This is a genomic window from Legionella gresilensis, from assembly GCF_900639865.1.
In the GTDB taxonomy this organism is placed as follows: domain Bacteria; phylum Pseudomonadota; class Gammaproteobacteria; order Legionellales; family Legionellaceae; genus Legionella_C; species Legionella_C gresilensis.
In genome coordinates this window covers 1-54,913 of sequence record NZ_CAAAHX010000016.1, presented here as the reverse complement: position 1 = coordinate 54,913, position 54,913 = coordinate 1, and the positions used below count along the sequence as shown (strand labels likewise).

The following is a 54,913-nucleotide window of genomic DNA, read 5'->3' as shown; positions in this document are numbered from 1 at the left end:
TCTTAAAAATCATCTCTAATAAGCAGAAGGATAAACTGTCCTTCTCTTATTCCTTCTGCTAAGTGTGCTAGTACTTCTTCGCGCGACAATGGATTAATTGTTGGTGGAACAGATAAATTAATTCCTAAAGCAATCCAAAACTTCTCTAATCATTTAGACCGCTTTATCGCTAACAAGTCTAAATGATTAGAGATTTAAGTCATTAACCAATTATTTATCTTATCCGATCTTATTATTAACCGAATTGGAGACCTAATTGAGTTGCCTTTTTATCAATTTCTTGAGAAGCATTATTAAATACACTGAAGTTCACTAAAACGCCATTATTAGTTGATGATCTTTGACTTAACAATTGTTTTTGTAATGGATTTAGTAATTCCTCAACTGACTTTAAGACAGTGGGTGATAAAGATTTACCATCTCTTTCTAATACCAATTTTGCTTCTAAATAAAGTTCGTTTGCCTTCGTTTGATCTATGGATAGTAACTCTTGTGCCTGCAGACAGTAAGCTTTAATTAAATTAAATGCTATTTTTTCATGTAATGCATTTAGTGATGGTTCTTCTATAGATTCTTTCTGCAAGATTTTTAGGGCCTCATTGGCTAAACGAATCACTTCCGGATATTGTTTGTTCTGTAAATTGGTAATAATTAAATTAGAATAGATGGGAATTTTTTTATTATTATTCACTGCCAGGTAACCTAGATTCAAAATTTCTAAGGCCTTCTGATAAGTATCAATTGCATGAGGCAGATTCTTTTTCTTAAAATAGGCATTACCAACTTCTTTAAAACTAAGTGCAAGGTAAGATAATAATTCTTCAATATTTTGGCGTTCCTTACTAAAAGAGGTAGGTAAAGTTTTATGTGCTTCGATTAAATGTGCATGAATCTTATTTAAATTTTCTTTTAGTGTTTCAAGAGAATACTTTTCAAGCAAAACATGGTTAGATTCACTATGATAAACAGCAAACATTTTACGCGCTTTTTCATAATTTTGCCTTGCTTGAACTTCTTTTAACATGTCAGTGATCGCTAATTGCTCTTGTGCGTCTTGCGTTAACTGTTGCGCTTGTGTGAGTTTTTTTTCTGCTATATCAAGCACATCAATAAACGATTCCTTTAACTGATTAGCTGTATCTATCATCTGTTTTTTATGATCAGTTAAGGCTTTTAAAACGCTTTGTAAATATTCTTGTGAATCAAAGTAATAAATTTCATTATTTAATATTTCCATATGTTTAAATAATATATTAATTCGCTCCAAGCCATCTTTAATACCATGAGCAAGAACATAATCAAAATCAATTTGAGCATCTCCCAAAGCGATTACTGTAGGTAAATTCTCACCTTTATAAGAAACATCTTTTAATGCTTGTGCATGCATAGGAAATGTTAAAAAATAAGGTTTTGGCCTTGATGCAGTTATATGTTTATATTGAATGGGCTTAGCATAACAGTCTAAAACAGCTTGAACCCATTTATCATAATCTCCCTTCGCTAGATTATCTGGGGCATGAAAATATATGCAAGTCTTATCCTTGCCAAATTGCCTACCATAACATTGAGGTATTTTAAATTCTTTCCAGCCTAACTTGCGCAATTCAATCATAAATCGAGCAAAAGCTAAGGGTTCAATAGTTTCTGGAGTATCATAAACAGAGCCTCTATTCATTTGGAAACGATCCCAATCATTAGCGCTAACTTTGACATAGGCGAGTAGATGATTTGTAACTGGCGGCTCTGTAATAGAATCTAGCTGAAAAGGGGAGTCAGAAGTTTCTTTATTAACTGCTTTTATTACTTCACGTTTTGCCCCCGTACACTCAAAAACATAATCTGTCTCAATTATTTCTTCACTACCGACCTCATTTTGCATAACCACGCCCGGTTTTTTAGGATCTTTATGCATGCGTACAAAACGTTTTTTTTCGATTGGGATACCTAATCTTTTTGCCTCTCGGTATAAGATTTTTTCTAAATCTCTAATATGTCCAACGGTATTATCTGGCCAAAAATCATTTTTTAAACCTTCTTTTGCTACTTCAAAAGCACTAGCATTTAAATGACCAGGACGTGTATAGTTTCCCTCGCGCGGATCAAAAACAACAAGATTACGTATTCCTTTTTTCCATAATTTAATTGCAGTATATAAACCAGCAGAGCTCCCACCAATGACCACTTTTTTCATAAAAACCTCAAATATTGATTTAATATTAGTCAGTTATTTTAATTTATAGTCAATATTATATTTAATTAAGCTTAAGAAATTATTAAAATATCTTAATTAATTAAAAATTTGATTTAAGTTGAGGGTAAAATTAAAAGTTTTACAATTAAGACGTTGATTGAATTATTGTCATCTCTTAACAGAGGTGGCAATATGCGTGTAATTGTTAAAGATCAAAAGGTAAAGCATGACTAATAAAAAGAAATTCATGTTACTGGTGATGGTTGCTCTTATGTATACAACGGTATGCATGGAAACCGACATTTATGTCCCTGCTTTTCCAGATATGAAACTTTTTTTTCATACTACTGCTGCTGCAATTCAAAACGTATTAAGTATCAATTTTATCGGTATTTTTATTGGCAGCCTATTATTTGGTCCTCTTTCCGATGTCTTTGGTCGAAAAAGTATGTTACAACTGGGGCTTGGATTATTTACCGTGACTAGCTGGGGCTGCCTTTGGACAACCCATTTTGATATTTTTCTACTTTGCCGATTAGGACAAGGACTTGGCGCCGCAGCACCGATGGTAATTACCTTTGCCATGCTACTCGAATCATACCCACCGCAAAAAGTCGCTCAATTATGTGGGGGTCTTAATCTTTTTATCGCAGGTGTCATGGCAGCTGCGCCAATTTTAGGTTCTTTTTTGAATATCTACTTCGGTTGGCAATCCACTTTTTTACTAATTGCCATTCTCACTACTATTTCGTTGATTGGAACTATCTTTTTCATTCACGAAACGCTTCCCAAAGACGAACGTAGCGCCTTATCTATACCGACAATTCTCAAAAATTATTGTACCGTACTAAGCAGTTTCCCTTATATGGGTGCTGCATTTGTATGTTATATCCTTTTTGGTACGCTCGTCTTATTTACTGCCAATCTTTCCCTCATTTTTATCGACTATTTAGGTATTTCTAAGACTAGTTATGGCTTCTATCAGGCCATGGCACCAGGATCATTTGCCTTATTTTCATTCTTAAGTATTGGGATCATTGAAAAATATGGGCTGAATAAAACCAAGTTTACGGGGTTAATCACAAGCATTCTAGGCGCAATACTACTACTGCTCGTCAGCAATACAACATCTAATCCATTTTTAATTTGTGTGGCAATGGTTATTTTAAGCGCTGGTATTACCTTAGCTGCACCCATTTATGGCATACAATCTGCAAATATGTATCCACAAATGCGTGGCATTGCAACAGGTATGAGTAATGCATTACGTTACGTTGTAATTGCTGGCATGGTTGGCCTTGGTATGCATGCATTTAATGGCTCAGTAGGACCTTTAGCATTATTAATCAGTGGAGCAATTATCATTGCTTGCATGCTGGCTGCAGGCTTAGCACGAAAAGAATCTAAGCCTGCCTTAGATATACGGGAAGTATAACCATCTGTCCTGCCATGTTATAAAATTGTGCAAGGATTATAAAAAGCACCATCATTTGTTGTGATAGGTTTATTTTCCCCAAGCTCAATGTTGGTGGTTCTTTGCATTTCTATCATATTTGCCTTCCAGAATAAACTGCCTGATCGACAAAGAGCTTGTAACAATGGTTTAGGGAAAAGCCCAAGTTCTTTTCGCTGAGAGCTTCGGTGATGAGACAAGTAACAAGGTAAATAGTGTTTTGTTAGCCTTAGCATCTTTTTTAATTTCAAAATAGTGACTTAGATAATTCATATTAGTTGATTGAATTATTGCTGCCAAATAGTCCATCTCTTCAAGGCTAAACCAATAAGCATTGTCATGATCAAAATCAAACAATAGTTGCAATGCGATACCTTCGGCATCTTCGACTATATAGATACCCATAGATTGGTTAATATCGCCATTTATCTCTCCTATATTAATTGCCTGGCATTTACGTAGAATATCCTTAACATCTGTGCTCATTAAAAACGTATTTAAATGCTTAATTGCAAGCTCATAGTTAAAAGATTTAAAATAACTAACTACATTAGTTGAATTATTCTCACGATTGCAAGTATCACAATGACATCCTAATTTTTTATTTAATATAGGAAATAAGCTAATCAATTTGTTACTTAAACTCACTAAATAATCGAACAAAGTATGGTAATTATTTTCCTCATAATAAAAGATCAAAGCTCTGATATTTCTATCTTTATTTTGGAAAGAAAAAAATCTAGGATCGAGCCTTAACATTGAAATACACTCCTAAAAAATCCTACTTTTGCGTCCCTTCTTTGCTTTATCTTAATTAATTTGTAAAGGCAATGAAAATAATAAATACATATAAGATAAATATTTTTCATTAATCATTTTTCTCAAAAGATAAATCCAAAGAGGAGGGAGAACCACTTTAGAAGAAAGTAAAAAGAAACTTAGATGCCTGAAATTACTTTATCTAGATCGATTTATTACCAATATGAATATATAATTTTTTTTTAATTTTCTAATTATTTAATAACAAGGAATCAAACATGCCGCGTGATATTACCGGTTACGAACTTATTAGGCTTGAGAAAGATATCAATGGACAATATATCTTTCCAAATATGCCTTGCGGTATTTTACCATTCTTTATTAATAACAAAAATCAGATTGTTTGGGGTTGTGTTGAAACCAATAGAGTCGGGGTGACCGCTATAGCGCCACCGGCAGGAACGCAAGATATTATTGCGCTAAAAAATAATCATCGCTTAACTTTTGAGGTCGCCAAACCTTTAAAAGAAAATGATTATGATTTTTTACAACCATTCGTTGGCAAACCTATTTCTAATCAAATATATCAAAACCTTATAACTAGTTTGATTGAGGAAGGCTTTGACGTTTATATTGAACATCCACTAGCCACAGCTGCTCATGAAACTAAAGAAGAGCATGGAATTGATCTGCATATAAAGGAGGGGACTCATAGTAGCTTACTGGTTAGTATGTTCGAATTTGTACCTCAAACGATACTTGCTAAACGCGGCACTACTACTCAAAAAATCTTCGCAGCTCATTTAACAACTCCGGGCAGTGTTGATCTTAATTATACCGATAAGATAGAAGAAAAAATTACCTTAAATAAAGGGCGTTCTTTTTATGAAAAAGGGATTTGGACTACGTTAGAAGCTTTAAAATTAAATTTGGAAAAGGAACAACAATCTTTTAAGGTTCAAAAGGAAGCCGGAACATTACTGTTTAATCCTGAACAGATCGCTTTAATTGAAGCTGAATTTAAAGCTTATGCTAGCCGTGTAGAGTTAATAGAAAAAATAGAAAGCTCTATTAAAACGAATCTTAATTGTGTCATTGATTGTAAGGCCAATTTACCAAGTTTAGACTTTATTAAATTAAAAAAAGATAAAGATAAGGAAAATAGCCCAACGAATTCACCTTATAATCTTTTTGCCCATTATCCAAAAGCCAGAAGTAATAATTCGGAAGAAAAAACCCAAGTTTTAATCATTATTTAAGATTGAAATATTTCAATCTTAAATTTAATGCGGGCTGAACAAGTATTAAGAGGATACATGTTAGCGCATATTGATTAGGCTAATTAACCTAAAGAATAAATAATCAAGTTGTGAGGCACTAGCTTTGAGTATCAAAATGAAAATTGAACAAGTCCGAAATGAATGGATTGCTATCAATAAGCTTAAGCCGAGAGAAAAATACAAACGCCTAAAAGCCTTAAGCTTCCAACTTAACCTATCAGAGCAAATATCAATTGAAGATATTGAGCTGTATACGTCTATTATAAATTCTGCAAAAAAAATAGCGGGCTATCCTAGTCACCTCAATAAAAAATTACAACAGTTGGCGCATCTTAGATTGAAATTATTAGGTATAGATTTATCAGATTTGCAGATAGTATTTAAAGAAAATTTTTTTATTAATGTGGAAGCTGCAGCAATTGGCATTGCCGATCAAGCATTCTTGCAGCAAGAAATTAAATTTAATAATGAGGAAATAAAACAAATTATCTCGCAAGGAGAGCGATTATGCTTCTCTACAGCTGCTGATGGCACTTTTAAAGTTCAAGTTCGTATAGTTAATTTGGATTATCCTGTGTTTTCTAAAAAAGAAAGTAAAACCTTAATTGCTTATTCCGATATTTTGTCCTTACAAGTACCAACAGGTGCCTTAGTAATTACTGATTATTTTTCAATTATTCCTGAAAAAATAATTAATGTGCCGAGTGGAGATTATCGTATTTGTTTTAACCTTAATAATCAAGGTACTTACATTATTTGCTTAGCGAAAATAAACTCAAGTAATCAGCTTATTAATAATGATACAGATATTCCAAGGCTTGAATAAACAAGTTGGCAAAGATGCAGTCTTTTGAAAAGCACAGCCCAAGCAACTTAAGCCAAACAGTCAATTATTGCTTTGGGCTTATTGCAATTAATATTGTTAATTCAAAATCTGTTATGAGTTTTAATTATTAAAGAATAGCATTGAGAAGAGGTGCTAAATACTTTTTAGTTAAACGCAATAAATTTTATCAGTTAAGGCTGATTAAATAGTACAAGTGAATACTGCATCCTTCCCCTCATACAACTGATGATAATTTAATCATTTGTCGCACTTCAGGAAAGGTTTTGCTATATAGCTCATTAAATTCAAGCCAATAATTCTAACAAACCTGGCCACATAAGCCTATTGTAGATGGCTCATTCATTTGAAGAATTGGATTAGGTAACATTGAAAGTTGTTTTTCAAGCTCTCCCTCAAGTTCTGCTAGCACTTCTGAAGCAGACAATTTAACTGTTCCAAGATTGTATATGTCATCTTGCTTATGCTTCATATACTTCTGCGTAATTCTTTCATAGAAAAATTTTTGTACTTCAGAGCGATTTAATTTTTCTTTAACAACAGGAGAAATTCGTTTTTCAATAAAAAAATTATCATATAGTTCATTAAGCCTATCACTTAATTGCTCTAATACTTCTGTCTTATGCCTTGCAAAGGCCTGTATTCTTTCTCCTGTGACATCATTACTCATTTTAATCCGTAATTCCTCTATACCAAGATTAACAAAAGTTGAATGAAATTCAGTAGGATTAACATTCTTTAACATGTAATTTAACACCTGCTCTTGTAGAAGGCGACATGCATTATCTTGATCAATTAATACATCTGAAGCATCTGAACTAATTTTATTGCCGTATTCTCTTTTTTTAGCATCATAGTAACTCGTGAATAAATATTCTGTACGTGCGGTAAACTTAAGACATTCGCTTTTAATTGCTAGTAATATTTTCTCAAAATTATTCTCTTGAGGACTTAAACCCAACTCCTTCTCAATATTTTTAGCAATAAGCTCAAAGGAGATTTTATTTTTATCTTTACTTGTAATTTGTATAGAGAGACTCTTTACTATTTTCTCTGAAAGCTCAAGGGAAGCTTGTAAATTGTATTTTGTTAGTTCACTTAATTTTATTGCTAATGAAAGTTTAAGTTCATTGCGAGTAGCATATAGATGTTTTTGTGCTAAATTATTTAATGTATTATATAGATAGATATCAATTCTTTTATATTCATCTAGCGCTTTGCTTGAATCATTATTAACTAGCCTTAAACTTTTTTCAATTTCAGCGTCTAATGCTTTGACTTTTTCATTAAGCTCTAATTTAAAATTTTTGACTCTAGTAGCTTGGCCTGAGTTTACTAACAGCCTTAAACTTGCTTTAACTGAATCTCGTTTATTGTTATTTTTAGCTATTTTTTCATCGAATACGTGCTGCTGTTCTTTTAAAAACAGTTTTTTTTCTTCCTCGAATTGTTCTTCGCATTGTTTAGAAAATTGCTCGTATTTTCTAATTGCTATATCTTCATATCGTTTTAATTTCTGTTGCAAAATAGACTCGTGCTTTATTTGCTGACTTTCAGTAAGTTGTTTATTTTTAAAAGTTTCTTTATATTCCGATTTAGATGTTTGTTGTCGTTGCTCCTTTTCATGTTCCAGATTCTTTTTAATTGTTTCAAGCCTTATCTGCTTGTCTTTAGCACAAAGATCAGCATAAGCTTTAAGTTTATCGTTAACATTTGCAAAAAAAACCTGTTCCCGTATATCAATTTCCCTTAATTCATTACCTAATTCTTCCATAGAAGGAGACTTACTTTTAACTGGTTTAAACAATGTCGCTGTCATAATACTACGTCTCCTCATAATGTTTTTTATATGTTCACTTTGGAGTAAAACATAGCTACAATATTTTTTCAATAAATTATAGTTTCCAATTGGGAAATAAAAAATTGCCAAAATAACGTATTCCCAATAAGTATTAGGTAGTTAATGGAAAAGCTTAGAGTAGGGTAGGTAATCTCGTAGCAGTATTGCATTAGCTTAATAATTGAAGAAGTACCTGTGTCAATTTGATGGGTATTTAGGACACTATTGATAGAATTATTAAGGTGTACTTACTTTAACTTAGATTAATGCGATCTTTTAATAATAAATGCTAAAGAATTAATTAATCTTCCAAGTCGGCATTGTTTAAAACTATATAATTAGAACTATTCATGCGACCATTTGGAAACTTTCATACTGATTCTGGATTGCGGATAAATTGACATGATGAACAATGACTAACGTAAATATGATATCCGTTTAAAACACTTTTCCTAATTCGTTAGCTAAATAAGCAATAGATGCTTTTTTTGAAAAATTTCACTGCTTCAAGCTTTAAACTCTATAACTGCCTTTTGTTTAAAACAGTGATTTTCTTTTGACTTATAATTATTAATGAAGATGAAAAACATCTCTACAAATTAAATTTTTAATCTTTGAATATCTTGATTTATTAAGTAATAAAATTTAGTCATGATTTTTTGCCTAGGTGATAGCTGAAAACACAAGGGCATCAAATTGAAATAACAAAAGGATTAGTTAATATAGTTTTGAGTATCTGCCACTAAGTCTGATTATTGTGATAATCAGACTTAGTAAAATAGGTATAAGGGTGAATTCAACAAGCTAATGCAACCACCTTTTCGTTATCATCTATTTGCGGTAAAAATAACATAGTTGGCGATTTAAAGCCTAATGTTTTTCTTGGCCTCTCATTTAATTTTTCCATAATTGTTTTTAAGTGTTCATCGGTTATAGATTCAAAGCTTGCGCCTTTTCTTAAGTATTGGCGTACTAAGCCATTGGTATTTTCATTCAAGCCACGTTCCCAAGATGAATAAGGATGAGCAAAGAAAAAATCAGCCTGTAATTGCTCGGCTATTTTTTCATGGTAAGCAAATTCGCTACCATTGTCAGCGGTAATGGATAAAACCGAGTTAGGATATCGCTTTAAAGCATCTATCGTGGCTAAGCTTACGTTTTCAGCGGTCTTTTGGTTAACCTTTTTAAGGATAGTAAACTTCGTCTTTCGTTCAACAATTGAAACCACGGCGTGTTTACGGTTTTTGCCAATGATCGTGTCAATCTCCCAATCACCAACTCGTGTTTTCTCATCTACTACTTTAGGCCGTTCATCAATGAAACGCCTGTTTCTAATTGGGCCTTGACGTTTGGGGCTACCATAGCGTTTACGATACTTCTTTTGTTGGTGTCTTAGGTGTTTAAACAGGTTTCCGCCGTGTTTCTTGTTCGCTAAAATAAACTGATAAATCCATTCACCACTTAAATGAAATAATCCCTTACGCTTAGCATAAACGCTGATTTGTTCAGGACTCCATTCTTGCTTTAACTTCTCGATAATAAATGCCTTAACCTCCTCCTTGGCTTTAATGTGCTTTGGCTTGTCTCGCTGCCTATCATCAGCGTACTTTTGAGCATAATTTGCTTTATAGGTCCAATAACCTAAGCGTGTTCGAACAAAGGTTAGATTGCGATTAAGCTCCCTACTTATTGTCGATTTATGTACACCTAGTTCATCTGCTATTTGTTGCTGTGTATAGCCTGCATACACAAAAGCTTGGATCTTACATCGCTTAAGATAGTCCAAATGCCTGTAACCCATTCTAACAACTCCTGTAGTCAATCAGCAGGAAGTTTAATCGTTTCTTCTGCTTCTTTTATATACAAAAGTTGCACTAATGAGTTGAATCCAAGTTGTGAAGGTATACACCCTACTCCTCAATCGTGACGTGTAAATTACAAACTATCAATTCATTTGAGTTTCATAAAGAAACAATGAGGAGTTTTTTCAGAAATATTTCAGCCCCGCCTCTTGTTTAAATTAGGAGGCGTGAGCTACTAAATTCTAGTTTGCTGAATTGTTAAAAGTGCCAGCAGCGAATTAAAATTAGCTCTTCATCTGTTTTAAATTAAGTGGATACTCTTCATTTGCCATGACTCTCAATTATTTACAACTTATTTAATTATATGTAAATCATCGTGGCCTTAAAATTGGGTATTCCTGTAAAATCTTTTCATGCTCTTCAACCGTTTTATTTGCGCCGCTAAAGGCAACTTCTTTACAGGTCAGGGCTAGATTTTTAATTGTTAAAGGTTCATCAATATATACTTTAATTGGATCAACAATGCTTGGAACACCTAATTTGTCAAAGAATCTAAACATAATCCCTTGGGAGTAGGCATTGTTTAAACGCTTGCGAATATTAGTTTCGATAGTGAGTAGGAGCTTAGTGGCGTTTAAGTTAAGTTTTGAAAATTTCCTGTCTAAGTCTACTAAAATTTGCTTATCCAGTTTATCGGTACGGTGGATAGCTAATAAAAATTCGTCAATGAGTTGGCGGTGGTCATCTAGGGAGGTGGATACCTCCATAAATTTGAAAGAATAACATGGGATAAATTCTCCGTAGTAATACATTTTGTAAGTACAACTTCTTGTCCCTATCACGTATTTAGTAAAGGCATCGTCAGTGGATAAAGCTTGAAATTTTTGACGCATAGACTCTGGTAGGTTGCTCCGAAATATTTCAATAAAATCGTGAGCATCAAGGAAGGCGATTTTTAAGGTGATTAGGCCTATTTCTTGATCCTTTGCGACTCCAAAAGCATTCGTCTCGATTTGAAAAGCAATAATAGTGGAATGAGTAGGTGTAGAGCGGTTAAAAACATGGCAATAATGCGGCGCACAATCACTTTCACGATAACTTGACTGTCCCAGACCGTATTTCTTTATGTATGATGATAAGCCGCATTGCTGATCCCAGCGTGTTTGATGTTCTTTTTGTTTGTGTAAGTCAGGGAAATAGTCTAGCGCAGTTTTTCGAGGTAACATATTAATATGCCTATAAAAAAATCAGTTACTGCTATGCAGCTTACTATTAATATTTGTTAAAGTGTAGGTAAACAAATAATTATCTTGCAAAATTTATCTGCATCTGAAGTTACTTGTTTGCCAATCGTCTTTGTAATTAGGATCCGCATATCTTTTAAGGAGAATTGTCATTACAGATTCTCTATCGTATATGATACTTTAAGCGTTAACTTCCCAGAAATCATCAACTGTCATTGATTCCAATGCCTCTCTAGTTTTCCCAAACTTATCAGGATGGTGAAAGATTGGTTCGCGTTGCTTTAATTCTTCTAAAATATTTTCTAGATTAGTCAAGACCAAATATTCGGGATTATTAATTTATATACAATGTTATTAATTCTTTTCCATAGACAAGTAACATGAGGTTTTGGGACAAACATTTTCTTTATATTGAAGTGGCTTTAATTTGAACATATCATGATTCTAAATACTCTTTTAAATTGAACTAAGATAAATAAATGATGAAAACTAACCGTCTTATTATTCGCCTGTCAAACAAGATGATGCTAACAACTAGGACGTATTTTTGGAGAGTGTAGTATTGCACTATTTATATAGTTTTAGACGTTGCCCTTATGCAATCCGTGCGCGTATGGCACTTAAATATGCCAAAGTAGAAATTGGAATACGCGAAGTAAAGCTCAGTAATAAACCTATAGAGTTGATTATGGCATCAGAAAAAGCCACAGTTCCAGTACTAATAACAGACTTAGGGAACGTTATTGATGAAAGCCTTGATATTATGCTGTGGGCACTTGAACAATCTGACCGTGATAATTGGCTTAAACCTGATTTGCAAAAACCAATTCTTAATTTAATTTAACAAAATGACGTTGAGTTTAAGCCTATCTTAGATAGTTACAAATATCCTCAAAACTCTGAGGTTGGTGATCCACTTTTTTATAGAAAGCAGTCCTTAACCTTTATTAATGAATTAAATGCAAAATTATTAAATTCTCAATTTCTACTTTCTGACACACCTTGTCTGGCAGACATTGCTATTTTTCCTTTTATCCGCCAATTTTGCATGGTTGATAAAGATTGGTTTATGCAATCAAAATTTAAACAGCTAATCTCCTGGCTCGATTTTTTTTTAGAATCTCCTCTTTTTCTAAGTGTGATGAAAAAATATTCGCCGTGGAAAGTAGGAGACAAAGAACCTCTTTTAAACTATTAAAGAGTTTTGTTTTTTGGGCATTTTTTAATTAGATAAATATTAAGAGTAAACTTTTATAGGTTAATAACATACCTGAAAACAATACTCTCATAGATTATTTTTAAACTCTTCAGTCAGAGCTAATTCAAATCAATCACATTGAACCCAACCAGAGGGAATTTGCTCGCCGGCCTTTATATATCTTCTTTGTTCACGAATTACATTGTGATTATTATCAACTGGACAATAATAATTTCCTGTCTCTTCATCGGCACCAATGGTTAAACTAGTTGGTTTTTCTTTTTTCTTTTTTTTCAAAAATTTATCGAAATCCATAAATACCTCTCCTCTTCCATATCTATAATAATTATAGCTTAGAAGTAGAATTGCTTAGGCCTCTAAATTATATAGGCGTTACTGATCTAATGCTGACATTTTTTACATGTGTTTTTGGGACGCTGACAGAAGTTATTAAATAAATTAATAGTCAGATTTACCTAATTAACTCAGTAATCAGACGTAATGAAAGCTTCCTTCCTCCCCCCTATTTTTTTATAAAAATTGTTATTCTAACTTTGAGGTGACGGTTTGCTTTTCTATGAATCTCAAGAAATTGATTATTTAATTCCCATATAGTTTAAAATAGATTTGAAATGGACTTAAAATTAATTTAATATGCATTTTTTGATCTAAAAAGACGATTTGTAATGCCTTATGAAAATGTAATTTTTAATAAAGCTAATATTGAAGGTTGGAAAAGTGAACGACCTATACTTAAAAAGAAAGTTCTAAAACTCTCAAAAAAGATAGAAAAAGCAGAAGCAAGTATACATCTTATACAAGCGTCACTCACCCAAGTACAATTAAAGATTTCATCAATAGAAACACAATTATCTATAGCTGATCTTCGTACTACTCAAGATATTCAATACCATGAATCTCATCATGGACATTCTTCTAATAATACCAGTATTCTTCATACTATCGACGATCTACTTTCCGCTGGTAAAACTATATCCTTAACTAACGAATTAAATAATTTAAAAAATAAACGCTTTAAATTAGAAAAAGATATTGACGATTATCAAAATCAGATAGTTCAATGCCAGCAATCCATCAGGGAGACAAAAGAACGTATCACATGGATTAAAAGAAACGTAGCTCAAGGTGAAGAGTTTTTGCAAAATATAAAAAACGCTCCCTCTTTATTGGTAGATAACTTAAGTAATAAGATTTTATCTCGTCTTAAAAATTACGATAAGAAACATCCTTTAGGTCTTCCAGAAGAAGTGCGTGGTTGTTTGCTTTATATCCAGGAAAAATTAACTTTATTAACCTCAACTAATACTACCGTACTGCCTGCTTTAAATCCTGAAGTTATAGCACCTGAAATTTATTGTGCACAAATTAACTACTTGAGACTTTGTGGTTTTCTATGGGAAATGTATCGGTTAGTTGAAAGTAAAGTACAAGATAAGAGTTTCTTATTACTCTTAGATGAACTTATTGAATCAACACATATTCCTGAAGCAGGAGATTTACCAGATGAGTTTCAAACTGGGCAAACTTCCAATAATTATTTTTCTCAAACAAAAAGGTCTACTTGGCTCTTTTCTTTTGACCTGTCTAAAACCGAGAAAAAAATTTTTGAATATGAGCTTTCTTCACTTCAAGCCTATTTTCAAAGGCAAAATTTATTGCAAATAAGTTTTGAAAATACCACCTCCTTAATTCAATCTGAGATTACAGAGAGATTAGCTAATAATGAAGAAATAGATTATCGCTTTTATACACGAATACTTCATAATTTAAATATACTCAAAAGCGATCATTTAAATAGTGAGGCAAGGGAGGATTTAATATTTCTCGCACAATATGCCTCAGGAGCTCCTTCAATTAGTAAACAAGTATTGGGAGGTATTGCCGTGACTATAGGCGTGCTGCTTATTGTAGCTAGTATCGGCTGCCTAGTAGCGACTTGTTTTAGTGGGTCACCAATTTGTGCTTTAGGCATTGGTATCGGAATGACTTTGCTTCAAACCCAAATAACATTTGGCATTGTTTCTTCACTTTCTGCCATTTTTTCTAGCGGCCTCAGCTTTTTTGGTATTAACAAAATAAAAGATGGAAAACGGAAAGGACTATCAAAAGAATTAGTTGATATACCCATTAATGAAACTCCTTTATCTGCTGTACCAGCTACTTAGCTGTTCTAATTAGCAGTATCCAGGTGGCCTGATATAAAAAAGCAGAGTAATCTAATAACATCTGTATTTCATCTACTTTGTATGCCCTTAGTTTTTGATGCTTAATGTTTTTAACCTTAAATTATATGTGTGTTTTTCTTGATGAAATTTTCTTAAAAGGCATGAACTTAACAATAAGCTAGTCTCTAAGAAGCATATTCATATTAATTATGAATATAGAAACGGGTATTACCTGAATTAAATACTTGGGTTTTTGGGATATGCGATTAGTTGAGAAGCTAATTCTTCTGTAAGCCTAGATTTTTTGATATTCAACTTAATACGAATTATTTTAAATCTTGCATTCCGATTATCGCAGTAATGATATCTCTTAATTCGGCAATAACTTCCGGTGGTATGTCAGAAATAAAATTCTGTTTATTAATTAATTTAATTATTTTATTAATATCTTTTCCCTTACAATCATCAGGTAAATATTTTTCGAGTGATCCTTTTCGAAGAATATAACAACCATCATCCTTTTGTTGCTTTATATAGTTATCGATTATTTGATTTTCATAGGGCTTTAAATCATTCCTAAGTCTTTGGTGCCGACCTTTTAGATAAACCCACATCTCCTGTAAGTTTTTTAAATTCTTTGTCTCTATTGCACCTTCAAGTATCTCTAAAAAGGAAGTACCATCTTTAGAAGCAGAATCGCATAAAGATTTTTTAAGTTTATTATTGTTTACCTTAAATAACGGTTTAAAAGTTGATGGGTCTAAATCTAAAATATAATCTAAATCTGCTATTATGGCGCATTTTATACACAATAATTGAAGTAATTTCATATAAATTTTAAATCGATTTTTACCTCCAACTTCAATAAACTCTATTACTTTCGAAGGTGATTCTTTAACACTCTTAGGATTTGAGACATAAAAATAATTAAATAAAGCCTTGAAGAATATACGATCTGAAACTCCCTCTACTAAAACAACTTCATCTGCAAAAAAGACAATCTCATTGTTCTGACTGTTAATTATTTGTAAAAGGTGCTTTGCATTGGGAAAGTCCTGTTTATTAAGTCGAATTATCTTGCTCTGATTTTCAAAACTAAAAACTCTTGAAACAAATTCTATAGAGCTTGGCGTAATAAATGACGGGGAATGAGTTGAGATTATGAATTGGTTATGAGTTTTCTTAGAAAGTTTAATGAAGAGATCAAATAATAGCTTCTGCCAATGTGGGTGCAGATGAAGCTCAGCCTCATCAATAATAATTACTGCTTCCCGAACGTTTAAAAAATAAATTACAAATAAATAGGTCAATAACTCAATTTCACCAGATGAAGCAGAGCTAATCAAAAATCTTTGCCCGTTTTTTTTAAGCTCTAACTCATATTGATTCGTATTAGAATTCTTACAAATGATATTCCAGCTATATCCCAAATCATTTAAGAATTTATTGAGTTCTTTGATGTTTGCCAAATTATTCAAATATTCAATTGGGTTTACATGGTTATCTAAATGAGAACGATATTTTTGAATTAATTGTCCGAGCGCTAAATTTATAATTCGTGAATTTGAACGTGAAGTTGCGGAATTTACTGCTTTTTTTAATTCATATTCATCATATTGATTTAATTCCACTAGGGTTTCAAAATTCGTACTACGATTTGCTGGTAAAAATATAAAAGGGGTTACAAATGGTTTTCCTTCATATTTATCTCTGATTTCTTCATACCTTTCACAGAGTGATATATAGGTGCGGAAGAACTCTGCTCCTTTAATATTCTTGGACACTATGCTAAATGTGTTATCTTCTATTTTAAATTTAAATTTCTCTCCAGCTTGAATTAAATTTAAATCCCATGCTTCTGTTAGAATTACTAAGCCTGATTTAGAATATTTACTTCCTGAAATTTTTAGTAAATGCTGTGCACTACTTTTCATTTCTAACATCTTTTCTTTATCTTCAATAGTGACTTCAATTTCAATTTCAATAATCTGCTTTTTATCGCCTCCTAAACTATGACGTTCTAGAATCAACGTATCTATTTTTTCATTATGAACATATTGAACTTCCGGTCCTTTTAATTGAGAACATTGGGTGCCAGAAACATACTTTCTTACAACAATTACTAATATATCTAATAGATTGGATTTGCCTCCACCATTAGGCCCGATAATTATAGAAATGTTGTCATCTAAAATTAACTCAGCTCTATTTAAAAAATTTTTTACATTTTCTACAGTTAGTTTGCAAATTCGCATTAATCGTCCCTTTTATGACTAATTTGGTATTCTTAACTATTTTAGAATCCATTAAACTTGCTGATTGATATATTTATACAGTGTAGTCTTTCCTACACCCACCATCTTGCATATGGATTGAATGGAATGTTTTTTATTAGAGTATAAAGTTTTGACAAGCTCTTTTTGTTCATTATTAAGCTTTTCTGGTCTTCCTCCCTGCCGGCCTCTAGCTCTTGCAGCCTCAAGTCCAGCAAGTGTTCTTTCCTTAATCAAATTACGTTCAAATTCTGAAAGTGCGCCAAAGACATGAAACATAAATTTGCCTGAGGATGTCTCAGTATTAATAGCCTCAGTTAAACTATGAAAGCCTATTCCTTTTTCTTCTAGCTTACTTACATAAGAAATAAGATGTTTAAGAGAGCGTCCTAACCTATCCAATCGCCAAACGACTAAAACATCACCAGGTCTAAGATAATTTTCAACTCGCTCTAAACCAGGTCGGTCCGAAACAGAGCCACTAATTTTATCAGTATAAATTTCTTCACAACCTGCTTTCTTGAGTTCATCAAGTTGCAAGTCTAAATTTTGTTCATGTGTTGACACTCGTGCATATCCTACTCGCATTTCTAATCCCTTTGTTCGTAAAGTCTAAAACATTTATTTAAAATGAACTTTGATTAATATACAGAGTTTAGGAACTGAATTTAAGGTTAAATTTGGGATTTTTAATAGGCTAATTGAAGTGTACGGAAACCCATCATTATTTAAACATCGGGTTACTAAGTTTAATTTTTGAATATCTATTTTAGAAAAATATTAGATGAAAGTTGTTAGCTTAATTGACTTTAATAATTTCCTTTAACTCAGCCAAACTTTGGCGAGACAATCAGGTTTATGCCTCACCAATTTTTGCGACACGTTTTTATTAGTGATAAGTATCCTTAAATTTTTTCATTTCCTTACCAATACGCGTTAATTCTTCATCATCCATAATTCTTTTAACTTGCGGAAATAATTTGGTCTCTTCTTCATGCGCATGGTGTTCAACATCTTCTTGAAGTTGTTTAAGACCTTCTCGCCAATTTTCCGTATCATTCATCTTATTTAGTTTGTCTATAAATTTTTTAGCACTATGTTCCTCAGAGATGAGATGCCTTATTTCCTCATTCCATTGTTTATTTGATTTAAGTTGTGGATACCATATTTGTTGTTCCATTTCTTCGTGACGTATTAATTCATCACGAATGGTTAAAAATAACTTTTTTTGAGTTTCTTCCCGATGACTTGGATCATTTAAATCTTTGAATAAGCTTCTAACTTTATTGTGTTCTTGGATTAAAAAATCAATTGCGTTCATTAGTGCCCTCCTAAGCTAAGTTAACCCTATCTTATTGTGCTCAATAATTGAATGAGCAAGAAATTTCTTAACAAATCCTTTTTATATGAACATGATTATTTAAATTTATCAAGTTTAAAAAATTTTAGATGAAATAAAAACAGCTGTGTTGCAAAATTAAATCAATTGTTTTACAAATTTTCTGTTTCTTTATCTGCTATAGCTGCATATTTGGTATTATATTCTTTCCAAAAAGGACAACAGAAGCCATGTCCTACGGGATATTTTATAAAATTAATAGCGGGATTGCTTATTTGAACTTGTTTAAAATTTTCTAGTGAAATTAGTTCATCAAAGTCAGCAAAATGCAGAAGTACTGGGCTTTTTGGTCTTTCATCCTTAAAATTAAAAAAATGTGTTCCATAATAGGCTACAATGGAGCTAATTTTCTCAAGTCTTGCTGCTGATAACCAAGCTAATGTACCGCCCCAACTAAATCCAATAATATGTATTTTTTTTAAATTTTTTCTCAAAAGAAAGTTTTGGGCAGCAGCTACATCTAATAACTGTTTATCCCAATTTAAAACTCGCTGTTTATAATCTAATGCTTTTTTATATCCATGTTCATCATATGGTATATTTACGTGTTTATCATAACGATCATACAAAGCTGGTGCAATCACAGAATATCCTCTTTTGGACCAATAATTACAAACATTGGTAATAAAGGGTGTCAGGCCAAAGATTTCATGTAATATAATGAGGCCAGATCCATCTGCAGTTGTGGGAAGAGCATGAATTGCTTCTAAACAATGGCTATCTTCTTTAATTTGAATAATTTTATTTAGATTCACTGTAATAATGACTTGATTGCCTATAAGTTGTGCAAATTTACTTTTTTTGCAAAGAAAATCAACTGAAGCAGGCCTATAATTTAAAGCAAGATTTATAAATTACTGGCTTATTATTTGAGCTAATAAGTCACAGCTACTAAACTCTATAAATGCGAAGCTTATCAATTTCTATATTTATAAATTAATATTACTGCCACTAAATTGAGTAATGCAAAAATAGTAATTAACCAAGCTATAGCATTAAATCCTGCTACAGCGGCATGTTTGGTTGCCGTTATTAATGCAGAATGCAGAGGTTCTCGCATATGTTGAATGCTTGGAAAGAAGCTACTACTAGCAGTTTCCCATTGCTGATAAAGCTGCGTTTGTAATTGATGGTTAACTTTATAACTTTCAAGTATACGAGAGAAATGATGTTCTGTGCTTTGATGGTAAATTATTCCACCTAGAGAAATGGCTAGAATAACGCCTAAATAAATACTCTTTACTACCATGCCAGATGCTTCGCCTGTTTTTTCTTTTGGTAAGGCAGCTATGGCAATTTTAGGAAATAGGGTTTGTGAAATACCGAAACTAAGGCCAGCCAATATTAGTGGTAATATAAAATAAGAATAATGGGTCATTACAGTGGTATGTGCAAAGATAAAAAAACTTAATGTTGATAATATAAATATCAAACAAATAACAATACCTTCATATTTAAACCATTTTAATAACCAGTTAGACAATAAAGAGCTAAAAAAATAAGCTAAACATAATGGCAAGATAGCGAGACCTGCTTGTTGTGTATTGTAATTTTCTAACAATGGATTTTGTATTAATAAATTTAAGAAAAATAATAGAGCATTCATAGCGAATGCATACATACATAACCCAATTAAGCTAAGGCTAAAAAAAGGATTGGTAAAACTTTTTAAATCAAGCAAAGGATAAGGTATTTTTGTTTCTACATATAAAAAAATTACTAAAGATATTATACCTACAGTAAGACTGCTTAAGGTTTTGATGTCTATCCAGCCCCAAATGTTACCTTCTACTAATGCTAGTACGATAGCGGTAATGCTAATAATAAATAAAATTAGTCCAATAAAATCCATTTGATTTACTGACCTATTTTTATTATTAGACGCACATAATAAAATAATAATACAGGCAAATACCATTACACCTATATTCACTATAAAGACAACTCGCCAATTAAGTATTTCTGCTATTATCCCGCCAATAACTGGCCCTAAGGCCATACCTAAGCCAGATGCAGCTGACCAAATACCAAAAACAAAAATTTGTTTGTCTTCTGGAACACTATCCCGAATAAGTGAAGAGGAGCCAGGAAAAACGAAGGCAACGCCTAAACCCTGTATTGTCCGACCTAGAATAAACATCCAGCCATTTATACCAATAGCAATGACAAATGACCCTAAAGCAAATACCAGTGAGCCAATTAAAAAAATAGTGCGTCGGCCAAAATTATCTGCTAGCTTGCCGCCTACAACAACTAACGCAAGAATGGCTAATAGGTAGCTATTAAATAACCACTGAGCGGTAGTTGTTGCTAAATTAAATTCTTTAATTAATAACGGTGTTAAGTTATAAAATGTTGTAGCATTAAATGCTAAGGTAAAAATACTAATAGCTATAGCAAATATTAATAGGCCAATTTTTTGTTGATTACTTTCTACAGCTTGAGCATTCATATAATTTTCTCGCCTTTATTAATGCTAAAGTTGTGTCTAACTTATTGTTAGATATCGTATAAGCTAACTATTTTACGGTATAATTAATGGCTTTCCTTTGAAAGAAATATATAATCTGGTTTATTAAATAGGTCCGGGCCTCAAATGATCATCATGATATTCAATTAAGTTATTAACTTCTCCCATTAAAGAATCAAAATCTTCTGCAACTAACTTTTGTTCTTTAAAAAATGTATTGGATTGCTGATAATAACTAACACCTTCTTTCAAGCCAAAAAGACCGGCAAAGAGGAAAACAAAAGCAATAAATGAATAATTTACTAAATCGTCCCTAGCTATTCCTAATTCTCTAAGTGCTCTTTTATTTTGACCATAATAATTTACTGGATAAGATGAGATTAAAGCAGCAACTATAAACATTAATATATAGATTTTTCCCTTATGTTGATAAGGTTTATTGAATTCAAATTGAAAAGGTAATTGTGTTTGTGCAACTTTTGTAAGCCAGTCTCGTTGCTGCTTAAACCAATTTATATCAAATACTAAATGTATAATACTTTCTGGGTTATTAAATTGCTTTAATAAGCATCTTAATAAATAGATTCGAAATAAAAGTGAGGCTTCTTTTTTTTCAGCATCTCGTAACTTTGCTCCTTGTAAAGCAACTTCAGGATTTAAATATTGGCGGTAAATTATATTTCCAAGCTGGCTTTGATCTTCAAAATTTAACTCAAGACCATCAAGTAACTTTTTTAGAGAAAAATAAAAGTAAAATTGCTCGTGCGGTTCACCTAAATTACAGTCAAATTCCAATTCGACAGTATTTTTTATAAGAAACTTTTGCATTTTATTTAGCATAAAGTTAACCCTGTTCTCGTATTTAATATTTTGATTTATCTGATTTTAGTTCTATTTACTAATTACATATACTGTACCTAGTTTTACAATATTAGATTTGCTAAAGGCCTATTTGTTATAAATAATTGATTAGTAAATGTCCCCTCATTGATAAAATTTTTACTTTAGAAGAAAAATAAAGTTCTTATTAATAAATAGCTAATATTTATAAATACTTGTTTAAAATTTATAAGATAAGCATTATTCATTTTATGCTCAATTTAAATTTGATAAGGCTTAGAAAATTTTTATTGCTCATCAAGAGCTTTCTCTACCGCCTTCACTAACCTTGAAGAATCTGGCTTGGTGGTTGAGTAAAAAAAGGTAATGAGCTCTCCTTTACGATTAATAAGATATTTATGAAAATTCCATTTTGGAGCACTTCCAAATCCTAGTTTTTGTTTAGCCCAACGAAAAAAAGGATGAGCTTCCTGGCCTGAAACCACTTCTTTCGCAGTCATAGGAAAAGAAACGCCATAATTAATTCGACAAAATTCAGCAATGTCTTGTTCTGTACCGGGCTCTTGACTACCAAAATCATTTGAAGGCACACCAAGTATTACTAATCCACGATCTTTATATGTTTGATAAAGCTTTTCCAAACTAGCGTACTGAGGCGTAAACCCACATTTTGAGGCCGTATTAACAAGGAGTAAAACTTTTCCTTTAAATTGATTAAGGGGCAAAGGCTGTTGTCCAACCAAGGTATGAAAGGAGTAATTATATGCATTATTATACGGCTTGGAAGTATTATCATTAGCTGAGGCAATATTAGAACTCATAAGAAAACATCCTATTAAATATACAAACTTATACATATAACATATCCGTAAACTATCCGTCATTTTAATTATTACAGCATTGATAATGTGTGATTATATGCAGCTTTTACAAAATAAACTATTTTAAGTAATTGACTGAATAAAGTATCTTTCTAAATTAACTCGTTAAGTTATTCTGAAATGCACTAATAACAGCATTATTCCATTGCTCTGGCTGTTCTAAATTAGACAAATGCCCTGCATTAGAAATAGTAATTAATTGACTGTTCTTAGCAACTGCATGCATTTCTTCGCTTCTCTGAGATGAAATAATCATATCTTGATCGCTGGTAATTATTAATATAGGGATATTTGTATTAGCCAATGCATGAAACATCTTGTTTCTTATGGCCATGCCTCGTAAAGCCGAGGCTAGTGCCACTGGTTTTTGCGAAACTAAAATATGCGAAAGATAAGCTTTGGTACTTTCTGTTGCTTTAGGTGATAATGCTTTTGTTAAAAATTTTTTAACATACTCATCGCTTCCCTTTTCGATAATTTCAGTTGCTAATTTTTCTCGGGAAGCTTTTGTATCTAAGTCATCATCGTTAGCTTGTGTATTAGAAAGGACTAAACCTTCAACTTGACTTGGATATTTTTCAAGAAAAGCAAGAGCTATATAGCCTCCCATGGACTCGCCACCAATAATTGCTTTTTCTATATGTAAATAATCCAATAACTGATGTATTTCATCTGCATAATGAATCATAGAAATTGTACTGCCATCTACAGAAGATGATTCACCAAAGCCCCATAAATCTAAGCTAATAATACGGAATTTCTTTACTAAACCCTTCTCTTGTAGTGACCATAATCTTTTATCTGTTGGGAAAGCATGAATTAATACTAGAGGTTTCCCTTCGCCTATATCATTATAAGAAATAAATTTATTATGATAGTAAAATGAAGCACAATAGCCTATGGTACTGCTTAAAAAGAGTATAGTCGCTATTGCAGCTAAAAGGGATGATGAACGAAGCTTTTTATTCATTTAACTTCCTTTGTACTTTCTTTAATTTAATTAAAAAAATTCACTTTTCCAGTTGTAATATCTTGCATGCCGCCTACCACTTTAATCTTACCCTCTTTAATCAATTTAGCTAAAAGAGGACTTTGGGTTTGGATTTGGTTCATAACTAAGCGAACATTATATTCAGCTATTTGATCTACAAAATGTGAGTTAGAGCAATCTTTTGTTTTATTATCACGAGAGGCTTGAATTACGGCAGGATGAATTTTATTTAACAAGCCAGTTAGATGTCCTAGCTCAACTTCTTGGCAAGCGCCACGTATGGCGCCACAACTAGTGTGACCAATAACCGCTATTAATTTAGCTCCCATTAATTGAGTACCAAATTCCATACTTCCTAAAATATCGCTATTCTGAATATTTCCACCAATTCGGATAGCAAATATATCACCAATACCTTGATCAAAAACAATTTCTGGAGGTGTACGAGCATCCATACAATTTAATACTATAGCTACTGGATATTGGGCGACAGATGTTGCATTAGCCTGCGTTAGTAAATCTCGATTTTTTAATTTTCTATTAACGAATCGGTCATTTCCTTCTTTCAGTCGTTGCAAGACTGCATCTGGCGTTTTGGCTCCTTGTCTTTCTGCTGTCATCACATCCGTATGCAAAGAACTCTGAGCAGTTGTAGAAAGGGATAGTAAGCCTATAAAGGCTGATAAGACTCTAATTTTAAATCCATTTTTAATTCTCATTATATTCCTATTTATTTTAATTGATGATTAAATGTTTCAATATTTATTATTCAAATCAAGGCGTAAATGCGCGCAGGAGCGCCGCTTCCTCCTTTAATCTTCATTGGCGCTACAATTAATTTTGCTCCCAAAATAGGCAATAACTGTAAATAAGCTAGATTTTCTATTCCATATAAATTAGCGCCTAAAATAATTCTATGTGCCCAAAAATCATTTGAATTACCTGGATCGAGACTGGCTGTATCAATACCCATCCCTTTTATTTTGCGATTTACTAAGTATTGTGCTGCTTGTTTAGAAAGCCCTGGAAAATGTAAGTTTTCAATATCACCAATTTTATCTGAACCTAAATATTTTTTTTTGTTATTCCAAAACTTTCCCCATCCTGTATAAAAAAGAACAATATCTTGCTCATTTAAGAGGCGGTACTTTTTCTCAAAATGTTTAATATCGTTTACAGTGATTGCATAATCTGGGTTGTTTTTTGCCTTGGCCCTAACATCAATAACAACGGCATTACCTATAAGCTGATCAGCTGAAATTTGATCAACTGTGTGTCCTTGTTTTGAAAAATGGCGCGGAGCATCAATATGCGTGCCTCCATGTTCAGGAGTACAGAATTTGAAAGCAGAATAAAAATATCCTTTATCGGTAAGGCCATAAAAAATCTTCTGAAGATTAAAACCTTTTTCTGTAGGCCAATAAATTGTATTTTTATTAAAGGAATAGCTTAAATCCAATATTTGATTTACTGAGCTATAGCAGGTAAGCCATGTAAATAAAAGGAACAAAGTAATAAATTTTTTCATCATTTTCAAAAAAGAAAGCTATGGATTAAGTTACTTAAATGCAATATTTAATTTAAAATTTTTATAGTAACAATATCATTTTAAGTTACAGAATATTAATGAGTTTATATTATTTATTCAATCTCAATTTGAAAACCACGTAATAAACTTAGTACCTCTGGTATTGAGAATTTTGCCTTGCGGATATCGTTTTCAGTAGGGTTTATGGAGTAATTTATTGCATCAATAAATGAGGTCGAATTTAAATTAGTATGTATAAAGAGGCTCCTTTCAAAATTAGTTAGCATAAAGTTTCCTTTAGAGAAGTTTCCTTCTCTAAAATCTACATCATGGGCAATACATTCTTCAATAATGATTTCTTTTAAATCCAATCCATAAAAACTTGAATAACTAATATTTGACCGATAAAACTGAACTGGGCTTGTTAACCTAATAAGAGGCCATTTCGCTTTCGTCCAATTAATCCCCATGAGTTTAGATTCTAAGAAGGTAGTGTCACTAAAAGATGAGTTGATTATTTGAATAGCACTTAAATCACATGATAAAAATTCACAATCAATAAATTTACAATTAATTAATTTAGCTTCGTTAAAGTTTGTTTTTTCAAATTTACAATTTTCAAATATCTTATTGTTAATTTCAGATTTCTCTAATCTTAAATTTGACAATCTAAGGTTATAAAATTCAGTTTGGGTAAAAATGTTAATTTGCTCAGTATTTAACATTTAAGATTTATCCATTTGATTAATATTAATAATTTTATAAATACACAACCAAGAGTTGTAACTAAATTAGCACACAAAGCCTCCCTTAAAAACCTCGCTTAAGTCCAAATTTTATAATAATGGAGTAATATTCAACAGGTTTGGCAAAAATATTTCTTAAAAATGTCAGTTATTTCATTTTAAAATAACCAAAATTTAATTAGGGGTAATCTATAACAATTAAAAAAGGTATTGCATTAAAACATGATTTTCGCCACGAAAGAAAAGCTAAAAGAGTGTTACAAAGATTATATGAGCCTTGTAAATACTTAAATCCAGTAACTTTGGATCTTTTGTGTAAGTTAAGCTATCAAGATGGAGTTTTTTACCTACTACATCGAATAAAACCGCATGGAAGATATGGTCGCTATCTGGTGAGATTTTTGTCGCTAAAGAAGGACAAATTGGTCATCATTCTTATCTATGTAATGGTAAAAAAGTGCTTTCAGCAGGCTATTTTGAGTTTGAAAATGGCAAAATGAAAATGGTAAGCAATGAAAGTGGCCATTATACGCCTACAAATACTGAAATGGAGCAAGAGTTGCTCTTCTATTTCGGAATTACTAAAAACAAAGACTTAATTTATGAAGATCACACCGAGGTACCTAGTAAAAGAATAATTTCTCATTATTTGGTCAGAAAAATTATAAAAGAAAATAAAGTTGAGGTGACTGCGCTTCATAGATTTTATAAACCATCGAACTATGGTAAAAAACTTGAGGAAAGTATACCTGATGAAAAAATCTCACATTATCTACCCGATTTTAAACTAATGAATCAAAAAGATAATTCGCATTACCTACCTGACTTTTGGCTACTTAAGCAGAATAGTCCTATTAATGAAACTATCATTCAAAACTCTAAATATAAAAATGATTTTTCCTTTTTATCTACCCAACTTAAATAATTTAAGATTTTATATTTTGACTTGATTTAAAAATTTTAACTATTATATGTCGCCATAATTTAGAATTAATTAAATAATTTTCAAAGGCCATATATCAATTTTTACAGAAGCTTTTCTTATAGCAAATGAACTATTGGATTATTGGTTTTACTTTCCCCTAATAAATTAAATAAAAAATTGATGGAGTTTGAATGAAAAGTCGTTTTTTCGAAAAAAGTATCAAGCCCAATTTGTATTTTGAGTAGAATGCAGCTAGAAACCAAGATTGGTTGAGCATCCGTCGTAATTTTGTGGGCGCCTATCTATCTGCATATATTGCTTGTAGCTTTGAAGAATTACAGTATCCAAACGAGTTAAAGCAGCAAGCTGAAGCTATTTGGGATAGAGCGTACACACAAGGTTATGAAAGTTTAATTGATCAGATTATTCACTCACTAAAATTTTATCTTAATTTTGGTTTTAACGATCCTTTAAAGGATGAAACCGACCAATTAGAAAAACACTTTTTAGATAAAAAATATAATATAACCTTAGTAAGAGAAAAATTTATTAAACTTATTTTACTAAAACGCTATTTTGAAGCTGATTTCAGCGAAGAAAAACATAAAATAGATTCTCAAGCGATGAAAATTGATTATTTAATCGCCCGTTTCCATGACAAGCCCATTGCTTTTTTTGTTTGTAAATATAATTATAAATCAGCGCATGTTTACTTGCGTTTCGTAACACTTTCCCCTGCTTTTCATAGACTAGGGTTAGGCGAAAAAATACTAGACGAAATAGTTAAGAACTACCCTGATGCGACAGGAATGGAATTATATACTCGTAAAGCAAATTCTGGAGCCCAAGCTTTTTATAAGCATGATGGGTTTAATGAAAGTACAGAATTTGAATTTGATAAACCCATTTTAAGTTTAGATAAAAACAAATTATATTTTCCAGAGGATGATCCAACTAACAACCCCAGTGCATTCATTGCCTTTAGCAAACTAACGCACTCTTATCATGCCTAAATTTTATACATCGCTATTATATTAATAGCGATGTATTGTTTAAATCTATTTTAATAAGTTTAAGTAGGTAACATTGCCTTATTTTTCTTTATTAGTGCTTCATTTGTACTTTCATTAAAATCACCTTCCCACTTAGCAATAACAACAGTTGCTATTCCATTACCTATTAAATTTGTTATAGAGCGTGCAATATCCATGAATCTATCTATTCCTAATAGTAAAGCAAGCCCTTCAAGAGGAATAGAAGGTAGAGTTGATAATGTAGCAGCTAGCACCAGAAACCCGCCGCCGGTAACTGCGGCAGCACCTTTTGAAGTTAATAATAAAAGGGCAACCATTGATAATTGTTGGCTAAGAGTTAGATCAATATTAAAAGCTTGAGCAATAAATAAAGCAGAAATAGTTAAATAAATAGATGTACCATCTAAATTAAAGGTATAACCAGTAGGTAAAACTAACCGAACTACCCTTTTAGCACAACCAAATTGTTCTAATTTATTGATCATTTGAGGTAATACAACCTCAGAAGACGACGTACTTAATACAATCAGTAACTCTTCTTTTATAAAACTTAGAAAGTGCCAAAGACTAAAATTTGCTAATTTGCAAACTAAATTTAATACAATAAAAATAAATAGAAAACTTGTTATATAAATAGCGATTAATAGTTGACTAAGTGAAAAAAGCGTATGAATTCCATAAGCGCCAATTGTATAAGCTATAGCTCCAAAAACACCTATAGGAGCTAGTTTCATAATAAAACCAGTTATTGAGAACAAAATTGTAGAAAATAAATCAATAAAACGCGAAATAAATTTTACTTTTTCACCTGCATGTAAAAGACCAAAGCCGAATAAAATAGCTATTAATAAAATGGACAATACATCACCTTTAGTAAAAGCACTGATTAATGTATCTGGAATGATACTAAGTAAAAAAGTTACAGTATTAGAATTAGAGCTTTGCCTTACATAATTAGTTATAGCTGTTTTATCTATAGTATTAACATCAATATTCATTCCCATACCAGGATGATATAAGTTAGCTATAATTAAGCCAATTAATAGGGAAAGAGTTGTAATACATTCAAAGTAAATAATTGTTTTAATACCAATGCGACCAGCTTCTCGAATATTTTTCATACCAGCAATACCGCTGACAACCGTAGTAAAAATAATCGGAGTAATCATCATTTTTACTAATTTAATAAAACCATCACCTAAAGGTCGCATCTTGATCGCTAACTGTGGGTGACTGTATCCGATTAAAACTCCAAAAAGGATGCTAATGAGGACTTGGAAGTAGAGTTCTGTAAAAAATTTCTTTTTTTTCACTAATTGCTTCCTTATGTGTATCAGTAAAATATATAAATTAATGTGCAATAGACTTTTATTTTAAACAAAATACGCTATAAATTTACATAATAACCGTGCTTCTATACTTTATAAACTAAGGGTCAAAGATTGTCATATTTTTGGAGCAGCTTGAAATTTCATTGTCTATCGGCGCTATTTTATAAAATTAGTATGGAGTAAAATCTAGTTTTATAAGACAAAAACGTTCTAATTGATAAAAAACACTATTTAAGCCGCTGATAAGATAATTTATTAAATGAATTAATCATCATAGTCACTTCTATCAAGGCACCACCATTGATTGGACCAAGGCTGATAATCAATTTCTAAAAAATTAAGAATACCTTCTACTTGACGTGAGCAAACTAATGTATGCTCATTGTAATTATTTGTTTTAAACATCTTGATATTATCAAAACGATAGATTTTCCAATCATCACCCTCAACTTGAGAATGTGCATGACATTTTTGTTGATGTGGTTCTGCAATTCCACTATAAAATTTTACTTTGGGTATAGGAAAATGGGTATTTTGATTTTGAATCTCATAATACAACGAAAAATCAGTTTGGTTTTTTATACAAATACTGTTAGCAGAAAAAGCTAAAAGAGAAAAAAACGTAAGAAGAAATTTTTTCATTATTCAACAAAGGAGTTATAATTAAATTACTTTACTAAAACCTGTTAAAATTACAATGATTATATATGAGCTAATTTTAAAAATAATTTAATTGAAATAAAATATAAACATCAAAATTTAGTCATCACCTCTGTTGCAGTTATTCTTTTTCCTCATTAAGCGAGCAATTATCATGGCACTAATACTATTGCCTGTTACATTTAACATAGTGGCTAAAGGATCAATTAGTAAACTAATAGCTGCTATCGCAATTAACACAGACGACGGAAAATTGTAAGCACTAAGGATTAATAACTCACCAAGCATACCACCGCTAGGAATTGCACCCATAACAGTACCTACTAGTAGGGAAACCCCTATGGCTGTAAGCAGTACACTAGGATTAGTAAAATTAAGATGAAATAATTCAAATAAAAAAGCAATTTTAAATACCCCGCCAATTACGGATCCATCTTTATGAACAAGAGAACCAAAGGGTATAGTAATATCGGCAATTTCAGAGGGTACTTGCATTTTTTTTGTTGCTTCTAAATTAGCCGGAATACTTGCAGCACTACTACATGTTGCTAGTGCTGTTAACATAGGCGTAGAAATATTAGACCAAAATAGAAGTATTCCCTTTCTCTTTGCGGCAGTAAAAGCAAATAAGGTTGAGGCGATTATAAAATAAAATGAAACTGATACGTAATAAAGAAGGGTAATACGTAAGTAATTACCTATAATTTGAGCACCTAACTCACCGACCAAAACTGCAAAATAGGCAAAAAAACCGATAGGCGCATAATACATAATAAAGCTAAAACTCTTCATTAAAACAGCTTCGCCTGCGTACAAAATATCAAGGCATAAACGCCCTTGTTGCTTATCGATTCGAGTTATTGCTGTACCTATAATCATCGAAAAGATTATTAAAGCTAACATATGCTGATGGGATAATAGCTCTGAAAAATTTGATACAGTAAATATACTCACAATCTTGGTAAATATATTTGTTGAATTATCTATGGAAGAGAAGTTAATGGGTATTTCAGCTGCAACTATTGGAGGAAAGAGAAAAACTATGAATAGAGCATACAAAGCAGCAATAAGGCTTGTGAAGATGAATACTACAGTCATATACGACATCAAAGTGCTTAACTTACCTAATGAGGAAGTACGTGCAATAGCAGCAGAAATACTAAAAAAAATTAAAGGAACAATAATAGTGAGAATTAAGTTGATAAAAATATCACCTAAAGGTTTTAAATAATAACTTTTAGGTCCTAGCCGATAGCCTGTAAGACCACCAAGCACAATTGAACTCAGTAAAATTATAGGAAATATGAACGGTTTATAAGATTTTTTCATAATATATTAAAATTCGGGGGCTAAAGTGAGATACATCTCATTCTGCAAGTAAATATCTTTTATCAATATAATTTTCTGCCACCCTAATTTAATAATCAAGTTCTCTCTATATAAATTTAAACAGATAGAGGCAATATTTAAAATTGATAATACATGCTTATATATTTGCATTGTGTTATTAAAAAATAATGACTGAGCTAAACTTATTCGCTAGAATCAGCATCAATTGACCTTAAATTAGCTGTCATTTATATAAGTTTAATAGGAAAGGAAACAATGTCCATTTTAGCAGGTATGCAGCAAGACAATGCAACAGATGAAAAGTTAAAAGAAGTTAATATTAATCTAGCTGCTGTTTATACAAATCTTAATTTTAATGAAATCCAGCTTAATCAGCTTAGTTTAAATAAAAAAATATTAGAAAAATTAAAAATCGATCTTGATAAATTAATTGATACGTTTGCTGAAAACTCAAGTCTATTCTCACGTGCGGCAATTTTTTGGGGTAAATTGTCTTGGTGGCAAAGACTTGGTCTTGGCGCTGTTATTCTTGTCCCTTTGTTTATTGCAGCTTTGGTATCTCATCTAATACCCCTGCTTATCATAAGTTTAAGTGCTCTTTTTATATTTACTATCACTGGCTTTTTTCTTAATAATCATTATAAACACTGTGAAAAAGATAAAGAAAATTTAAAACGAGGATTTTTAAGTTTTGCAACTATTCTTTCAGAAGTGATAATTTCTCTTAATAAATTACACGATCAATTATGGCTTACACTTGAAAAACTTCATCAAGCATTAAAAATTTTATCTAAACAACTTATAAAGCTAGATGATGAAATGAGTACCATGAGAAATGAGCTAATAATTTTATCTAAGGCAAATGCAAAGCTTGATGTAACACAAAATCAATTAGAATGCCTAGTTGAAGAACTTAGATTAAAACTTCAAGAGCAGACAAATTTTATAGAACAATCTAACTTAGAATTTAAAAAAATAATGTTAGATACAGAAACTAAACAAGCTGAACTATCACTACAAATAACTCAGTTAAATCAAACTAATGACTCACTTATATTCCAGTTGAAAAAAGCAAAACAAGTAGGCGATATTCTAAAGAACGCTTTACAAGTAATATCTAGAGCAACAATAACAGATAAAGAGCAACGTACTTATTTTCAGCATCGCCTACAAGAAATTTTAAGTAAGGAAGAGCTAACCTTAGGAAATTTTGCTCAGAGCTTGGTAAACGTAGAGAATGATTTAAGTAAAGTATCAATGAATTTTGAGCGTTTGAATCACGGTCATAGTTCCTTACTAGAGCAGCAAGAAATTCAAATTGAACGATTAGAGCATTTTGTAAATAACAGAATCAATGTTTCAAGCGCATCATATAATATAGGTATATTTTCTAAGTCAGAAAATTTAAATGGGGAAAGGGATCCTATCTGTCCTACCCCTAGTTCACCTTGTAACTAAATTAATAAATTTTTTATATAAGAAATAATATTAAATAAAAATTATTTTTTTTGTATTAACTATATCCAATATAAAATTTCAAGAAAAAATTGATTCGCTTTTAAATAGCCCCTCCAATTTTTAGTATTAATAATACCATTAGAGTTTGTATATAGTGTAGATGACGTATTGAATTTTCCTCCATTAAAATAACGATAACCAATGTTAATTCCTAAATGACTTTGTATAGGATTAATAGTTAAACCAGTAGATCCTTGCCAAGCGAAACTATTTGTATTAATAGCGGAACCAATTGAACTTGTAGAGCCAACAGAAGTATTTGCTATTATAGTACTGCCAACTGTATAAAATTTTCGCACTTGATTATGACTATAACCTATACCTCCACTGACAAAGGGTTTAATATTCACCTTTAAGCTAGTTAAGCCGTGATATGGATATAGAAAACCATTTACTAATAAAACACGATTATCTAATTGAAAAAAACGAGTTCTAGCATTGCCAGTAAATGCCGTCTGACCAGATTGTTCGCCAGTTTGAAATTTTTGATAGTCAAATACTTCATGATTTAAATAGCTCATTTCTATATCAATAAATTCTATTATTTTCGCCCCAATAGCAAAGGAGTAAAACCCCCTATCACCTAGACGTGAATTATAGCCTTCAATGGCCGGATCCCATTGAGTAGGATCAGGATTATAAATACCTGGTTTTTCTGTCCAAGAAAAGCCTGTTCCTATGGCTGCAAACCATGAGTAATCAGAAGAAATAACTTCTCCCATACTACCTGCATGCAATTGGAAGGATAGAAAGAGAAATAGTAAACCAATTTTCTTAACCACATTAATATCCCTATTAATAAAGGTTAATAATTATCACAAAGAATTTTTCATCTCTCAACATCTTTAAATTAATAGAACGCGAAGTACGTTTTTATAAGGTTAATTTTTTGAAAATTAAATCATTTCTTTCTTAAACAGACTTATAAAAATTATTTATATTTTATTTTATAACCGAAAATATGCTAAATTATTTTCATTTATGATGCTTTAATGATCTGTATGATATATAATTATACAAAAATAAGCTAATACGATACATGCAAAATAAATAATTGTATATAAATAACGAGCATTTTTTACCTTTAACGTTATTTGGCTTCAAATTAAGCAATTATGTCTTTAAAGGATTAAGGATAAACTGTTAAAGGAAAAGGGAAATGAAAATTAAAAAATACTTTATAATTTTAATATTATTTGGAAATTTCCATTGTGTTTACAGTGATAACTTTGACATTTCTTTCGTAAAAACTGATCAATGTACTAATGTTAATATAGCTAACGAAGCGCCTTACCTTTCTCCGCCTAGTATTCAAAAATTTAGACATTATGGAAATGTAATTTTAAGTAATTTATTTAAGCCTTTTCATGTTGTTCATGATTTAGTTTTAAATGACCATAGTCCTGTCGTTTTGCATGCAAAATTTGATTATGATTGGGTTTTACATAAAGATTTAGAGGATGAATTTATTCATGCTTATCTTTATGAAGATTATACTAAACAATGGCGTTATTTAGGAAAATTTACAACTAATTCAAACGGTGAGGTAGTTATACCTATGCAAGAAAAATTAAAAGCCGGCGATTATTTAGTTCGTATGTTTGTAGAAGGAGATGGAAGCTCAGCTGATGGACTTCTCAGTATCGTTAATCCTAAACATGAAGCAATAGTTTTTGATATTGACGGTACTTTAACGCTTTCCGATTTTGAAATAGTTAAAGATTTTTTATCACTATCAATAGCTTCACCTTACTATTATGCGGCAGAAGTTTTAGAGGCTTATAAACAAAAAGGATATGAAATAATCTTTCTTACTGCACGCCCTTATTGGATGGCTGCAGTGTCTAGAGAATGGTTGGAGAATATTTTATTTTATCCTCCTTGGCCACTTAAAACTCGAAACTCACTATTATTAAGAGAAGGAACAGCCCAATATAAAGCGAATTACTTAAAAGAGCTCATAAGAGAAAATAAATTAAATATTATACGTGCTTACGGCAATGCAATGACAGACATAGAAGCTTATGAACTCGCTGGAATTGCTAAAGAAAATACCTTTATTATTGGCCCTAATGCTGGTAAAAAAGAGACTGTTCCGATTAGACAAAATTACTTTAATCACTTTTATGAAATAGTAATGCCAACTCCTGTAGCATCCTGTAAGAATAATTAATTTACTTGAAATTATTTAAAACAGCTAATCTTTTATTTTTTCCTTATAAATAAAATGCTAAGATTAGTCTTTAAATATTTAAATTAAAAAATGCATTACCGAATAAAAAATTCTATTAAAATAGACCTTGTTGAATCCATTAAAACCATGCCATTAAATGTAATTAAACTAGATTTAATGGGATGCGATTTAAGTAAAATTCCAACTGAAATAATTGTTCAAGCGTTACAACTTATACCTTCTACAGTAATTGAACTTGATTTAACACTTACAAGGTTGGGATTAAAAACTGGCGAAGAATTAATACAAATATTTAATGCAATACCTTCTAGTATATCCTCCATTAAACTAAGCACGAATGTTTTTAATGCTAGAACTTCCGATGAATTATCACAAGCATTGAACGCACTTCCACCTTCAATTATTAAATTAGATTTAAGCCAGAATGGGTTTGGTAGCCCTCCCATAATGGATTTAGAAAAAATATTTAATGCTATTCCTGTCACAGTTAATAGCATTAACTTAAGTGGAAATTATTTAGGTACTATTGCAACAAAAAAACTAGTAGAAGCTTTTAAAGAGCTTAACAATATTCGTAAACTAAATTTAAGTTCCAATCTATTAAATTTAAAAAAAGCAGATAAATTATTAAATATCTTTAAAGCTATCCCTACTACTGTAAGATCACTTAATTTAGAAAAAAATAGTATAAATTTATTTGACCAAAATAAATTATTAGCACTGAAAGACTCGCTACCTTATATTAAAAAAGTTTCATTTTTTTTAAAAGAAGTTCATGCTATGTCGCCTATACAAAGACAAGCCTTGAAAGGCATATTTACTCAGATTTATAAAATCCAACTTATAAAAGTTAAAAATGAAACAACACCTAATTTATTATCGGAGCATTATGCTTGGGAAATGGGTGATAAACATAAACCACCCTCTTTACTGAGTTGGACTGCTTTTTTTGTTAGCCAGAATAATCTTGATACTAAAGATTTAACTAATGAACTTAAAGAGATTCTTCCTGAAAATAAGCTCTAAAGTTATTAACTATTAGGATTAAAATCTTCAGGAGAATACGTAGGTGATGTAGTAGAACGTTCTCTCGAATGAGCAAATAAACCTGGTGGCTGACTTGGTCTACTAATAAATCTATTATCATCACTTTGTGTCCAGCTTCCTTTACTATATTTATCACTTTCTCTTTGTATTTTTTCTGTTTTATTTAGTGTATTTGTAAGCGACTTTTCCAAAGTATAAATATTATTTTTTCTAGAATTAGCCGTACTTGTCAGAATTTCAATTTGTGAATCATAATGGTTTACACCTACTTTTGAATTTTCTACAAGAAAATACTTTGATAACTTTAATAGTTTTGTAAGGTCCTCATAATCAATGGTAACAGGATGACGAGTAGCACCAAATATATTATTATCCTCTAAACGTCCTTGATTTAATAATATATTAATTGTATCGTGAATTTCTTGCTTTAATGAATGGAACGTTCGAGGTCTTTCTATATGAGGCGCATGTATAGGTGCTGTCATTACATCTGGCCTTTGATTAACGCTGATAGGAAGAACTTCTACGCTTGCCATAGCATCTCGAACGTTAATTAAACGATTACGGGTAGATGATGTATCAGTGGTTATTGAATGGTCATCAATAGCTAACAAATCATCGATAAGAATTTCACAGTCACGATGACGTTGAACAAATAAGCTTCTATCAGCATTCATTTGCTCTAATTGGCGTTCCACTTTAATCAACTCATTCTTTTCCGATTCTATAGCGCGCGTTATATCTTGTGCTTCTTTTTGTAAGCTTTCTAGATGGATTAATAGCTCTACTGGAATATTAGCTTCGGCTTTAGAAGTAGAAGCATTTTTATCTTTGTTTAAAATTTTATCAATTTGCGCCTGTACAGTTTCACAAAGTCTTTTAAATTGTTCGTTTTCTTTATAGGCTAATTTAAGTAGTAAGTAGGCTAAAAGTTGCTGACCTAACATTTTTTCTTCAATTATTTTATTAAAGATTGATTCTTCTTGTTTAACAATCTCAATCAACTCTTTTACGATCATTGCACGAACATCTTTACCTGTATGGGTATTTAAAAATGAAACCACTTGAGTAGAATCTTTTAATCCATACTGTGCTATAAAATCTTCGCCTAAACTTTCATTAACCCATTGATTTAAAGTTAACTCACGTAAATTAATTTGCGCTTCCGCTGTATTATCAGGTTGGGAGCTCATAGAGTTGATAGAAGCCATAACCATAACCTCATTTAAGCACATAGAATAATTATATCAAAATTTATGCCATATTTAAATACTTTTTGCTTAAATATTTTACTATTTAAATAAAATATGAAATAAACGACTTTTTTCAAAAGATAAAATAAATTATAAATATTTTTAGCACATTAACTTAAAAAATCAAAAAAAGGTAAAAGCAGTCTACTAAATAAGCATATAAACAAGTATACCTGTTTAATAAACTATTCTATAAAAGTAAATGGAGGCAACCAAGCCTAAAAAAATATTATATATCCTTTTATACTCTGATTAATTCTAATAGGAATATTTCTATTCCGCTGACCAAAGAATTAACTATTATTTCAATATGATTTATTATAAGAGTTTATTTGATACCCCCCTTTTGTTATAGTTAATCTATTAGTCGCTGCGGCAAATAAGGACATAGATGAAAATTTTACTTACCGGATGTGCCGGTTTTATTGGGATGCATACTGCTTTACGTTTCTTGCTTGATGGTAACGAAATCGTAGGCGTTGATAACCTTAATAATTATTATGATGTAAATCTGAAAAAGGCACGACTAAATCAGCTAAATTCTAGTCCAGATTTTAAATTTTATGAAATGGACGTGAGCGATAAAGAAGCGATAAAAGAATTATTTGCCACTGAAAAACCAAAAAAAGTTGTCCATTTAGCTGCTCAGGCAGGTGTTCGATATTCTTTGATAAATCCACATGCTTACATCGATGCTAATATTCAAGGATTCCTAAACATTCTAGAAGGGTGTCGATATAATGATGTTCAACATCTAGTTTATGCTAGTAGCTCTAGTGTCTATGGTAGCAATACTTCCTTACCATTTGATGAATCCCAAAACATTGATCACCCCATAAGTCTTTATGCTGCAACAAAAAAAGCAAATGAGTTAATGGCACATACATACAGCCATTTATATAATTTGCCTACAACTGGATTACGTTTCTTTACAGTATATGGCCCCTGGGGTCGCCCCGATATGGCTTTATTCAAATTTACGCAAGCTATTCTAGCAAATAAGCCAATTGATATTTATAACCATGGCAAAATGATAAGAGATTTTACCTACATTGATGATATTGTAGAAGGAATCATACGCGTCACCCGTAAGGTAGCAACAGCAGATAGCAATTTTAGTGCGGCAACCCCAAGCCCAGCAATTAGTAATGCTCCTTATCGAGTTTTTAATATCGGAAATAATAATCCAATTCCCCTGATATCTTATATTAGCGCCCTAGAGGACGCCCTTGGTATAGAAGCACAAAAGGATTATTTGCCTATGCAACCTGGGGATGTACCAGCTACCGCATCTAATACCGAAGCACTTAATAAATGGGTTGACTTTAAACCAAATACGCCTATCGCTAAAGGAATTAAAAATTTTGTCGATTGGTATAGATACTACTATAAAGTAGATAACCCAGTCATTTAGTTAAACAAAATCAAGGATGAGATAAAATGTTAGGCAGTTTTATAGAAAAAATTAATAATAAAGAAGCTATTATTGCAATTGTAGGTCTAGGTTACGTTGGTTTACCATTAATGCTTCGATTTGCTGAGGTGGGATATCGAGTAATTGGGATTGATGTTGATGAATCTAAAAATGAATTGTTAAATCAAGGCAAATCATATATTAAACACATTCCTAATGAGCGAATTTCTAATGTTAAAAAGCTCTTTATTGCAACCTCTGATTTTTCGAAATCTAAAGAAGCCGATGCAATTATATTATGTGTACCAACACCCTTAAATAAATATCGCGAACCTGATTTAAGCTTCGTCTTACAGACAATGGATTCCCTGCAACCCTTTCTTCAAAAAGACCAATTGATTTCTCTTGAAAGTACTACTTATCCTGGTACAACCCAAGAAGAGTTAAAGCCTAGAATCGAAAGTACAGGTTTAAAGGTTGGAGAAGATATTTTTCTTGTTTATTCTCCAGAACGTGAAGATCCAGGTAACCCTGATTTCTCTACAGCAACTATTCCAAAAGTATGCGGTGGCGATACAGAAAATTGTCGCACCGCAGGCCGGGCTCTATATTCTTCAATTATTCACCATATTGTTTCAGTTTCTAATACAAAAGTAGCTGAAATGACTAAGCTTCTTGAAAACATCCATCGCTCAGTAAATATTGGCTTAGTTAATGAAATTAAAATGTTAGCTGATAAAATGGATATTGATATTCATGAGGTCATCGAAGCAGCATCTACTAAACCTTTCGGTTTCGTAGCATATAATCCAGGGCCAGGAATTGGTGGACATTGTATTCCAATTGATCCATTTTATTTAACCTGGAAGGCACGCGAATATGGAATACACACTCGCTTTATAGAATTAGCTGGAGAAATTAATAGCCATATGCCGCATTGGGTCGTAAATAAAGTTGCACAAGCTATGAATGAGCGAGAATGTACTATCAAGAATAGCCGCATTCTTGTGCTTGGTATTGCTTATAAAAGAGATATAGATGACGTTCGCGAGTCACCCTCTATAGAAATAATGGAATTACTCCAGGAAAGAGGCGCACTTGTTGATTATTCTGATCCGCATGTTCCTTTTTTTCCACAAATGCGTGCACATAAGTTTGACTTGTTAAGTATTGAAATAACAGAATCTACTATAAACCAGTATGACTGTGTGATTTTAACTACAGCACATCAAGCATTCAATTATGAGCTAATTGCAAAAAATGCAAAATTAATTGTTGATACTCGTGGTGCTTTTAGAAAGTTTAATAATGCCAATATTGTTAGTGCTTAACTAACAATATTGGTACCTCAATCTTACTCCTAGCAAAAACAAGTCTTAAAGGCTATAGAAAATGTCAAAATTGAGGATCTATTTCTAAGTGTTGTCACTACTAATTCAGGAAAATAGCTATGATCACCGAGGCAAGTGATAATTCAAATATGCATTTGAATTCTGAAGATAAAATTCTATCAGAAGCAAGAAATGCTTATGAATTAAATAGCAATAATCTCCCATTATTTGATAAATATGTTCAAGCATTAATTAAATATAATCAGTTGCCCAAAGCAGAAGAATTAATTAACAACTCGCCTTTACTTAAGCAAAACTGTATTGAGTCGCTCTTAGTTCATGCTCATTTATTATATAAAATGAAAAAATATGATGACTCAGATAATATGTTTGATGCATTAATTATAAAATTTCCAGAAAGTGAGAAATTAAGAATTTTGTATGCTCAAACCTTAAGAAAAAGAAGAAAAGTAATCAAGGCATATGAAGTCATTAAACCTGTAGATGTTAGTAAGTTAGATAAAAAACAACTCGTTATTTATGATGAAATTATAAAGATAATAAATCTTGTAGAAACTAAAGAAGGCCGGCAGGTACAAAGCAGTGATGATTTTAGTATTTTAGCGATGAAGCATGCTATTTTATGCCTTAAAGAACAAGCTAAAATAAAAAGTATTCCTAACCAACTAGGGAAAGTTTCTTTAATAACAGGAAGTTTAGGACCTGGAGGTGCTGAACGCCAAGTTTGCCTTACAGCTATACATATAAATAAGAAAAAAAAACATGATGAATTAGTTTTAGGTGTAAAGATTAATACAGAAGTTGATGTCGTAATTAATGTTACTGACTCAGAAGAAGAAAAAATCTTTTTTTCTCCACTATTAAAAGAACATGGAGTTAATTTATTTCAAATTAGAAATATGCCATCTATACCAATTGAAAAACTTAACATCGATTCTGCAACGCTTTTAGATTTACTTAATGAAAGCCCTAGCCTTGTTAGATATGGTTTAAGTCACTTAGTTCAATATTACAGAGAAGCTAAAACAGAAGTTGCATTTATATGGCAAGATGGCGCTATTTTGTTTGCAGCTATTGCAGCCTTAGTTGCAGGTGTTTCTCGAATTATACTAAATTTTCGAGGCTATCCTCCTAATTTAAGACCACATTTATTTAAACCTGAATATTATACTCTTTATAAATGCTTAGCAGAAATTCCCAGTGTTTCTTTTGTAACAAATACAGCTGCGACAGCTAAGGCTTATGCAGAATGGTTAGGTATTCCATTTAAACGATTTTCTATTATTTATAATGGTATTGCGTCACCTAAAACTGATCCTGAGGGACAAGATGAACAAATATGGAATAAATTTGCCTCTCAAACATCTGATGCCACAGAAACCATAGGTGGCGTCTTTAGATTTGAAGCTGACAAACGCCCTATTCTAGTCATTCGGTTTATTAAGAGATATCTTCAAAAACATCGGAAAGCTCGATTTATATTGGTTGGAGAAGGACGTTTACGTACACAATGCATGGCATTAGCAAATGAATTAAAAATTACAGATAGAATTTTATTTGTTGGCTTAAGTAAATCAGTCGGTTATTGGTTATTAAAAATGGATGTCATGTTACTAATGTCTTTGTATGAGGGTTTACCAAATGTACTTATTGAAGCTCAGTATATGGGAGTACCTATAGTTTCTACGCCAGCTGGTGGTGCCCAAGAATGCTTTATTCAAGGTGAAACAGGTTTTATCTTAAGTGATGCCCAAGAGCCAGATTTATTAGAAGCTTGCGAAAAAGTATCAAATATAATAATGATGTTTAAAAACGATCCGGAATTGAAAAACAAAGCTATTAGCTTTGCGAGTACAAACTTTTCTATCTCAGGCATGATTGAGAAAACCGTGAGTACTTTAGCTGGATCAACTTCTCAAATAGCAGTGGAGCAGGAAGTGTGCGAAGAGTTGGTGTAATAAAATTTATAGTTTATCAATTAATAGTTGTATTTTTTTACCCTTTGCTGTCAAGTTGTACAATATTACCACGAAGTGGTCCTACTAAATTTGACGTATATAAAAGTAGCTATGGTCAAATTCCAATTATTCCAGTAAATTTAACTGTATCCAGAATAGTAAATTTAAATTCTTTATCTACTTGGCTACCTTTAGAACAAACTAAACTTATTAACTACGAAACACTCGACATTGGCGATAAGTTAGATATTGCTATTTGGGAAAATGCTACAGAGGGGTTATATACAGGTGAGCAAAAAGGCGCTGCCAATCTAGGTCCAACTGTTATTTCCGAAACAGGAAATATTTATATTCCTTATGTAGGTAAAGTTAAAGCGGCCGGAAATACATTAGAACAATTACAGCAGAAACTAACTTTAATATTAAAAAATAAAGTTATTAATCCACAAGTAATTATTAAAAAGATAGAAGGCATAAGTAAACAAGTTGCTATTCAAGGTGTTGTTACAAAACCTGGCACATTTGAAATAATGCCCAGACGGCATGATTTAATATCTGTCCTTGCAGAAGCAGGAGGATCCACTTTAGCTCCTGAGTTAACTGAAGTTATGCTAGAAAGAAATGGAGAAAAATACAAAACTACTTTGATTGATATTTATCAATCACCACATAAAAATATTAATCTTTATCCTAGAGATAATATAATTCTAAGTGAGATAAATCGTTCTTTTACCGTTCTTGGCGCAACAGGTATTCAAAAACTAATCAAATTTCCAAAAAGTGAATTATCATTAGTTGAAGCTATTGCTTTAGCTGAAGGATTAAGCGATGAAGTTGCCAATCCATCTGGCGTTTTTTTATTAAGATATGAAAAAGCAGAAATTATAAATTTATTACCTTCCTCCTTAGGGATTAGACTGCTCAAAATCGATTCTCAAGTAATATATGAATTAAATATGCGGCAAGTGCAATCAGTTTTTGCTGCACAACATTTTAAGATTAGGGATGGTGACTTGATTATTACTACCGATGCGCCTTATACAAATATTAGGAAAATATTATCGAGCTTAAGTCCAGCGGTAGGCGTAGGCAGATCATTTTAACTACAAGGCCTTATATAAAAAGCTATATCAAACACATTATGAATGAAATTATAAATACCTTAATTATTAAGGATATTAAATCTAGGTTCTCTGGCGATACATTAGCTTATATATGGGCGTTGATAAATCCCTTAGCCTGGATAGGGGCATTAATTATTTTTTTTTCACTAGTTGGAAAACAAGTCCCTATCTTTACGGATATAGTCAGTTTTCTTATACCTGGAATGCTTTCATATATTCTCTTTAGATATACTATTAACTCTATATTGAGAACTAGGAAAACAAGTCAAACTATCCTTCATATACCTAGTATTACGCCTTTAATTATCCTCGCTGCTGCTGCCTTCGTAGAGTTATTAAATAGTATTTTCGTCTTTTTAATACTTTTTTTATTTAATTTTATTATTTTTGATAAGGTAGAATGCAATGATCCATTAATAATGATATATGGCTATCTTTGTGCCTGGGGTACAGGAGCTGCTGTAGGAAGTCTTACAGCTGAATTAGCAGCTCTATATCCTATGGTAGAAAAATTTTTGCCAATTATGCTTCGGCCTGTCTTTTGGATCTCGGGTATTTTTTATACTGCAAATGAATTACCCGAATGGGCGTCTGAGATAGGAGCTATGAATCCGCTATTTCAGTCAATTGAGATTATAAGAGATGGCACCTTTTTAAGTTATCATTCTAGGATGGCTATATACTATCAGCCTATCTTATTTATACTTATCGTAACTGGTTTAACACTATTTATTAGAATGCATCGACTAAGGACTTATATTTAAATTTTTTGTAGAAAAGCAGTTATTAATCTCTATTTACTACACTATTGTAATTTAGTTAAATGGTAGAACTATAAAATTTAAAAATTGAAAAAAAATTAGGTGATACCTTGTTAGGTTTTATAAATGGCACTAAATATTTTAAAAATCTTAGTGGATTACAGATAGTCCTTAATAATGCAACTTTTTTAGTTGAAGAGCATCAGAAAGTCGGTATACTAGGTGGTATTGGAACAGGCAAGAGTACTGTAGTAAAAATTCTTGCAGGTATGTTGAAGCTTGATAGTGGTGTTTTAATAAAAAAAAGAACTGCGTGGCCCTTAGGTTATGCTGGCGCGTTTCATCCTTTTCTTACAGCAAATGAAAATATAAAAATTATTGCGCAATTAAATTATCTAGATCCATTTGATTTACGGGCTTTTTGTCAGGACTTTGCTGAACTATCAGATATTGAGCTGAATTTAAAAATGAGCGCTTATTCTGGTAGTATGCGCGCCAAATTAGGCTTTGCTTTAAGTCTAGCTATCCCTTGTGATTTCTTTTTAGCAGATGAAAAATTAAGCGTGGGTGATGATGATTTTAGAATAAAGTGCGAAGTAGCTTTAGAATTAAGGTTAAAAAAATCAGGTTTAATATTTTTTACCCGCAATCCAAAACTTACACAAAATATTTGTGATAAACATGGCCTTCTTCAAGATGGCCAAATTCAAATGTATCAATCATATGAAGAAGCATGTTATTTTTTTGAGCAGGACTTAAGCCTAATATAGCAGAATACATGGACAGGATATATGTAGAAAGATGATGGATAATGAAGAAGAAAAAAGGCTTCTTGAGAAAAAAAAATTTAATGAAGAGCGTATTCAGGCTTGGAGAGCACAACGCTTAGCTGCTGCTGAGCTTGCTGCTAAAGAGCGAAGGGAAAAAGCTGAAAGTGAACGTGAAATACGGGTTGAGCAATTTAAACGTCAGCGGCAAGAAGAGCTTGATAACCTAGAAAAAGAGAAAAAAACTGCTGCTTTAGAGAAGCTTCCTAGTATTGAAAAAATTAATGAAACAAGACAAGCTATTGTTTTTGAACATCACCGTCGAAAACAATTATTTTTAAAACGTATTCTTTTATTAATATTAATCTCTGCTCTTTTGGCAGCCATTACAAAATTATTTACTACTCCATTTTATGAAGCTGAATCTATCGTAACTATAAAAACCAATAGTTTAAATGATAATACAATAGGCTCTTCAATAATACCTACATCAGTAAGCCCCAACGTTATGCAAAATATTTTTTCAGCTAGAGAGTATATCTTTTCTCGCGAAATGATGAATCGGATGGAGAAAGAACAAGGTTTTATAAGTTATTTTAAAAACGCTAATACTCATTTTTTATCGCGGCCATTTTCTAACAAATTAATTGGTAACGACGATTACTATTATTATAAACGACGAGTAAAAGTAGCCATAGATATTCAAGAAGGAATACTAAAGATAAAAGTCCAAGCTAAAAACGAGAAAGATGCTAAGTACTTTGCTGATGCATTATTGTTATATGCGGAGAGTTGGGTAAATTCTTTATCAAACAGAATGTTTGGAGATAAAATCAAAGAAGCAGAATATAATCTTACCCTAAAAGAAAAAGCTTTACAGGTTGCTCGAAAAAGAATTGTTAGTTATCAAATTTTAAAACGTGATTTAAACCCTCGAGAAACTGTGGCTGCTATATACGCTAATTTAAATGATATTAAAGCAAAAATAAAACAAACGGAAAGGGAAATTGCTGTTTATAAACGAGCTAATGTAAAAGATAGTCCTGTTGTTGATCGTTTAAGAGATCACCTTTCTGTACTTCATCAGCAACAACAAAATTTAAACATGCGGTTAGTAGACAATGGCAATTGGTCTATGAATAAAATTCTAGCAGGTTTTGAGCGCGCTATAATTGAGAGAGATCTTGCCGAAAAAGAATGGGAAGTTGCACTTAAATCAGTAGAAGATATTAAATCAGAAGTTTTTAATCAGCGACAATATTTTCTTACAATTGTTCCACCAATTACCTCGCCAATACCTGTTGAACCTCAAACTATTAAACTCTTTTTATTAATTTTAATTGTACTATATAGTCTTGCTACTTTAATATCTTTGTTAAAAACGGCTATTAAAATTTCAATAAAAACATAAGATTAAAACACGATGGAAATTAAAGAATCTTTAAACGACCTAGACCAGTTAATACAATTAAAAAAATGGCCAGAAGCCTTATTAAAAATAAAGCACCAATCACCTCCCCTCTCCCCATCTGAACTCATGAAATTAGGTTTAATTTATTTTAACATCCAAGAGTTTGATTTGGGCTTTACTACATTTGAATCCCTTTCTTGGGATAATTATAGTGATTGTGCCTGGCTACGTCGTATGGTGATTTCTCCGTTAATAAAATCAAAGAATTTTATTTGGCCTATTAAATTACTTAAATTAATTTTAAATAAACATCCTAATTCTGTACTAGACTTATCAACCCTAGGTAGTCTATTAATTAGACAAAATGAACGCCAGGAAGGCTGTGTCTATCTAAGAAAGATTTTAGATATTGATAAAGGTAACTACGATACTGCTGCTCAATTAATCCAACTTCTGCTGCAAGACAATAAACTAGATGACGCTTTAAAGTTAGCTGAGCAATATGAATTTGCTTACCAACAGAATGACCGTTTATTAAAAATTGCCCTTCTAACTTTATCACGAGCAGAAAAATTTAAGCTATGTATTAAATATATTTCTAATCTCACTCTAACTAATCAATCAATAGATCTTGGAGTTATAGCTGCACAAATTGCATTTGATAGCGAAGAATATTCTTTAGCAGAAAAGATTATTAATCAGCTACTAAAACTAAGCTGCGAAGATGCACGTTTCTATTTACTCTTGGCAAAAATAAATATTAAAAACCAAAATAATGAAGATGAGGCTATTACAATTCTTAGTAAAGCGCACAAGCTTGATCCAGACAATATTCAAATCAATAACTTATTAGGTGATTTATTATTCAGACGTGGAAATTATTCTAACGCTCTGCAATATTTAGAAAAACTAAAAGTACTTTTACCAGGAAATCCACATACAAGACTACTTAATGCTAGAGCATTAAAATTTACTGGAAATTATGAAGAAGCAGCAAATGAAATGCTTGAGGTCGTAAAATTACTACCTAATTCCGTAAAATGGAAGCGATATGCAGCATCAGCCTTAGTGCAAGCACAACGTACTGATGAAGCAAAAATAATATTTGAAGAAAGCCTTACAATTCGAAATAAAACACTTGCTGATAATTTTGAGAATGGCTTAAATCAATTAAGTCAAAAAATAGAAACAGTTAACCTACCTCAAGCAAGATTTGACTGGTTGTGGAAAATTATAAGTAATCATAGTTCAATGGATGAAAGCAATCGAGCTTTATATGAAGAAAAAGCTAAATGGGGATACTTAGTTGATCATTACTTACTGGATTGGCTAGAATGTAGACCTCATCAGGCTGATGAACCGATGGCTTTTTTTGAAGATCTAGCGGACAAACATTTTAAAATTGAAGACAAATTAAGTCTAGGCAAGGGCCTTATTTTAGCATCAGCTCATGTTGGCTGCCTTTACGCTGGGCCTTTGGCACTAGAATTATTAGGGCTACCTTATAAATGGATAGCCTCTACACCTAGTATCCCATCACTACCTTATAATAATACTTTGATTTCAACTAGCGTAAATACTGAAGCTGAAGTAGTAAGACAAATTATCAAGTCCTTGCGCCAACGTAATGTTATTACTATTGCAGTAGATGGCGCTATGAATCCAGCTGCTCCTAGAATTGATTTTGAAAATCAAAAAGTAACCTTCTCAGATTTTGCAGCTAGAATGTCTTTTAAGACAAAAGCTCCTTCTTTTTTTGCTATTCCTTATTGGGAAAAAAGTAATTTTTGTTTTGAATTGAAAGAGTTACCAAGCCCATTTCCTAATGAAAATATTGAAGATTTTTGTAAACGCTGGACGCAGAAATTTTTAAGCTTTTTACTAAACTTTCTAATTACGAATCCTAATAATGCCCGCCTTAGCGGGGGAATATGGCGTTATATTAAATCAATTTAAATAAGTTCACTTTAAAAATTTATGCCTGGATAAAATTATAAATTGGTACTAATACAAATTAGGAAAAATCGAAATAATCCCACATCACTTCTAAATGTAAAACGAATAATTAATAGCTTTATATTAGAACTATTTAATAGCGTCAATTATAGCTGTGAAATAATGTGGTGGTTCAATTCTATTATACCAAGCTAAAGTAATAGGGTTGGTATAAGTTTTTCCTTGATTAAGAACCTGTAACTCGCCTGTTTTTATATAAGGTTCTACGAATTCCTTGGTAAGAACACCATAACCAAACTCGTTAATAAATAATTGAGCAATACTTTCCTCAGGAAGATCGAAAATAACGGTAATATAAAAACATTATAAATACTATTATTTATCAAACTTATATTGAGTTAACCAAAATAATTATACGATCATATGTAGTTATTAGCAGAGGTTCTAGAAAACATCACTAGCGCTCAATCCTTATCTGTTAACAGATAAATAAGAATTTTAGTAATTTTTTAGCTATAATAAACCAGAATATACATTTTTAATTATTTTTCGACCTTATAAAGTAGATAGACACCAAGATGAAAAACAGTTAATTTATATTTAAAAATGATAGAAGCTATAAGGAAGTGGCTAATGATTTAAATAAATCCATTATTCTTTAGTAGGTGAAGACTTACCTTTAAGAAGCTTTATAAAAATTACTTAATTATATTTTAAAATCAATTAAAGCTTATTTTACCTAACTATATTCTATTTTTCCAATACAGTCTCTTAACATTATGAATATAAATTTATAATAATTTGACTTGGAATTCCGCTAAATTATTCTTAATTAAGAATAAAAGTATCTAACTTAAAAGATTAATAAGTAAATCTGTACTACAGATAGCATTAGTTAACAATATAAAACTTAGTCGAAAGTAGCGAGAAATATTATGACCATAAAAATAACACCTATCGGTTCTTGCCGCATACATAACCCATTTAAAAAATTTAATTCTAAAACTTATTCACAATTAAACACTGCAGATATTTATGGTTTTACTCATACTAGTGCTGAAGCATTACAACAACTCAAATATTTACAAGGCGATTACCTCCCATCAAAAGAAATTCATCCAATTCTATCTCCCCGACTACGCTTTAATAAAGATCAATTAAGGAAACAAACAACGCCATCTGATCTGTACTTTGTCGAAATTTCCTCTGCAAAAGTTGCTATGGTTAATGATGAATACGTACAAATGAATTATATATATGTATATTTTTCAGAATTTTTTTTAGATCAAGAACGAACAAAGAAATTTTGGTTATTAGCTGCAAAAGCAAATCGAGAAGAATTATTAGGCTTTTTACAAAATGATCCCATTTATAAAGCTTACCCCAAAGAAAAGCAAAAGTTATTAAGCAAAATTTCAGTTAAACAAATGACTCCTGATGAACTTAAACAAGATATGATAGAAATCACAAATCGGGTAAAAAATGTTGTCTATATTACTCATTGCAATGTTAAATTACCTGATATGTCATATATTAGTTCTCGCGATAGTTGGATTAAAACAATTGAGAAAACAGGTAAAGATATTGGATGTAAAGTTTACAACCCAACACATCTTATGATGGTACTTGGTCAATCTCTCTCTTTACAAAAAAACGGCTTAGATAGCACTCATTACACGCCATTGTTTGAAAATCGAATTTTTAATGATTTACAACGACTTTATATTGAACCTCTTCTAAATGGTTTGCATATAAATGGCTTACATAATGAGGAAATTGAAAATGACAAAAATATTTTAAATAATGAATTAGAACGCCTTAAAGAATTATACGAGCAAGGTGAAATAACGACTGTACTTCAGCAGCTTAATAATTTAATGCGCAAACATCCTAAATTCTCAGCAGCTAAAGAATTTTTTGGCCTTATATTATATTATTTAAATGATTATGAAAGAGCGATAGAAAATTTTAAGTTTCTTGATGAAAATCAAGAGCTAAGTAATGATAGCCGACTTACTTTAATTAAAAGTTACTTTAACCTTAAACAATTTAATGATGTCTTAAATAACGCTGATATTCTTTTTGAGGAAGAGTTTTATGAACCTGAAGTCATTAAGCTATCAGCTATGGCGGCTCAAGCTTTAGGTGAGCCAATTAAAGCTAGTATTTATTGGGAACAGTTATATAAATTTGAAGATTTCAGGTTAGAAGCAGCTTCTCAACAAGCGCTGCTTTTTGAGCAAGAAAATGATTTTGAGAAGGCAATTAAATGGCTTAACTTAGCTTTAGAAATATCTCCTAATGATTCTAATCTTATATCCGCTTTAAATAGAATGCTTGCGACAGTAGCAGATGAGAAAAGCTTAGAACTTTTGATTGAAAGAGTGTCTTCCATCTCAGCTGATGAAATTATTTCTATTGCAAGAACTGCACTAAATCATAACTTTATTTTATCTGCTGCGAAAAGCCTGCAAAAAGCCTCAGAGATATGGCCTGATGATCCCCAAGTTAAAAAAATGATCGTTAAAATATCAGCAGAGTGGTTAAATTTTATTGAAGATCATAATTTTCGCCAGAAAAATTCTAAGCAGTGGATGAATTACTTAAGCGCTTTGTTATTAATCCAGCCCCGACAGAACTTAGCTATTAGAGCTCGACGTGAATATATTCTAAATCAGCGTAGCGAGCTCAAAGATGCTTATAATAATGCGAATTATGATAAAGCAATAAAAGCGGGAATGAATATATCATTTTTAGATCGAACTTTTCCTGGAATAGCATTATTGATGGGTCGCTCATTTTTCGCAAAGAATCAATATTCCGAAGCTTTAGATTGGTTGATTAAGGCAACAACTTTAGAGAGTAAAGATAAACATGCATGGATACTAAGAACAAAAGCGGCATTGAAAGCTAATAATTTTCTTGAAGCCCTTTTTACTGTACAACAAATGAAGTTATATTTTAATTCCAAAGACAACCAACCAGCTCAAATTAAAAGTCTTTCTAAATCAGTTATAAAAGGAGCTTTAGAAAATATAAAAATCCTTTTAGAAAAAGGAGATTTCGAACGAGCATGGGAGATAAATGTAGCGTTAATTAATGAAGCTCCAGAAGATAAGCAAGTCTTAAAAATAAAAACTTTAATTCTGAGAAAAATGTCAGACCAATTAAAGGATGCAGAAAGTTCGGAAAATCAAATTAAACTTGCTCAATCTATCTATAATAAAGATCCAGATAATATACAAGCATTAAGAATTTTAGCTGTTGCGCTAATGAAACAGAAAAAACTTGAAGAATCCTTATCTTACTGGGAAAAATTATGTATTTTATTTCCAGAAATTGATTCTTATAAAAAACAGGCTCAAAAATGTCTAGTATCTCGATCTAAGAAATTAACAGAAGTAAGTGCTTAAGTTTTTTATGAAAATTTATTAGCTTATAAATACAATTAACATTTTTACTTTAATTAGGCTGTTAAAAATAAGACAGCCTATTAAAAGGATTAAAATAAGATATGATTTCTAATAATCATTTATAGACTATCAGCCCACTTAACCCCAATATAAACTCCACTTAAGGAGAAAATATCCCCAAATCCTTTGGTTGATAAACTATCTGTACCGGATAAAAAATCAACTAACATATAGCCAGCGTTAAAAGATAAATAACTTCGACCCATAAGGAAAATAAATTGCGCGCCAATTTTTCCTTCAAATTCAGGGAGAACAAGATTCCTTGAACCACTTTTGTAGCTCAAAACGATATCATTAATAAAACTTGTTCTATGAAATTGTCCATTTCCGAAAAGCACTGTTATAGCGGCATCTGCATATATACCAAAATTACCCAAAAAATTGGAATAGTAATCTAGGCCAACTCTTGGACCGATGCTATGATATTTTATATCGCCACTTGCGCTTACATAACGTGTAATACCTCCTATAAAGATAGGAGGCAAATTGAGTAAAGCATCACTATCTAATTCAGTAGTTTGTAGTCCGCCATAAAATCTAAAGCTTCTATTTTCACCATAATTAACTATCTGCCCATATTCTAGATTAAGCGAGTTCCATTTTGGTTTAATCGTATATGTTAAAGGTAATGCTATCCCAAATGATCCTACAGTAAAGGTAGTGTTATTTGTTATAGATTGGTTAAAGTGAGACCAATTAATATTAAGATCGCTTCCAGTACTATAATGATAGGAAGCCTCTATTTTATAACCCCAATCCCATTCCCTAGATTTTTTAGCAATATTATGGGATAAATTCTGATCGTGAAATACACCAAGGTAAACTAATTTATCGCCGTATTTTGGCTTTAAATAGAGTGCACTTGCACTGATATCCCACGCATTAGTAACACAAGGAATTATACTGCTTCCAGGAACACAAATTGGTGTTAGGTCCATAGCACCCATTGTTCCAGCAAATAAGACTTTAGATAGCAATACAATTGCAATTCCAGTTATTTTATAACGTAACATGGTATTTCCTTATCATTGTAGAGCAATAAAATACTGCACTATTAATAAGTATTCAACCAAGTATCGAAAATCAAAATAAATAATAATGACCTAATATTATATTTGTTACTTACCATCCCCTTTAAGATGTACTTACATCTTAAATTTTTAGGTAAATTAATTTATTTACTAAAATCTATCTTTTCTTTCTTTTCTTTACTGCTCCTTCTACAAAGTTCTAAATTTTGTAATTGTCTCTTTTGCTTATTTTACAATTTAATCGATCACTATAATGAAATTAGCAGTTCAATATTAAGTTAATTCTATGATTAAGTAAAAATTCGTTAGTACTATATTAATAGCCATAAATAATTTCTTATATTTAATATTAAAATTATTAGACAACCTAAAATAGATAATTAAGGACCTCTTTAATTACAGCAAGCATTTTTAAAGACTACAGGTTTTTATTTTTGCCAAGAGAGCCTCTTTTAGTTAAAATATTATTTTTTCAGGAATTTAGATTAAAAATTGTGGCTAGAGAAGGTAAAGCAAAAGTGTTAACAGATGCGGAGTTCAGACGACTCTTAGCAGTGGCTAAAGATAGTACATTTGCTATTCGCAATGTTGCAATGATTTATTGTTCGTTTGGCTTAGGGCTGCGAGCCAAAGAAATTGCTTATTTAACGATTGCTGATGTGGCTGATAGCCATTACCGCCTACTTGATGAAATTTGCCTTAAACGCTCTATGACCAAAGGTGAAAAACAACGTTATGCTTATTTGAGTAACAAGAAATTGCGAGAAACGCTACAAACTTATCTTAATCATTTAAAAGATAATAACGTAGCTCGTCACAAACCATTCTTTCAAACACAACGTCGCAGTCGCTTTACACCCAATACCTTACAAAAATGGTTTCGAAAAATGTATGATAAGGCAGGAATTTTGGGCGCTAGCTCTCACTCGGGCCGGCGAACCTTTATTACCAAACTTATTGAGCAAGGGGTCGATATTAAAGCAGTTTCAAGATTAGCAGGTCATGCTTCCATTGTCACAACTTCTATTTATGTCGATGATAATCCAGATAGACTTAAGCGAATTGTAGCCAATTTGGCATTAGTTTAAAGTAAGAACATAATTGAAACGACCCGTTATGGAACTACCCCTAACCTACTCCCAAAAACCTGTAAATTAGTCACTTAACTGGTCATTTAATTAATGTTACGTAAAGATTAATTTTATTTGTTTATGTGACTTAAGAGAATTTAAGTTTAAGGCCTAATTCGGATATAGCCTTACATTTAAAAATTGATGCCATTCAGTTTGCAGAATTATCCATGGTTTGGATGAAGCTAGCAATTTACCGCCGACTCTATTTTAAAATAGAGGTCCTGAAACTATCAAACTGGAAATTCTCTCTTTTTCAAGACATCTGTCAGATCATATCGAAACTAATATACTTAAATGAAAATTTATTTAACTTAAAGCAAATTTTGGCGCTTTTAAGTCAAGTTCTTTCTCGTTAATTACAGCATTGATGATTTTAAATTCTTTTATACATGCTTGGAACTCAGCGCCTAACATGTTTTGTCTTCCGGTTAAATTGACTTTACTCTGCTCTAAAGATTTTAATTCTTCTCGAAGTTCAGGCCCTTTATCATGGCCATATGCAATTCCTTTTAGAATTAAATATCTTTTTGCTGGGTCTGCCGGTAAATTATCTAATACATTTTGTCGGTATGTTTGAGCTTGATGCTCAACATCTTCATGCTCTGCTATTTCTAATTGTTTAGCAATAATTGCTTGGTTAATCGCATTAATTTGGTTATAAATACTTGTTTCCCTTTTACCAAAATTTTCAAAAAGCTTATCATAGTGCTGATTAAGTTCTTTTAACTCTTTTAGAGATTTTTCTTGAAATAAATTTTTAAGCTCTTTGGAAGTATGGAAACGAAACAACGGCATAAAATTTCCTAACAGTGATAATAAAAGAACACTAAAATAGTATTTGTACAGATAAAATCAATATAATAGTTTAAGGCAAATAGGTTTAAACGAATAGTGGTGAATTTAGCTTTAATTTAAACAGCAAGCATTAAGCGTATTAGTTACCTTGTAATCTGCCATACTCCCATTATTTACCTGCAGAGTTCCTAAAATTATGATTTGAGGTTTTGTAATATATATTTTGCCTTAAATCAGCAGGGTTAGCTTAAATTAATCTATTATTCTTTAAAGTTAATGTGCTAAATTATATTGCCTTTGGAGCCAACTTACTGCCTGACCGTTAAACAACAATGTAAAAATGAAGCATTATAGAAAATACTTTAAAATAAAAGAATTAATTACTCTTCTCCACAAGCTTATCCACTATTTTTGTGGATAAGCCGTCGGTGTCGCGAAATGTTTCGTTTAAATAAACATCAATAAGAACTATTTTTAACAATAGTTTAAATACTGCAAACA

At 31.6% G+C, this 54,913-nt stretch carries 46 protein-coding genes; 21 read left to right on the top strand and 25 right to left on the bottom strand.

Annotation, left to right across the window (positions count from 1 at the left end; translation table 11 throughout):
- Window positions 1-235 precede the first annotated feature (235 nt).
- Complete coding sequence (locus tag E1P04_RS15430; protein WP_131783785.1) at window positions 236-2,191, bottom strand: hypothetical protein; 1,956 nt, start codon at window positions 2,189-2,191, stop codon at window positions 236-238.
- Between the two features lie 226 nt (window positions 2,192-2,417).
- Between E1P04_RS15430 and E1P04_RS15425 the strand changes: the two genes are divergently transcribed.
- Entirely contained in the window at window positions 2,418-3,626 is a 1,209-nt protein-coding gene (locus E1P04_RS15425) for an MFS transporter (RefSeq protein WP_131783784.1), read from the top strand.
- 168 nt (window positions 3,627-3,794) lie between these two features.
- Here E1P04_RS15425 and E1P04_RS15420 read toward each other — a convergent pair whose 3' ends face one another.
- A complete protein-coding gene (locus E1P04_RS15420; protein WP_131783783.1) occupies window positions 3,795-4,403 on the bottom strand; it encodes a hypothetical protein in 609 nt (202 codons plus the stop codon).
- A gap of 278 nt (window positions 4,404-4,681) precedes the next feature.
- Between E1P04_RS15420 and E1P04_RS15415 the strand changes: the two genes are divergently transcribed.
- On the top strand, window positions 4,682-5,662 hold the full coding sequence (locus tag E1P04_RS15415) for a hypothetical protein (protein ID WP_131783782.1): 981 nt from the start codon (window positions 4,682-4,684) through the stop codon (window positions 5,660-5,662).
- A 136-nt stretch (window positions 5,663-5,798) separates the two neighbouring features.
- Window positions 5,799-6,509, top strand: coding sequence for a hypothetical protein (locus tag E1P04_RS15410; protein ID WP_131783781.1), 711 nt, complete (start codon window positions 5,799-5,801; stop codon window positions 6,507-6,509).
- A gap of 319 nt (window positions 6,510-6,828) precedes the next feature.
- On the opposite strand, the gene E1P04_RS15405 is transcribed toward E1P04_RS15410, so the two are convergent.
- From E1P04_RS15405 to E1P04_RS18275, 4 genes are all read right to left on the bottom strand, one after another.
- The gene (locus tag E1P04_RS15405) at window positions 6,829-8,346 is read right to left on the bottom strand and encodes a hypothetical protein (protein ID WP_131783780.1); all 1,518 of its coding nucleotides are present in this window, start codon (window positions 8,344-8,346) and stop codon (window positions 6,829-6,831) included.
- An 817-nt stretch (window positions 8,347-9,163) separates the two neighbouring features.
- Window positions 9,164-10,168 (bottom strand): IS30 family transposase, encoded by a 1,005-nt coding sequence (locus E1P04_RS15400; RefSeq protein ID WP_131783779.1) that lies wholly within the window; start codon window positions 10,166-10,168, stop codon window positions 9,164-9,166.
- A gap of 372 nt (window positions 10,169-10,540) precedes the next feature.
- Window positions 10,541-11,395 carry a hypothetical protein gene (locus E1P04_RS15395; protein ID WP_131783778.1) on the bottom strand — a complete coding sequence of 285 codons (855 nt, stop codon included), beginning with the start codon at window positions 11,393-11,395 and terminating at the stop codon, window positions 10,541-10,543.
- Window positions 11,396-11,593: 198 nt separating this feature from the next.
- Window positions 11,594-11,728 carry a hypothetical protein gene (locus E1P04_RS18275; protein WP_282433134.1) on the bottom strand — a complete coding sequence of 45 codons (135 nt, stop codon included), beginning with the start codon at window positions 11,726-11,728 and terminating at the stop codon, window positions 11,594-11,596.
- Window positions 11,729-11,960: 232 nt separating this feature from the next.
- Here E1P04_RS18275 and E1P04_RS17925 point away from each other — a divergent pair, with 232 nt between their 5' ends.
- Window positions 11,961-12,257, top strand: a complete 297-nt coding sequence (locus E1P04_RS17925; RefSeq protein ID WP_207386044.1) for a glutathione S-transferase N-terminal domain-containing protein — start codon at window positions 11,961-11,963, stop codon at window positions 12,255-12,257.
- Between the two features lie 24 nt (window positions 12,258-12,281).
- Window positions 12,282-12,611 carry a glutathione binding-like protein gene (locus E1P04_RS18420; protein ID WP_207386045.1) on the top strand — a complete coding sequence of 110 codons (330 nt, stop codon included), beginning with the start codon at window positions 12,282-12,284 and terminating at the stop codon, window positions 12,609-12,611.
- 129 nt (window positions 12,612-12,740) lie between these two features.
- On the opposite strand, the gene E1P04_RS15385 is transcribed toward E1P04_RS18420, so the two are convergent.
- Entirely contained in the window at window positions 12,741-12,926 is a 186-nt protein-coding gene (locus E1P04_RS15385) for a hypothetical protein (protein ID WP_131783777.1), read from the bottom strand.
- Window positions 12,927-13,297: 371 nt separating this feature from the next.
- Here E1P04_RS15385 and E1P04_RS15380 point away from each other — a divergent pair, with 371 nt between their 5' ends.
- Window positions 13,298-14,797: a hypothetical protein gene (locus E1P04_RS15380; protein ID WP_131783776.1), complete on the top strand. Its 1,500-nt coding sequence runs from the start codon at window positions 13,298-13,300 to the stop codon at window positions 14,795-14,797.
- A gap of 326 nt (window positions 14,798-15,123) precedes the next feature.
- Here the strand turns inward: E1P04_RS15380 and E1P04_RS15375 are convergent, their stop codons facing one another.
- The 11 genes from E1P04_RS15375 to E1P04_RS15325 all read right to left on the bottom strand — a co-directional run bounded on the left by E1P04_RS15375 (window position 15,124) and on the right by E1P04_RS15325 (window position 25,904).
- Window positions 15,124-17,052, bottom strand: a complete 1,929-nt coding sequence (locus E1P04_RS15375; RefSeq protein WP_131783775.1) for an AAA family ATPase — start codon at window positions 17,050-17,052, stop codon at window positions 15,124-15,126.
- Window positions 17,053-17,103: 51 nt separating this feature from the next.
- Window positions 17,104-17,658, bottom strand: a complete 555-nt coding sequence (locus tag E1P04_RS15370; RefSeq protein WP_131783774.1) for a recombinase family protein — start codon at window positions 17,656-17,658, stop codon at window positions 17,104-17,106.
- Between the two features lie 301 nt (window positions 17,659-17,959).
- Window positions 17,960-18,391 carry a hemerythrin domain-containing protein gene (locus tag E1P04_RS15365; protein WP_131783773.1) on the bottom strand — a complete coding sequence of 144 codons (432 nt, stop codon included), beginning with the start codon at window positions 18,389-18,391 and terminating at the stop codon, window positions 17,960-17,962.
- A gap of 170 nt (window positions 18,392-18,561) precedes the next feature.
- On the bottom strand, window positions 18,562-19,224 hold the full coding sequence (locus E1P04_RS15360; protein WP_165482817.1) for a dienelactone hydrolase family protein: 663 nt from the start codon (window positions 19,222-19,224) through the stop codon (window positions 18,562-18,564).
- Window positions 19,225-19,385: 161 nt separating this feature from the next.
- A complete protein-coding gene (locus tag E1P04_RS15355) occupies window positions 19,386-20,921 on the bottom strand; it encodes an MFS transporter (RefSeq protein ID WP_131783771.1) in 1,536 nt (511 codons plus the stop codon).
- A 123-nt stretch (window positions 20,922-21,044) separates the two neighbouring features.
- Window positions 21,045-21,779 carry a hypothetical protein gene (locus E1P04_RS15350; protein WP_165482816.1) on the bottom strand — a complete coding sequence of 245 codons (735 nt, stop codon included), beginning with the start codon at window positions 21,777-21,779 and terminating at the stop codon, window positions 21,045-21,047.
- Window positions 21,780-22,066: 287 nt separating this feature from the next.
- Window positions 22,067-22,600, bottom strand: a complete 534-nt coding sequence (locus E1P04_RS15345; RefSeq protein ID WP_131783769.1) for a glutathione peroxidase — start codon at window positions 22,598-22,600, stop codon at window positions 22,067-22,069.
- A gap of 157 nt (window positions 22,601-22,757) precedes the next feature.
- Complete coding sequence (locus E1P04_RS15340) at window positions 22,758-23,630, bottom strand: alpha/beta fold hydrolase (protein ID WP_131783768.1); 873 nt, start codon at window positions 23,628-23,630, stop codon at window positions 22,758-22,760.
- A gap of 26 nt (window positions 23,631-23,656) precedes the next feature.
- Window positions 23,657-24,370 (bottom strand): carbonic anhydrase family protein, encoded by a 714-nt coding sequence (locus tag E1P04_RS15335; RefSeq protein ID WP_131783767.1) that lies wholly within the window; start codon window positions 24,368-24,370, stop codon window positions 23,657-23,659.
- 50 nt (window positions 24,371-24,420) lie between these two features.
- On the bottom strand, window positions 24,421-25,110 hold the full coding sequence (locus E1P04_RS15330) for a cyclase family protein (RefSeq protein ID WP_207386043.1): 690 nt from the start codon (window positions 25,108-25,110) through the stop codon (window positions 24,421-24,423).
- A gap of 182 nt (window positions 25,111-25,292) precedes the next feature.
- On the bottom strand, window positions 25,293-25,904 hold the full coding sequence (locus tag E1P04_RS15325; protein ID WP_131783766.1) for a pentapeptide repeat-containing protein: 612 nt from the start codon (window positions 25,902-25,904) through the stop codon (window positions 25,293-25,295).
- Window positions 25,905-26,382: 478 nt separating this feature from the next.
- On the opposite strand from E1P04_RS15325, the gene E1P04_RS15320 reads away from it, so the two are divergent.
- Both E1P04_RS15320 and E1P04_RS15315 read left to right on the top strand, forming a co-directional pair.
- Window positions 26,383-26,850 carry a hypothetical protein gene (locus E1P04_RS15320; protein WP_165482815.1) on the top strand — a complete coding sequence of 156 codons (468 nt, stop codon included), beginning with the start codon at window positions 26,383-26,385 and terminating at the stop codon, window positions 26,848-26,850.
- A 269-nt stretch (window positions 26,851-27,119) separates the two neighbouring features.
- Window positions 27,120-27,863: a GNAT family N-acetyltransferase gene (locus E1P04_RS15315; protein ID WP_131783764.1), complete on the top strand. Its 744-nt coding sequence runs from the start codon at window positions 27,120-27,122 to the stop codon at window positions 27,861-27,863.
- 59 nt (window positions 27,864-27,922) lie between these two features.
- Here E1P04_RS15315 and dctA read toward each other — a convergent pair whose 3' ends face one another.
- The 3 genes from dctA to E1P04_RS15300 all read right to left on the bottom strand — a co-directional run bounded on the left by dctA (window position 27,923) and on the right by E1P04_RS15300 (window position 31,204).
- Window positions 27,923-29,197: a C4-dicarboxylate transporter DctA gene (gene dctA / locus E1P04_RS15310; RefSeq protein WP_207386042.1), complete on the bottom strand. Its 1,275-nt coding sequence runs from the start codon at window positions 29,195-29,197 to the stop codon at window positions 27,923-27,925.
- Between the two features lie 282 nt (window positions 29,198-29,479).
- On the bottom strand, window positions 29,480-29,857 hold the full coding sequence (locus tag E1P04_RS15305) for a hypothetical protein (RefSeq protein ID WP_131783763.1): 378 nt from the start codon (window positions 29,855-29,857) through the stop codon (window positions 29,480-29,482).
- A 117-nt stretch (window positions 29,858-29,974) separates the two neighbouring features.
- The gene (locus E1P04_RS15300; protein WP_131783762.1) at window positions 29,975-31,204 is read right to left on the bottom strand and encodes a dicarboxylate/amino acid:cation symporter; all 1,230 of its coding nucleotides are present in this window, start codon (window positions 31,202-31,204) and stop codon (window positions 29,975-29,977) included.
- Between the two features lie 276 nt (window positions 31,205-31,480).
- Here E1P04_RS15300 and E1P04_RS15295 point away from each other — a divergent pair, with 276 nt between their 5' ends.
- Window positions 31,481-32,683, top strand: a complete 1,203-nt coding sequence (locus E1P04_RS15295; protein WP_131783761.1) for a hypothetical protein — start codon at window positions 31,481-31,483, stop codon at window positions 32,681-32,683.
- Window positions 32,684-32,742: 59 nt separating this feature from the next.
- Here the strand turns inward: E1P04_RS15295 and E1P04_RS15290 are convergent, their stop codons facing one another.
- Window positions 32,743-33,525, bottom strand: coding sequence for a porin family protein (locus E1P04_RS15290; protein ID WP_131783760.1), 783 nt, complete (start codon window positions 33,523-33,525; stop codon window positions 32,743-32,745).
- A gap of 377 nt (window positions 33,526-33,902) precedes the next feature.
- Here E1P04_RS15290 and E1P04_RS15285 point away from each other — a divergent pair, with 377 nt between their 5' ends.
- Both E1P04_RS15285 and E1P04_RS15280 read left to right on the top strand, forming a co-directional pair.
- The gene (locus E1P04_RS15285) at window positions 33,903-34,916 is read left to right on the top strand and encodes an LNS2 domain-containing protein (RefSeq protein ID WP_131783759.1); all 1,014 of its coding nucleotides are present in this window, start codon (window positions 33,903-33,905) and stop codon (window positions 34,914-34,916) included.
- Between the two features lie 90 nt (window positions 34,917-35,006).
- Complete coding sequence (locus tag E1P04_RS15280) at window positions 35,007-35,963, top strand: leucine-rich repeat domain-containing protein (protein WP_131783758.1); 957 nt, start codon at window positions 35,007-35,009, stop codon at window positions 35,961-35,963.
- 5 nt (window positions 35,964-35,968) lie between these two features.
- On the opposite strand, the gene E1P04_RS15275 is transcribed toward E1P04_RS15280, so the two are convergent.
- The gene (locus tag E1P04_RS15275; RefSeq protein ID WP_131783757.1) at window positions 35,969-37,195 is read right to left on the bottom strand and encodes a hypothetical protein; all 1,227 of its coding nucleotides are present in this window, start codon (window positions 37,193-37,195) and stop codon (window positions 35,969-35,971) included.
- A 433-nt stretch (window positions 37,196-37,628) separates the two neighbouring features.
- On the opposite strand from E1P04_RS15275, the gene E1P04_RS15270 reads away from it, so the two are divergent.
- The 9 genes from E1P04_RS15270 to E1P04_RS15225 all read left to right on the top strand — a co-directional run bounded on the left by E1P04_RS15270 (window position 37,629) and on the right by E1P04_RS15225 (window position 51,393).
- Window positions 37,629-38,651: an NAD-dependent epimerase gene (locus E1P04_RS15270; RefSeq protein WP_131783756.1), complete on the top strand. Its 1,023-nt coding sequence runs from the start codon at window positions 37,629-37,631 to the stop codon at window positions 38,649-38,651.
- A gap of 26 nt (window positions 38,652-38,677) precedes the next feature.
- Window positions 38,678-39,982 (top strand): nucleotide sugar dehydrogenase, encoded by a 1,305-nt coding sequence (locus E1P04_RS15265; RefSeq protein WP_131783755.1) that lies wholly within the window; start codon window positions 38,678-38,680, stop codon window positions 39,980-39,982.
- 119 nt (window positions 39,983-40,101) lie between these two features.
- Entirely contained in the window at window positions 40,102-41,961 is a 1,860-nt protein-coding gene (locus E1P04_RS15260) for a glycosyltransferase (RefSeq protein WP_131783754.1), read from the top strand.
- Window positions 41,943-43,064: a polysaccharide biosynthesis/export family protein gene (locus E1P04_RS15255; protein ID WP_165482813.1), complete on the top strand. Its 1,122-nt coding sequence runs from the start codon at window positions 41,943-41,945 to the stop codon at window positions 43,062-43,064. Before E1P04_RS15260 ends, E1P04_RS15255 begins: the two co-directional genes overlap by 19 nt.
- Before the next feature lie 38 nt (window positions 43,065-43,102).
- On the top strand, window positions 43,103-43,849 hold the full coding sequence (locus E1P04_RS15250) for an ABC transporter permease (RefSeq protein WP_131783752.1): 747 nt from the start codon (window positions 43,103-43,105) through the stop codon (window positions 43,847-43,849).
- Window positions 43,850-43,956: 107 nt separating this feature from the next.
- Window positions 43,957-44,616, top strand: a complete 660-nt coding sequence (locus tag E1P04_RS15245) for an ATP-binding cassette domain-containing protein (RefSeq protein WP_165482812.1) — start codon at window positions 43,957-43,959, stop codon at window positions 44,614-44,616.
- Window positions 44,617-44,647: 31 nt separating this feature from the next.
- Complete coding sequence (locus E1P04_RS15240) at window positions 44,648-46,024, top strand: KpsE/RkpR family capsule polysaccharide export protein (RefSeq protein WP_131783750.1); 1,377 nt, start codon at window positions 44,648-44,650, stop codon at window positions 46,022-46,024.
- Between the two features lie 12 nt (window positions 46,025-46,036).
- On the top strand, window positions 46,037-47,980 hold the full coding sequence (locus E1P04_RS15235; RefSeq protein WP_131783749.1) for a tetratricopeptide repeat protein: 1,944 nt from the start codon (window positions 46,037-46,039) through the stop codon (window positions 47,978-47,980).
- A gap of 935 nt (window positions 47,981-48,915) precedes the next feature.
- On the top strand, window positions 48,916-51,393 hold the full coding sequence (locus tag E1P04_RS15225; protein ID WP_131783748.1) for a hypothetical protein: 2,478 nt from the start codon (window positions 48,916-48,918) through the stop codon (window positions 51,391-51,393).
- Window positions 51,394-51,512: 119 nt separating this feature from the next.
- Here E1P04_RS15225 and E1P04_RS15220 read toward each other — a convergent pair whose 3' ends face one another.
- Entirely contained in the window at window positions 51,513-52,466 is a 954-nt protein-coding gene (locus tag E1P04_RS15220) for an Lpg1974 family pore-forming outer membrane protein (protein ID WP_131783747.1), read from the bottom strand.
- Between the two features lie 452 nt (window positions 52,467-52,918).
- Here E1P04_RS15220 and E1P04_RS15215 point away from each other — a divergent pair, with 452 nt between their 5' ends.
- Complete coding sequence (locus tag E1P04_RS15215) at window positions 52,919-53,572, top strand: tyrosine-type recombinase/integrase (protein WP_242604487.1); 654 nt, start codon at window positions 52,919-52,921, stop codon at window positions 53,570-53,572.
- 351 nt (window positions 53,573-53,923) lie between these two features.
- Here the strand turns inward: E1P04_RS15215 and E1P04_RS15210 are convergent, their stop codons facing one another.
- Complete coding sequence (locus E1P04_RS15210; protein ID WP_131783746.1) at window positions 53,924-54,412, bottom strand: hypothetical protein; 489 nt, start codon at window positions 54,410-54,412, stop codon at window positions 53,924-53,926.
- Between the last annotated feature and the right edge of the window lie 501 nt (window positions 54,413-54,913).

What these genes read in the sequence shown, in the direction of transcription:
- E1P04_RS15430 (WP_131783785.1), bottom strand. Translation starts at nt 2,191, where the DNA reads ATGAAAAAAGTGGTCATTGGTGGGAGCTCTGCTGGTTTATATACTGCA.
- E1P04_RS15425 (WP_131783784.1), top strand. Translation starts at nt 2,418, where the DNA reads ATGACTAATAAAAAGAAATTCATGTTACTGGTGATGGTTGCTCTTATG.
- E1P04_RS15420 (WP_131783783.1), bottom strand. Translation starts at nt 4,403, where the DNA reads ATGTTAAGGCTCGATCCTAGATTTTTTTCTTTCCAAAATAAAGATAGA.
- E1P04_RS15415 (WP_131783782.1), top strand. Translation starts at nt 4,682, where the DNA reads ATGCCGCGTGATATTACCGGTTACGAACTTATTAGGCTTGAGAAAGAT.
- E1P04_RS15410 (WP_131783781.1), top strand. Translation starts at nt 5,799, where the DNA reads ATGAAAATTGAACAAGTCCGAAATGAATGGATTGCTATCAATAAGCTT.
- E1P04_RS15405 (WP_131783780.1), bottom strand. Translation starts at nt 8,346, where the DNA reads ATGACAGCGACATTGTTTAAACCAGTTAAAAGTAAGTCTCCTTCTATG.
- E1P04_RS15400 (WP_131783779.1), bottom strand. Translation starts at nt 10,168, where the DNA reads ATGGGTTACAGGCATTTGGACTATCTTAAGCGATGTAAGATCCAAGCT.
- E1P04_RS15395 (WP_131783778.1), bottom strand. Translation starts at nt 11,395, where the DNA reads ATGTTACCTCGAAAAACTGCGCTAGACTATTTCCCTGACTTACACAAA.
- E1P04_RS15385 (WP_131783777.1), bottom strand. Translation starts at nt 12,926, where the DNA reads ATGGATTTCGATAAATTTTTGAAAAAAAAGAAAAAAGAAAAACCAACT.
- E1P04_RS15380 (WP_131783776.1), top strand. Translation starts at nt 13,298, where the DNA reads ATGCCTTATGAAAATGTAATTTTTAATAAAGCTAATATTGAAGGTTGG.
- E1P04_RS15375 (WP_131783775.1), bottom strand. Translation starts at nt 17,052, where the DNA reads ATGCGAATTTGCAAACTAACTGTAGAAAATGTAAAAAATTTTTTAAAT.
- E1P04_RS15370 (WP_131783774.1), bottom strand. Translation starts at nt 17,658, where the DNA reads ATGCGAGTAGGATATGCACGAGTGTCAACACATGAACAAAATTTAGAC.
- E1P04_RS15365 (WP_131783773.1), bottom strand. Translation starts at nt 18,391, where the DNA reads ATGAACGCAATTGATTTTTTAATCCAAGAACACAATAAAGTTAGAAGC.
- E1P04_RS15355 (WP_131783771.1), bottom strand. Translation starts at nt 20,921, where the DNA reads ATGAATGCTCAAGCTGTAGAAAGTAATCAACAAAAAATTGGCCTATTA.
- E1P04_RS15350 (WP_165482816.1), bottom strand. Translation starts at nt 21,779, where the DNA reads ATGCTAAATAAAATGCAAAAGTTTCTTATAAAAAATACTGTCGAATTG.
- E1P04_RS15345 (WP_131783769.1), bottom strand. Translation starts at nt 22,600, where the DNA reads ATGAGTTCTAATATTGCCTCAGCTAATGATAATACTTCCAAGCCGTAT.
- E1P04_RS15340 (WP_131783768.1), bottom strand. Translation starts at nt 23,630, where the DNA reads ATGAATAAAAAGCTTCGTTCATCATCCCTTTTAGCTGCAATAGCGACT.
- E1P04_RS15335 (WP_131783767.1), bottom strand. Translation starts at nt 24,370, where the DNA reads ATGAGAATTAAAAATGGATTTAAAATTAGAGTCTTATCAGCCTTTATA.
- E1P04_RS15325 (WP_131783766.1), bottom strand. Translation starts at nt 25,904, where the DNA reads ATGTTAAATACTGAGCAAATTAACATTTTTACCCAAACTGAATTTTAT.
- E1P04_RS15305 (WP_131783763.1), bottom strand. Translation starts at nt 29,857, where the DNA reads ATGAAAAAATTTCTTCTTACGTTTTTTTCTCTTTTAGCTTTTTCTGCT.
- E1P04_RS15300 (WP_131783762.1), bottom strand. Translation starts at nt 31,204, where the DNA reads ATGAAAAAATCTTATAAACCGTTCATATTTCCTATAATTTTACTGAGT.
- E1P04_RS15295 (WP_131783761.1), top strand. Translation starts at nt 31,481, where the DNA reads ATGTCCATTTTAGCAGGTATGCAGCAAGACAATGCAACAGATGAAAAG.
- E1P04_RS15285 (WP_131783759.1), top strand. Translation starts at nt 33,903, where the DNA reads ATGAAAATTAAAAAATACTTTATAATTTTAATATTATTTGGAAATTTC.
- E1P04_RS15280 (WP_131783758.1), top strand. Translation starts at nt 35,007, where the DNA reads ATGCATTACCGAATAAAAAATTCTATTAAAATAGACCTTGTTGAATCC.
- E1P04_RS15275 (WP_131783757.1), bottom strand. Translation starts at nt 37,195, where the DNA reads ATGGCTTCTATCAACTCTATGAGCTCCCAACCTGATAATACAGCGGAA.
- E1P04_RS15270 (WP_131783756.1), top strand. Translation starts at nt 37,629, where the DNA reads ATGAAAATTTTACTTACCGGATGTGCCGGTTTTATTGGGATGCATACT.
- E1P04_RS15265 (WP_131783755.1), top strand. Translation starts at nt 38,678, where the DNA reads ATGTTAGGCAGTTTTATAGAAAAAATTAATAATAAAGAAGCTATTATT.
- E1P04_RS15260 (WP_131783754.1), top strand. Translation starts at nt 40,102, where the DNA reads ATGATCACCGAGGCAAGTGATAATTCAAATATGCATTTGAATTCTGAA.
- E1P04_RS15250 (WP_131783752.1), top strand. Translation starts at nt 43,103, where the DNA reads ATGAATGAAATTATAAATACCTTAATTATTAAGGATATTAAATCTAGG.
- E1P04_RS15240 (WP_131783750.1), top strand. Translation starts at nt 44,648, where the DNA reads ATGATGGATAATGAAGAAGAAAAAAGGCTTCTTGAGAAAAAAAAATTT.
- E1P04_RS15235 (WP_131783749.1), top strand. Translation starts at nt 46,037, where the DNA reads ATGGAAATTAAAGAATCTTTAAACGACCTAGACCAGTTAATACAATTA.
- E1P04_RS15225 (WP_131783748.1), top strand. Translation starts at nt 48,916, where the DNA reads ATGACCATAAAAATAACACCTATCGGTTCTTGCCGCATACATAACCCA.
- E1P04_RS15220 (WP_131783747.1), bottom strand. Translation starts at nt 52,466, where the DNA reads ATGTTACGTTATAAAATAACTGGAATTGCAATTGTATTGCTATCTAAA.
- E1P04_RS15210 (WP_131783746.1), bottom strand. Translation starts at nt 54,412, where the DNA reads ATGCCGTTGTTTCGTTTCCATACTTCCAAAGAGCTTAAAAATTTATTT.